Source organism: Streptomyces sp. NPDC002130 (assembly GCF_040296465.1).
In the GTDB taxonomy this organism is placed as follows: Bacteria; Actinomycetota; Actinomycetes; order Streptomycetales; family Streptomycetaceae; genus Streptomyces.
This window is the reverse complement of the sequence record NZ_JBEOXI010000017.1, coordinates 1-56784: the sequence shown is the minus strand read 5'-3', so window position 1 is coordinate 56784 and position 56784 is coordinate 1. Positions and strand designations below refer to the sequence as shown.

The following is a 56784-nucleotide window of genomic DNA, read 5'->3' as shown; positions in this document are numbered from 1 at the left end:
GGTCGGGGATGACCAGGTCCGCGCCCTGCAGCTTGGTCGGGCCCGAGACGACGGCCGAGTGTAGGAAGTTGCGCTGGCCGAAGCGGCAGTTCGAGCCGCCCAGGCACTCGCGGTAGAGCTGGATGTGCGCGCCCATCTGGTTCAGGGCGGACGTGAAGCCGAGGCGGGACTCGTAGACCGTCTCGTGGATGATCGACAGGCCCGTGGCCTGCGTGAGTGCCACCACCAGCGGCTGCTGCCAGTCGGTCTGGAAGCCCGGGTGGACGTCCGTCTCCAGCGCGATGGACTTCAGCTGGCCGCCGGGGTGCCAGAAGCGGATGCCCTCGTCGTCGATCTCGAAGGCACCGCCCACCTTCCGGTAGGTGTTCAGGAACGTCATCATCGAGCGCTGCTGCGCGCCGCGGACGTAGATGTTTCCTTCGGTCGCCAGCGCCGCCGACGCCCAGGACGCGGCCTCAAGGCGGTCCGGGAGGGCGCGGTGGTTGTAGCCGCCGAGCTGGTCCACACCCGTGATGCGGATCGTCCGGTCGGTGTCCATCGCGATGATCGCGCCCATCTTCTGCAGCACGCAGATGAGGTCCTCGATCTCCGGCTCGACGGCCGCGTTGGACAGCTCCGTGACGCCCTCCGCCAGGACGGCCGTCAGCAGCACCTGCTCGGTCGCGCCGACGGACGGGTACGGCAGGGCGATCTTCGTGCCGCGCAGCCGCCGGGGCGCCTCCAGGTACTGGCCGTCCTCCCGCTTCTCGATCTTCGCGCCGAACTGCCGCAGCACCTCGAAGTGGAAGTCGATGGGCCGGCCGCCGATGTCGCAGCCGCCGAGACCGGGGATGAACGCGTGGCCGAGGCGGTGCAACAGCGGCCCGCAGAACAGGATCGGGATCCGGCTCGAACCGGCGTGGGCATCGATGTCAGCGACGTTCGCGCTCTCCACGCGCGTCGGATCCATCACCAGTTCGCCGGGCTCGTCACCCGGACGGACCGTCACACCGTGCAGCTGCAGCAGACCCCGCACGACCCGGACGTCGCGGATGTCAGGAACATTGCGCAGCCGGCTCGGAGCGCTGCCCAGCAGCGCTGCGACCATGGCCTTCGGTACGAGGTTCTTCGCACCGCGGACACGGATCTCGCCCTCCAGCGGGGTTCCGCCGTGGACAAGCAGGACATCGTCGTTGACGGTCATGAATCTCGCGTTCCATGGAGTCGGGCAGGGGCCAGAAGGGAAAGGGTAATCGCCCACCACCCCCCTTCTGTAAGCCTGAGTGAGACCCAGCCACGTCACCGCTTCGTCACAACACGAACCGTTCCCTGCCGGGCACATGGGGTCACGGCCGGTTTCGTGCGCGGGAGACGCTTCGGTGCGCCCTGAGCTGCGGCCCCCTCCCCGTGCCGCATTGCCTCCCCACGCGCGGGGAGAATGCGGGATCATGTCTGCCATGACCGAGGTGTCCTCGCTCACAGGGCGGTTGCTCGTGGCCACCCCCGCCCTGGCGGACCCGAACTTCGACCGTGCGGTGGTGCTGCTCCTCGACCACGACGAGGAGGGCTCGCTCGGCGTGGTCCTCAACCGCCCCACCCCGGTGGGCGTGGGGGACATCCTGGAGGGCTGGGGGGATCTCGCCGTGGAACCGGGTGTCGTGTTCCAGGGCGGCCCGGTGTCGCTGGACTCGGCCCTCGGGGTCGCGGTCGTCCCCGGCGGCGCCTCCGGCGAGGCCGCCCCGCTGGGCTGGCGCCGGGTGCACGGCGCGATCGGCCTGGTCGATCTGGAGGCCCCGCCGGAGCTGCTGGCCTCCGCCCTCGGCTCCCTGCGCATCTTCGCCGGGTACGCCGGCTGGGGTCCGGGCCAGCTGGAGGACGAGCTGGCGGACGGCGCCTGGTACGTGGTCGAGTCGGAGCCCGGTGACGTCTCGTCCCCGTCTCCCGAGCGGCTCTGGCGCGAGGTGCTGCGCCGCCAGCGCAGCGAGCTGGCGATGGTGGCGACGTACCCGGACGACCCTTCGCTCAACTGATGCGTGCGGGCTTCAGTACCCTTGGCCCTATGAGCACTCTCGAGCCCGAGCGCGGGACTGGTACGGGGACCCTCGTTGAGCCGACGCCGCAGACCTCGCACGGTGACGGTGACCACGAGCGCTTCGCCCATTACGTCCAGAAGGACAAGATCATGGCGAGCGCCCTCGACGGCACCCCCGTCGTGGCGCTGTGCGGCAAGGTCTGGGTGCCGGGCCGCGACCCGAAGAAGTACCCCGTGTGTCCCATGTGCAAGGAGATCTACGAGTCCATGAGCTCCGGGGACGACGACAAGGGCGACAAGTAGGCCCTGCCCGCGGGGCGTGAGGCCCCCAGGGTGCGTTTCGCGCGCCCTGGGGGCTTTTGTGCTGTCCGGGCGTTGCACGGGGTGCGTCTGCCGGTCACAGAGTGGTTGAGACCTCTTGTGGGCGTGTTCATGAAGTCCCTAGCCTCCGACGTGTTGTGCACAGCGAAACCTTCATTGCGCATGTTGCAACACTCCCTCGGAGGATCACTTCATGAAGCTGTCCGTCCGTTGTGCCGGGCTCACCGCCCTCACCGCTCTCCTGGCCGCCGCCTGCGCGCCCCAGACCTCCTCGAACTCCTCCTCCGACAAGGACGAGAAGACCGGCACGCTGCGCGTGTGGCTCTTCCAGGAGGTCGGCAACGCCCCCAAGGAGAAGGTCGTCGACTCCGTCGTCGACGGCTTCGAGAAGACCCACAAGGGCACGAAGGTCGAGGTCGAGTACATCCCGGTCGACACCCGCGCCCAGCGCGTCAAGGCCGCCTTCAACGACCCCGGCTCCGCGCCCGACGTGATGGAGTACGGCAACACCGACACGGCCGGCTACGTGAAGGACGGCGGACTCCTCGACGTCACGAAGGACTTCGGCGACTGGAGCGAGGCGAAGGACACCGACCCGACGGCGAAACAGTCGGTGACGGTGGACGGCAGGCTCTACGGCGCCCCGTTCTACGTCGGCGTCCGCGCCCTGTACTACCGCACGGACGTGTTCGAGGAGCTCGGCCTGTCCGTCCCGAGGACGATGGACGAACTCGCCTCCACCGCGCGGAAGATACGCGCCGCGAAACCCGAGCTGTACGGGCTGGTGGTCGGCGGCGCCTACACCTACGGCGCGATGCCGTTCGTGTGGGCCAACGGCGGTGAACTCGCGAGCGGCAAGGGCGGCTCGTACGCGTCCGGCATCGACAGCCCGCAGGCCCGCAAGGGCATCAAGGCCTACACGTCGCTCTTCGGTGACGACAACTGCCCGGCCGCCAAGTGTGCGGGCATGGGCGGCAACGACACGGTCAGCGCCTTCGCCGCCGGGAAGGCCGGCATGGCGATCGGCGGCGACTTCAGCCACACCGCCGTCGAGGCCGGGAAGGTCAAGGGCGACTACGCCGTCGTCCCGCTCCCGGGGGTGAAATCCGGCTCGATCGCTCCCGCCTTCGCGGGCGGCAACAACATCGGCGTCCTGAAGAGCACCTCGCACCGCACGCTCGCCGTCCGGCTGATGGAGCAGCTCGCCTCGAAGAAGACGCAGAGTGAACTCTTCGACGCGATGGGCTTCCTGCCGACCTTCACGGACGTCCGGACGCAGGCCGCGGCGAAGGAGCCGTTCGTGAAGCCCTTCGTGCGGACCCTCGCCGCCGGCACCAAGTTCGTCCCCGCCTCACCCGCCTGGGCCCAGATCGACTCCTCCCTCGTCCTGCCGACGATGTTCCAGGAGGTCATCAGCGGCAAGAAGGACGTCACGAAGGCCTCCGAGGACGCCGCGAAGAAGATGAACGACGCGTTCGGCTCCGCGGGGTGAGCCCGGTGAACGACCGCGGTTCCGTGAAGACCCCTGCGGTCGCCGCGGCACCGACCGTGCCGTCCCCCCGGCCCCCACGCGTGGCCACCGACGACCGGGGCGGCCGCACCGCGCGCCGGGCCGCCCGCGGTACCGGCGGCTGGACCCCGTGGCTGTATCTCGCGCCCGCGCTCCTCGTGCTCGGGGGACTGCTCGGCTACCCGATCTGGCAGCTCGGCCTGATCTCCTTCTTCCAGTACACGCAGGCGCAGGTCAGCGGCGGGGAGCCGGCCGCCTTCGAGGGGTTCGGGAACTACGCCCAACTGTTCGGGGACCCGCAGTTCTGGCAGGTGCTGCTCGCCACCGTGCTGTTCGCGGCGGCCTGTGTCGTCTCCACGCTCGCCGTCGGCTGCGCCCTGGCCGTGCTCCTCACGCGCGTCCGGGCCGTGCCGCGGCTCGCGTTGATGCTGGCCGCCCTGGGCGCGTGGGCGACCCCGGCCGTGACCGGCTCCACGGTGTGGCTGTTCCTCTTCGACCCGGACTTCGGCCCGGTCAACCGGATGCTGGGCCTCGGCGACCACTCGTGGACCTACGACCGCCTCAGCGCCTTCTTCCTCGTACTGCTCGAAGTGGTCTGGTGCTCCTTCCCCTTCGTGATGGTGACCGTCTACGCGGGGATCCGCGCCGTACCCACCGAAGTACTGGAGGCCGCCGCCCTGGACGGCGCCTCGCAGTGGCGCATCTGGCGCTCCGTGCTCGCCCCGATGCTCCGGCCGATCCTGGTCGTCGTCACCATCCAGTCGGTCATCTGGGACTTCAAGGTCTTCACCCAGATCTACGTCATGACGAACGGCGGCGGCATCGCCGGCCAGAACCTGGTCCTGAACGTCTACGCCTACCAGCAGGCCTTCGCGTCCTCGCAGTACGGCCTCGGCTCCGCGATCGGCATCGTGATGCTGCTCATCCTGCTCGCCGTCACGCTGGTGTACCTGCGGTTGCTGCGCCGCCACGGGGAGGAACTGTGAATCCACTGCGCGCCCGTGTGCGCCGCCCCGGCCGGCCGGCCGCCGAGGCCTCCGCCCTGCTGATCGCGGTCGTCGTCGCCTTTCCCCTGTACTGGATGGTGCTCAGCGCCTTCAAACCGGCCGGGGAGATCGAGTCGAGCGAACCCCGGCCGTGGACGCTCGCGCCCTCCCTGGATTCCTTCCGGCGGGTCTTCGGGCAGCAGGAATTCGGCCGCTACTTCCTCAACAGCCTTGTCGTGGCGGGCTGTGTCGTGATCGCCTCCGGGCTGATCGCGTTTCTCGCCGCGACCGCCGTCACACGATTCCGCTTCCGCCTCCGCACCACCCTTCTGATCATGTTCCTGGTGGCCCAGACGGTGCCCGTGGAAGCCCTCACCATCCCCCTCTTCTTCCTCATGCGGGACGCCGGTCAGCTGAACACGCTGGGCTCGCTGGTCCTGCCCCACATCGCCTTCTCACTGCCCTTCGCGATCTGGATGCTGCGGGGGTTCGTGAAAGCCGTTCCGGAGGCACTGGAGGAGGCCGCGTACATCGACGGGGCGAGCAGGGCGCGATTCCTCTGGCAGATCCTTTTCCCGCTCGTCCTGCCGGGTCTCGTGGCCACCAGCGTGTTCTCGTTCATCTCCGCCTGGAACGACTTCCTGTTCGCCAAGTCGTTCATCATCAGCGACACCTCGCAGTCGACGCTGCCGATGGCCCTGCTCGTCTTCTACAAGCCCGACGACCCGGACTGGGGCGGGGTCATGGCCGCCTCCACGGTCATGACGGTCCCGGTCCTGGTCTTCTTCGTACTCGTACAGCGGCGCCTGGTCTCCGGACTGGGCGGAGCGGTGAAGGACTGACGTGACCGAACTGATTCCCGCGCCCCGCAGTGCCGTCGCCGGTTCCGGCGAGGTGCGGCTGACACGGCACTCCCGGCTCTGCGCCGACCTCGCGACGGAAGGCGTCGGCCGCTGGCTGAGCGCCGCACTTCGGCAGGCCACCGGCCTGCCGCTGCGCGAGGGGCGGGAGCTCGACGACGCCGGCGGCGACGGCATCGGGCTGCGAATCGACCCCCTGCTCGGCCCCGAGGAGTACCGCCTCGTCAGCGACCCCGACGGCGTCCTCGTCGAGGGCGGCGACGCGGCCGGTGTCTTCTGGGGCGCCCAGACCCTGCGGCAGCTCCTCGGCCCGGACGCCTACCGCAGGGCCCCGCTCGATCGCGACCGCGTCTGGAGCGTGCCGTATCTCAGAATCGAGGACGCCCCCCGATTCCGCTGGCGCGGCCTGATGCTCGACGTCGCCCGGCACTTCACGCCCAAGGAAGGCGTGCTGCGTCACCTCGATCTGATGGCGGCGCACAAACTCAACGTCTTCCACTTTCATCTGACGGACGACCAGGGCTGGCGCATCGAGATCGAGCGGCATCCACGGCTGACCGAGATCGGCTCCTGGCGCGCCCGTACGAAAATCGGCCACCGCGCCTCGCCGTTGTGGGAGGACAAGCCGCACGGCGGCTACTACACCCAGGACGACATCCGGGAGATCGTCGCCTACGCCGCCGAGCGGCATATCACCGTCGTCCCCGAAATCGACGTACCGGGCCACTCGCAGGCCGCCATCGCCGCATACCCGGAACTCGGCAACACCGACGTCATCGACACGACCGCCCTCTCCGTCTGGGACACCTGGGGAATCAACCCGAACGTACTCGCCCCCACTGACAACACCCTGCGCTTCTACGAGGGCGTCTTCGAGGAAGTACTCCGGTTGTTCCCCTCGGAGTTCGTGCACATCGGCGGCGACGAATGCCCCAAGGACCAGTGGCGGCGGTCGGGGACGGCACAGGCGCGCATCACGGAACTCGGGCTCGCGGACGAGGACGAGCTCCAGTCCTGGTTCATCGGGCACTTCGACAGCTGGCTCGCCGCGCGCGGACGGCGGCTGATCGGCTGGGACGAGATCCTGGAGGGAGGCCTGGCGAAGGGCGCGGCCGTGTCGTCCTGGCGCGGTTACGCCGGAGGCGTCGCCGCCGCCCGGGCAGGCCACGACGTCGTCATGTGCCCCGAGCAGCAGGTGTACCTGGACCACCGTCAGGACCCGGGCCCCGAGGAGCCGGTACCGATCGGGTGGGTGCGCACCCTGGAGGACGTCTACCGGTTCGAGCCCGTTCCACCGGAGTTGACGCCCGAGGAGGCCCGGCACGTGCTGGGCACCCAGGCCAACCTGTGGACCGAGGTGATGGAGGACCACGCACGCGTGGACTACCAGGCCTTCCCCCGCCTCGCGGCCTTCGCCGAAGTCGCCTGGAGCGCCCTGCCCGCCCCGGCGGAACGGGATTTCGCCGGGTTCCAGCACCGTATGACCACCCACTACCGGCGCCTCGACGCCCTGGGCGTCGCCTACCGGCCCCCGGCGGGTCCGCTGCCCTGGCAGCGGCGCCCCGGGGTGCTGGGCCGTCCGATCGACGGCCCGCCGCCCAGCCGGTAGCGCCGGCCGCCGCGACCGAACAGCTCGAACAGGCCACGGAAAAAGCGCACAAGGGTCACCGAAAGTGCCAATCGGCATGCATTGGTGAACCTGTGCGAAAACGGACCATCTCGCCGGTGAGGTGGGCGAATGCCTCCTAGCGGACCCGTGTCTTCGGCTCTCGCCAAGATGTGCCAGAGTTGCCACGTCCGCCCTGTCAGCACGTACCGTACGGCAGCACAGGTGGGACCAGGTGGGGCAGCGGGAAGGGGCAGCCGGTTTGACCACGCACGCACCGCAGGCGGCGCAGGCCGTCACGCTGCCCACGACGCTGGACGAGGCCGTCGCGGCGCTCACCGCCGTGCCCGCCGCCGTGCCCGTCGCGGGCGGCACCGACCTGATGGCCGCCGTCAACTCCGGGCAGCTCAGGCCCGCCGCCCTGGTGGGACTCGGCCGGATCAGCGAGATCCGCGGCTGGCAGTACCTGGACGGTCACGCGCTGCTCGGTGCGGGCCTCACGCACGCGCGCATGGGCCGCCCCGACTTCGCGGCCCTGATCCCGGCGCTCGCCGCCGCCGCGCGCGCCGCGGGCCCGCCGCACATCCGCAACGCCGGCACCCTCGGCGGCAACATCGCCTCGGCCGCTCCCACCGGCGACGCGCTGCCGGTGCTGGCCGCCCTGGAGGCGACCCTGATCATCGCGGGACCGGGCGGAGCCCGCCGGGAGATCCCCGTCTCGCACCTGCTGGCCGGGATGGACATGCTGCGCGCCGGCGAACTCATCGGCTTCGTGCGCGTGCCGCTGCTGCACGCCCCGCAGGTCTTCCTGAAGGCGACCGGCCGGACCGGCCCGGGGCGCGCGGTCGCCTCCGTGGCCCTGGTGCTGGATCCCGCGCGCCGGGGTGTGCGCTGCGCGGTGGGTGCCATAGCGCCGATGGCGCTGCGGCCCCTGGAGGCCGAGCAGTGGGTGGCCGGCCTCATCGACTGGGACAACAACCGCGCGCTCGTCCCGGAGGCGCTGAGCGCCTTCGGGGAGTACGTCGCCGCGGCCTGCATCCCCGACGCGGCGCCGGCCGAGGACGGCTCGGTCGCACCGCTTCCGCCCGCCGTACTGCACCTGCGGCGCACCGTCGCCGCGCTGGCCCGACGAGCACTGGGGAGGGCGCTGTCGTGACCGACGACCAGCACGGAGAGGGCACGCCCCGGGGCGGGAGCCGCTGGGACCCGCTGCCCCAGGGCGAGTACGACGACGGCGCCACCGCCTTCGTCGAACTGCCCGAGGGGGGCGTCGACGCCCTGCTGGCCGCCGACAGCCCGCTGGCCGCGCCCGGCCACGGCTACGTACCGCCGCAGATAACGGTCAACCCCGCGACGACGGCCGGCACCGACCCGGCGGCCACGGGCGCGTGGCCGGTGCCCGGCGCGCCGGTCGACGGGGCGCAGTGGCACGACCCGAACGCCGCGCACCAGCAGCACGGTCACGAGCACGGCGCGCACCAGCAGCAGGGCCACGACGTGCCCGAGCAGCCCTACGGCTCCGACGCGCCGTACCACCCCGGGACCCCCTACGGCTCCGACGGGACGGCGCCGCAGTACGGCGGGGGCGACCGGTTCGCGTACAACCCCCCGGTGACCGGCCAGTGGAACTTCGAGGAGACCGCGGCAGCGGCCGAGGCCGCGCCCGGCCATGACGTGACCGGACAGTGGTCCATCCCCGTCGCCGGGGGCGACCTTCCGGACGAGTCGGGCGAATTCACCACGTCCTCGCTGGTCGAGCAGTGGGGCGGCACCCCGCCGGCCACGCTGCCCGGCGGCGCGCCCGCGCCCTGGGCGACGCAGGCCGCGGGCAGGCCGTGGGGGCAGCAGGACCCGCAGGACCCGGCGGGGCAGGAGGCGGCCCACCCGGGTCATCCCCACGAGCACGGGCACGACCAGGGCCACGCGCACGACCAAGGCCACGCGCACGGGCAGCGGCACGACGCCGGACCGGCCTCCGGATACGCACCGGAACAGCAGGCGGGCCCGGACGAGTCGGGACCCCTGCACCCACAGGACGCGCATGCGCCGGGAGTCCACGAGGACACCGGCCCCGCGCGCCCCGGGGAGTTCGGGCACGCGCAGGAGCCGGCCGGCGCCCCTCACGCGCCTCAGCCGTCGGACCACGCCCCGGTGGAACCCGGGGAGGCCGGTCACCCGACGGACCCGTCCCGGTACGCCGAGCAGGGGCCGGAGCAGGCCGGGTACGCCGATCACGGGCCCGAGCAGGCCGAGTACGCCGAGCAGGCCGAGTACGCCGAGCAGGCCGACTTCGCCGACCACGGCCCGGAGTCCGGCGACCTCCCCGACCACGGGCCCGAGTCGTCCGGCTCCGCAGGCCACCCGACGCCCGCCGCTCACTCGCCCGAGACCCCGTACGCCGAGGCACCCGGTGACTTCCCGGGCGAGTTCCCCGGCGAACCCCTGCCCGAGGCGCACCCGGAAGCCGCCTCTCTCCCGCAGGACGCCTACGAAGCCTCACAGACCGCTCCCGGAGCCGGTGAGCACGCCGAGGACGCGTCGGACGCTCCAGGCGCCCCGGAGGCCGCCGACAGCCCCTCCGAGCCCGCTGCAGGCCCCCTGCCGGCCCCGGCGGAGGCGGACGCCGAAGCCGACACCGGCCAGGAGACCGCCGACGGCGGGCCCCAGGACGATCCGGCCCCGGACGAGGAGGCGGCCCACCCGGCCGACGCCCCGGACACCCCGTCCGGCACCGCCCCCCAGGAGGAACACCCCCTCGCCTCGTACGTCCTGCGCGTCAACGGCGCCGAACGCCCCGTCACCGACGCGTGGATCGGCGAGTCCCTGCTGTACGTGCTGCGTGAGCGGCTCGGACTCGCGGGTGCCAAGGACGGCTGCTCACAGGGCGAGTGCGGCGCGTGCAACGTCCAGGTCGACGGGCGGCTCGTGGCGTCCTGCCTGGTCCCCGCCGTGACCGCCGCCGGCAGCGAGGTCCGTACCGTCGAGGGCCTGGCCGAGGACGGCCGGCCGTCGGACGTGCAGCGGGCGCTCGCGCGCTGCGGCGCCGTGCAGTGCGGCTTCTGCGTCCCCGGCATGGCGATGACCGTGCACGACCTGCTGGAGGGCAACCCGGCGCCCACCGAGCTGGAGACCCGCCAGGCGCTGTGCGGCAACCTGTGCCGCTGCTCGGGCTACCGGGGCGTGGTGGACGCCGTCAAGGAAGTCGTCGCCGAACGGGAGGCCCACTCCGCGCCGGGCGACGGCGACACCGAAGAGGCCCGCATCCCGCGCCAGGCGGGCCCGGGCGCCGGTGGCGTGAACGCGTCGGCCTTCGGGGCGCCCCCGGAACCGCACGCCCCCGGACCGCACTCCCCTGAAGCGCACGACCAGCCCTACGGCCAGGACGGAGGCCCCGCGTGAGCAACGAAGCAGCCACCGCCCAGGCCGCACAGGCCGCGGAGGCCGCCCCGGCCCCGGAACCGCTCCCGCACGGCGTCGGCGCCTCGCTCCCGCCCGCCGACGCCCGCGCCAAGACGGAGGGCACCTTCCCCTACGCCGCCGACCTGTGGGCCGAGGGCCTGCTGTGGGCGGCCGTGCTGCGCTCACCGCACCCGCACGCGCGCATCGTGTCCATCGACACCACCCACGCGCGCGAGATGCCCGGCGTCCGCGCCGTCGTCACCCACGAGGACATTCCCGGCAGCCCGTTCCACGGTCGCGGCACGGCCGACCGCCCGGTCTTCGCGTCCGAGGTGGTGCGCCACCACGGCGAGCCCATCGCCGCCGTCGCCGCCGACCACCCGGACACCGCGCGCATGGCGGCGGCCGCCGTCATCGTCGAGTACGAGGTGCTCGACCCGGTGACCGACCCGGAGCAGGCCTTCGAGGCCGAGCCGCTGCACCCCGACGGCAACCTGATCCGGCACATCCCGCTGCGCCACGGCGACCCGGAGGCGGCCGGCGAGATCGTCGTCGAGGGCCTGTACCGCATCGGCCGCCAGGACCCCGCGCCCATCGGCGCCGAGGCGGGCCTGGCCGTGCCGCGCCCCGACGGCGGGGTGGAGCTGTACCTCGCCTCCACCGACCCGCACGCCGACCGCGACGCGGCAGCCGCGGCCTTCGGACTGGAACCCGGGCGCGTCAAGATCGTCGTCACCGGCGTCCCCGGCGCCACGGCCGACCGCGAGGACCAGGGCTTCCAGCTTCCGCTGGGCCTGCTGGCGCTGCGCACCGGCTGCCCGGTGAAGCTCACCGCCACGCGCGAGGAGTCCTTCCTCGGCCACGTCCACCGGCACCCCACCCTGCTGCGCTACCGCCACCACGCCGACGCCGAGGGCAGACTCGTCAAGGTCGAGGCGCAGATCCTGCTCGACGCGGGCGCCTACGCCGACACCTCCTCCGAGGCCCTGGCCGCCGCCGTCGCGTTCGCCTGCGGCCCGTACGTCATCCCGAACGCCTTCATCGAGGGCTGGGCCGTACGCACCAACAACCCCCCCTCCGGCCACGTACGCGGCGAAGGCGCCATGCAGGTCTGCGCCGCCTACGAGGCGCAGATGGACAAGATCGCCAAGAAGCTCGGCCTCGACCCGGCGGAAGTGCGGCTGCGCAACGCGCTGGCGACCGGCGACGTGCTGCCGACCGGCCAGACCGTGACCTGCCCGGCGCCGGTCGCCGAACTCCTCCAGGCCGTACGGGACTTCGAGCTGCCGCCCCTGCCCAAGGACACGCCCGAGGACGAGTGGCTGCTGCCCGGCGGACCCGAGGGCGCGGGGGAGCCGGGCGCGGTGCGCCGGGGCGTGGGCTACGGCATCGGCATGGTGCACATGCTCGGCGCGGAGGGCGCGGACGAGGTGTCCACGGCCACGGTGAAGGTCCACGACGGGGTCGCGACGGTCCTGTGCGCGGCCGTCGAGACCGGCCAGGGCTTCACCACGCTGGCCCGGCAGATCGTCCAGGAGACGCTCGGCATCGACGAGGTGCACGTGGCGCCCGTCGACACCGACCAGCCCCCGGCGGGCGCGGGCTGCCGCGGCCGCCACACCTGGGTCTCGGGCGGGGCGGTGGAGCGCGCGGCGAAGATGGTCCGCACGCAGCTCCTCCAGCCGCTGGCCCACAAGTTCGGCATGTCGACGGAGCTGCTCCAGATCACCGACGGGAAGATCACGTCGTACGACGGGGTCCTCTCCACGACCGTCACCGAGGCGCTGGACGGCAAGGAGCTGTGGGCCACCGCCCAGTGCCGCCCGCATCCCACCGAGCCGCTGAACGAGACCGGCCAGGGCGACGCCTTCGTGGGCATGGCCTTCTGCGCGATCCGCGCGGTGGTGGACGTCGACATCGAGATCGGCTCCGTGCGGGTCGTGGAACTGGCCGTGGCCCAGGACGTGGGCCGCGTCCTGAACCCGGCCCAGCTCGCCGCCCGGATCGAGGCGGGCGTGACCCAGGGCGTGGGCATCGCGCTCACCGAGAACCTCCGCACGCCGCGCGGCATCGTCCGCCACCCCGACCTGACCGGTTACGCCCTCCCGACCGCCCTCGACGCACCCGACATCCGCATCGTCCGGCTGGTCGAGGAACGGGACGTGGTCGCCCCCTTCGGGGCCAAGTCGGTCAGCGCGGTGCCGGTGGTGACGTCCCCGGCGGCCATCGCGTCGGCCGTCCGCGCCGCGACGGGCCGTCCCGTGAACCGCCTCCCGATCCGCCCCCAGGCAGCGGTGGTCACGGAACGGGCCTGAGCCTGTCTGAGCCGCCGGCCGCGGCGGCCGTGCTCGGCGCATCGGAACCCGGTCACCGGGCCTCGGTTGAGGCACCTCGGAACTGACAGCGCGCCAGAGATGGGAAGCGATTTCTGCGGAAAGGGAACGCGCGAGGGTGCTCTGAGCGTCTTGTGAGGTGGACGCGTGGGGTCGCCGGGCGCGCGTCGCTGTTCCGGGGCGTTGTCAGTGGTGGGGCGTACTGTTCTGGGCAGTGGGGAACGGCCGGCCGGGCTGGTCCGGGCGGTCTGCCGTGCTCCGCCAGGGGACGGTGAGCAAGCACATGCGGGGGAGCCCATGACTACGACCGACGCCGGTTCCGCGGTGATCACCCTGACCGAGTCCGAGTTGGACCCGTGGGTGACGCACGCGTCCACGCGGCACTGGCTGACCGGCCCCGGACTGCCCTGCGACAGCGGCGTGCTGAGCTTCGCGGAGCTGAGCCGCGAGGGCCTGCGCACGGTCGCCGACTCGACCGGCGACCCGGACGACCGCCTCTCGGCGGAACTGCGCGAGCAGCTGGTGATAGGCGGACTGCTGGGCCCCGCCGGCCTGGAGACGGAGTCGGTCCTGCTGGACGGCGCGACGGGCGAGATCTCGACGACGTACGTCCTGCACGACCGCCCCGACCTGATGGACCGCCGCCCCCTGGCCCCCTCCCTGCGGACGCTGGTCCGCTTCGCGGAGGCGACGGACGAACTGGCAGGCTTGCGGGGCCAGTTCGCCTCCTACGCGGGCCGCTACGGCCTCAAGGCGGTGGCGGAGGCGTCCCAGCACCTGCTGGCGGTGTTCCGGGACGGCGCGGACGGCGAACCGGCCCCGTTCTGGAAGATGGCGGCACTGATCCGCCCCTTGTCCCTGGTAGCGGGCCGCGGCGGCGCGTCCGGCCTCTCCCTGGACCTTCCGCACCGCCTCCTGGACCAGGAGTTCGGCCCCGGCAAGGTGGCGCGCTTCGAGGAGGTCGACTTCCCCGCGACCCTCACACACGAGCCGACCCGCCGCTTCCTGCGCGAGGTGGGCCTGCCGGAGGACGCCCACGTCTTCTCCCTGGACACGGACGTCCCCCTGGCGACGCTCGCCGAGTACTACGCCGACACCGACACCCCGGCCGGACTCCCCGCCGGGGCCCACGGCCTGATCCGCCTCGGCCACCTGGTGGAGGACAACAGCCTGGTCGTCGACGGCGCTACGGGCGCGGTCCTGAACTGGAGCGAACCCGAGGCGACGCTGTACCCGCTCAACACGGACGTGTCGACCCTCGCCTTCACCCTCTGGCTCCTGCACCGCGAGCGGGCGATAGACGCCCAGTCGTCCCACGAGCTGACGACCGACACCTACGACCAGCTGGCCATGACGATGCTCCAGGTCCTGTCGACGGTGGACCCCACGGGCGTCACCGCGGGCAGAACGGTCCGCCACTACTGGACGGACGCGTTCCAGGACGAGGCCGGCGGGGTGCTCTGACGGCCCTGCCGTCAGGCGGACTTGGCGGCGTTGCGGCGGCGTACGGCGAACACCAGGCCGCCACCGATCACCGCGGCGGCCACCGCGGCACCGGCGAGGAGCGGGGTGCCGTCGGAGCCGGTCGCGGCGAGGTTGCCGCCGGTGGTGCTGCCGGTCGAGGTGCCGGTGGAGCCGCCGGTCGTGGTGCCCTCCGAGGCCGACGCGGACGCCGAGGGCGAGGCAGTGGCGCCCGTGCCGCCGGCGGCCTGCCCCTCGGGGTCGTTGCCGTTGCCGCCGTTGTCCGAACCACCGTCGGCGCCGTCCGAGGGGCTCGGCTCCGGCTCGTAGTCGCTCGGCAGGTCGATGCTGATCACGGCGGTGTTGTTGGCCCGGTCGGTGTCGTACTCCGGGGCGATGTCGTAGACGGACGACGCCTTGACCTCGCCCTCGGTGTCCTGCGCGGACTCCTTGATCTTCAGCGTGAAGGTGTACGCGAGGGACTGGCCGACGTCGAGGGTCCCGTCCTTCGGCCAGCACACGTACTTGGGCTTGCCCGTGGTCCCCTGCGGCCCGCTCGGCCCGTCGATCCCGAACGGCGCGCAGTCCTTCGGCACCTTGACGGCGACGGTGCCCGGCGGGATCTGCACCAGCAGGCCCGGAAGGTCGTCGCTCTCCTGGTTCTGCACCCAGCCGGGACCGTCGTTGCGCAGCGTCGCCGTCACCGACTGCTCCTCGCCCGCCAGCGCCTCGGTGTCCTCGCCGACCGCGACGAGGTCGGCGGTGTTGTCGGCGGTCAGCGTGAGCCGCCGGTAGCTGTCGTCGAACCCCTCGCCCGGCGCCTCACCGCTCGCGCTCGTGCCGTACTCGACGGACTCCATCAGGGCCTTGTCCAGCGCCTTGAACCGGACGGGCGTGGTGACGGAGGCACCGGGTGCGATGACCGTGTCGAGCTCGCAGAGTGCCTGCCGGACCTGGTCCTCGACGGTCGAGTAGGTGCAGCCCTTCACCTGCTCGGGGAAGTCCAGCCCGCGCGTCAGACGCACCCGGAAGGTGACCCCGTCCACGGCGGCCGTGCCCTGGTTGGTGAGGGTGACGGACTTGTCGTAGACCTCACCCGGCTTGGGGGCCGCGGACGGCAGGGCCGACACGACCAGCTCGGGCTCGCCCCCTTCCGCGTGCGCCAGGGGCGCGGCGACAGCGGGACCGGCGACGGCGAGCACGGCAGCGGCCAGGACGGCTGCCGAGGGGCGCAGGTGCACGGTGTTTCTCCTCGTCGAAACAGTGGGCGGACGGACCGGAGCATCGGCTACCGGTCATGTCCTGGACACCTGAGAGGCACTCGGGGTTGTGCGGGACTTTCCGCGCGCAGGTGCCGTGAACCTCGCAACGACCCGAGGTACCCGCCGGATTGCCCCGTTGCGCCCTGAACGCGCCCTTCCCCGCTTCTGGACCCCCGCACATGCTCGGGTCATGGGGGACACAGACGAGTCGAGCATCATCCCGTTACCCGGCCCCGACGGACACCGGCAGCGGCCCCCTGACGCGCCGCGGCCGTGGGAGAACACCGACCGGGCACAGGCCGTGACGGAAGGCGCCACCGGGCCCGAGCCACCCGCCCCACCCGAGTGCCCCGACTGCGGACTGACCGGTGAGCGGCACGTCACCTACTACGGCACTCATGTCCTCCTCGAACCGGACATGCCGGTACCCGCGCACATGGTGCCCGCATGGCATCGCTGGTACGTGGACTCCAACGGCACGGCGTGGAACAGCCGCGAGAACGAGCCCGCACCGGGCGCGGTGTGCCGCGTCCCGCATCGCATCGCCTGCCCCGGTCTGAGCCCGGAGGAGGCGGGCATCTGGCGATGGCTGGACGCCCTACGCGCGGAAAACGCCCGCAGGGCACGGCGAAAGGCCGACGGGGACACCGACCCGACAGCACTTCCGAACGCCGGCTGACGGCTGCTCAAGCCTATGGAGGCCGTGGCGGGATTCGAACCCACGTAACTCGCTTTGCAGGTTTGTCCGGGCTGGTCTGGGCGTGATCCGGGTTCGTTCGTCGGTGTTCAGACCTGTACGGATGGTGGGCCCGAAGAGTCTCGGTGTACTGCTTTGAACGGCCGCGTACGGCTACGAACGAGACGGAAACTGAGACGGACGTCGGCACGACGTTGGTGCCCAATGGTGGGATGGGCGGGGTAACGCCAGGTCGGTCGGCATCTCGTTCGGCGCCCCCGGACCACCATGTTAGGAGAGTTGAGGAGACGGGGCCGCACCGTCGACAACGCCGATACGCTAGCCCTGTGACGGATGCAGATGTACCTGACATGCCAGCGACTGAGCAGCCTGCGGCCCGGGGGATCTTCGACGGTTTCTCTGGGTACGTGACGCCCGCAATGGAAGACTGGCAGAACGTGTTGAGTAACGGCCTGGTCGTTGTGGACACGAATGTACTGCTAAATCTTTATCGGTATAACCAGGATGCTCGCGCATCGCTCCTCGATGCCCTGGAAAAGATCGGCGTACGCCTGTGGGTGCCGAATCAGGTGATGGTTGAATTCTGGCGCAATCGTGAGAATGCGCTCGAAGATCCAGAGAGGCAATTGCAGCAATCTATTTCCGCCCTTCGGTCCGACTTGGAAAAGACTACTGGAGATCTGCGCAGTTGGATCAATCGAGTGTCTTTGGATCGTGCGGCCGCTTTGCAGCTTGAGGGAATTCTTGACAATGCTTTCGATGAAGTGATCGGCTCCATGGAGCGCGTTGTCGACAGTAGCGGCCTTGGAATGGAGCACGACACTTCAAAGGATAAGGTTCTATCCGCGCTGACGGCGTTGCTTGATGGCAAGGTGGGAGCTCCGCTTGATCCCGTAGTCCATGCAAAATGCGTAGCTGACGGTAAGCGTCGGCTTGAGGAGCAAGTGCCGCCTGGGTATAAAGACAAAAAGAAAGAGGCGCGCGGAGATGACTCCGAAGTCGGAGATTATCTTGTGTGGTACCAGGTGCTGCAAGAGGCGAAGACTCGTTCCACTGACGTCCTCCTCGTCACTGGAGACACGAAGGAAGACTGGTGGCGCCTCCGTAACCGTATGACCTTGGGGCCTCGCAACGAGTTGTCAGAAGAACTGTTGCGGGAAGCGGGTGTGCGCCTTTATATGCTGAAGCCTGATCGGCTGCTGGTTCTGGCGCGTGACTTCCTCAAGGTTTCGGTCAGCGAGGATTCGGTTCAGAACGTCGAGTTGGTTGATGCTCAATCAACACCTATTGATGAAACGGTTGGGAGTTGGAGTTATGCCTCCCTCATGCCGGTCATTCGGAAACTTCGCGCGCAAGCTCCGGTGCAGGAGGCCAGCATTGCGCGCGCTGTGGAAAATGGCGGCTATGTGAGCCGTGAGGAGATTTACGAGATTGGTGGCTACGGCCCGGAACGAATGCTGAAAGGTTTTACGCGTCCTGTAACGCGGATATCGCTGGAGGTTGCGGCAGATTGGAACCTGAGTCGGTTTGATCGTGATCTACTCGATCCGGTCTATGCAGAGATGAAAGCCGGATTCGGCTGGGTAGATGGATTCCGCGTCGACTCCAGCCTCCATGCCGCGTTGCGTAAGGCGTGGGCTTTGATTGATGAAGTGGACGTCGAGGACCTGATGGACGAACCGGATTACGATCCGAGTGCCTCTTAAGGCTTTGCCTTCCAAGGGTATCGAGTCCGCAGCGTCGTCGTCATCTTGCTCTGGAACCGAGCGAGGGGCCGAAGAACTCAGCGTGGCACGCTTGACCCTGACGACGGGAGACGGAGAGGGAGGGTGAGTGTCGCAGCAAGCAAGTCCGCGCGGGACTTTTCGGAAGATCGCGGACGCGCTTAAGGCGCAGATGGACGCGGACCCGGAGATGGTGGAAGTGCCATCGGTCGCGGCAGTCATGGGTGATCACGGAGTCTCGCGCGGGGTGGTCCTCCGGGCGTTCGCGGTGCTTCAGAAGGAGGGTGCTGCGGAGCCAGTTCCGGGCGGACGCTGGCGTGTGGTGAGGGACGGGCAGCGAACGGACCGGCGCCCGCTCGCGGAACGGCTCACGGACGTCTTCGCGGATGACGGCCTTGAGGTCGGGGCAACCTTTCCGAGCGCTTCCGCGCTGTGCGAGAGGTTCGACGTCTCGCGTCCGACGGTGACCAAGGCGCTGGAGAAGCTGGAAGCCGCAGGGTGGCTGTCCGGAGGGGGGCAGGGCAAAGCACGGACCGTGCGGGCCCTGCCGAATCGAGAGGAGAGTTCCTCACTGTGACGGGACTGACGGAGTGGGCATACCCGCTCGCCGAATCGCTGCTTGCCGACCCGTTGCCGCGTCGTTGGAAGCACTCGGTCGGAGTTGCCGAGCGCGCACGCACTATCGCGCCGATCCTCGGCGCGGACGCGGAACTGTTGGAGGCGGCTGCGGTCCTGCACGACATCGGCTATGCGCCGGACCTCGCCAAGACGGGTTTCCATCCGCTTGACGGGGCCCGCTACCTCCGGGATGTCGCGAACGCTGATGCGAGGGTCGTGCACCTTGTCGCTCACCACTCCTGTTCGTGGATGGAAGCGGACGCCCGCGGGCTGCGCGAGGAACTTGAGGGCGAGTTCCCGAGGGAAAGCGCTGAGCTCAATGACGCGCTCTGCTACTGCGACATGAACACGACTCCGGACGGGACGCCCACGAATCCCGTGGACCGCGTCAACGAGATCGCCGGTCGCTACGGGCCGGACAGCCTGATCGGTACGTTCATCCGTCGCGCCGAACCGGAGATCCTCGCGAGCACCTCGCGTGTGCTCGAACGGGTCGCCGCTGCGAAGCGTCAGCCGATGTAGGGCATCGGGCGGGTCCGATCCATGGCGTGCTCGATCCGGAGGCGCATGGTGGGGTGGACGTCCAACTTCGACAGGTCCGATGGGTCCACCCATCGGACCTGTGTCGTCTCGTTGCTCGTACGCACCTCGCCGCCGACCGGTCGGGCGCGGAAGCAGATGCTGAACTGCTGCCGGACCTCGCCGTCGTCGTACTTCATCACGTGGCCCGGGTCGGTGTAGATCCCGGACATGTCGACGACCTCGGCTTTGATGCCGGTCTCTTCCCATACCTCACGGACCACGGTGTCACTGATCGACTCGCCCACGTCGTGGCCGCCACCTGGCAGTGCCCACCGCCCGTTGTCAGAGCGCTGGATCATCAGCACCTCGCCCGCGTCGTTCTGCACGAACGCGACGACGGAGGGAACGACCGAGTTGGCCGGCGGGGCGTCCGGGTCGTGCAGGTAGTCAATGCGTCCCATGATCAGGCTCCCGTGATGCTTGCGATGTCTTGGTCTGTGATCTGCCGGGCGTGCTCCCAGGTGTGTTCGATGCTATTCGCGTACGTGTCGAACAGGCCGCCACCGGGCAGGCGGCGCAGATGCATGACGGGCGCCATGTAGGCGCCGATACCGTAGACGTGAGGGTTCACCAACATCTCGTCATCGGCTCGATAGATCGAGTTGTAGAGCGTCGAATCGTGCAGTCGTAAACCGATGTCCGGGTGAGTCCTCATGAGCGGGCGGTAGAGCACCAGGGCATTCCGAATCTTGCCGTCCATGATCCGGTGCCCCTCGTCTATGCCCCGTTGCAGGACGGCTGCGCACTCAGGGTCCCCTAGGAGGATGCGCACCTGGGTGCCTGCTTCCACCTTTGCCTTCACGAGATCGTGAAACAGGGGGTCCTCTGACAGGAAGAGCCCGGAGTAGACGAGAACGTCCAAGCTCTTCTGCGCGCGTCCGTAGATCTCACGCCAGAGGCCGGACGGCACCGTGTGCCGATGCGGGTAGACGGTGACGATCTCGGCTTTCGTCAGGTCCGCCGCGCTCTCGACGGCCCGGTCGTCGCCCCACAGTGTCGTCACGTCGACCTTGAGCACGGCGGCCGTCGCGTACTGGTGTCGCCGATACGGCACCTTGCCCTGAGTGATCCAGCGTTCGACGGTCTTCGGGTTGACGTCGATCTCGTCAGCCAACCGCTGGATCGTCAGACCGCTGGCCAACAGGGCAGACCGCAAACGCTCGTTGGACATCTGCACTCCCGGTGGGACGTCTAGGGACTTCTTGAAGGTACCTAGATGCCCTTGAGGTGTCTACGCACGTGGTTACCAAGTCCCCTGACCTGGGCCGATTCTGATTGTGCGCCAGGAAGTTCCGGCGCGAAAGCAAGAGGTTCCGTCGATGCACTTGACGGTGCCCCATGCAGTACCTGTAAAACAGGTACTGCAACGAGCGTCCGGATGCACGGCCCGGAGTAAGCGCTCCCAAGAACTCAACAGAGTGCCGACCCAGCCACCTGAACATGGGTGGTCGATGGGTGCGGGTCACCATCCCGACCGCTCATGTCGGGCCGGGTGTCCTGCCCTGATCCGCCCTGCGGGGCGGTGACGGCATTGATTGATCTGACATGCGAAGCACCTTCGCGAGGGCTCGTTCCTCGCTTAAGCCCCGATGGTCTTCGGGCCGGGTTCGACTCCCGGCCGGGGCGCTTGGCCCACCGCTTCTTGCGGCGTTGGCCTGCGTACCGAGCGCGCCGGCACGCCCGGACAGGACAGCCCGCCGCGCTCGGTCTCTCAATCCCGACACAGTCAAGGAGTTCATCCGTGACCGAGCACGTCTCCGAGACCTTCGAGACCATCCGCTACACCGCCGATGTCGTCGTCACCACGACCGACGGGTACGTGCTGCTGATCGAGCGCGGCTGGGACCCGTTCAAGGGTCAGTGGGCGCTGCCCGGCGGTCACGTCGACCCCGGTGAGACGAGCCGCGCCGCCGCTGCCCGTGAACTCGCCGAAGAGGCTGGTGTGTACGCGATGCCCGAGGAGCTGGTGCAGGTCGGCACGTTCGACCAGCCCGACCGTGACCCGCGCGGCAGGTACGTCACCGTCGCCTACCACCTGACCGTCATCCCCGGAACGATCGTCGAGGCTGGTGATGACGCGACCAACGCCCAGTGGTGGCCCCTGAGCGACCTGCCGCCGCTCGCGTTCGATCACGCCGACATCCTCCGCGCGCTCATCATCCCCACCATCTGACCCCCCTTCTTCGCGGGGCGGCCGTACTCCCGGACAGGACAGCCGACCGCCCCGCTTCCCCTTCCCGACGTAGCACTGAGGAGAGACCCCATCATGCGTATGCGCACTTTCGTCGCTGGCCAGGAAGCGCACGGCGACCTGGAGTTCGCGGAACTGGCGCTCGGTATCGACGTCGACCTGTTCCGGGGGCCGCTGGAGTTCGAGACGGACGGCGAGCGTGCCGCCCGTGAGGACGCGGCCCATGACGTCCTCGCCGACCTGCGGGCGGAGGCGGAGTCCGGTGATGAGATCGCCGGTTGGGATGCCCTGTACGCCGACGCGCTGACCCGCACCGTGCCCTTCCTGCGCTCCGTGCGCGGCCACCGGGCCGGGACGGTGGAAGCGGCATGAAGGCCAAGACCGTACTGCCCGCCGTCGCGATGACGGCGGTGTCCATGGTGCTCACCCTGGCCGTGGTCATGATGTGGCTGGGCACGGCCGTGCCGTGGCCGGTCGCCCTGGTCGTCGGACTCGGCATCGACGGGGGATGGCTCGCCACCCTCGCCTACGAACGCCGCCTCGCCGCTCAGGGCGACCACAGCCGGATCGTCACCGCGGTTGGCTGGTTCTTCGGTCTGATCGCGGCCGGTGTCCTGGTCGCCCACGCTCTGACCGCCGAACAGTCGGCCGGCGCGTGGCTGGCCGTGGCGTGGCTGCCGATCGCCGCCAAGGCGCTGTGGCTGGTTCACGGGCTGTGGGAGCGCACCGCGCTGACCCCGGTCGCCATGGACGCGATCCGGGGCATTCAGCAGGAAGCGCGGGATGAGGCGGCCGTGGCGCGGGCCCGGCTGCGGGCGGATGCGTCGACCGAGGAGACCCGGCTGACGGCCGTGACGGGGGCCGGAGCCCGCGTCGCACGCGTACAGGCAAAGACCGCAAAGACCCTCTCGCGGGCGTGGTCGACGCTGGAAGAGGCACGGCAGGGCGAGGACACCGGCAGGGCGCTGACCAGCGTGACGAGCCGCGTCACACCCGGCGTCACACCGGTCTGGGAGCTGCCCGTGTGGGGTCCCACCGAACCGGTCCCCGCGCTCTCTTTGGAGTCGGGACCCGCACTCACTGATGAGGCCCTTGACGCGCTGGTCGACGGGATCACGCACAGTGAGACGCCCGCTCTGTCGTATCGCGAGATGGCCGCCCGGTTTCGCCAGGCCGGTCATTCCGCCTCCGAGGTCCGGTTGCGGGCCGCGTGGAAGCGTGTGGCGTGAGCGTGCGGTTCTGGGACCCGGACGGGGCCAAGTTCGGTATCCCCACCTACCCGTGGCACCTGGCGCCGGATGGCCTGGCCACCCGCCGACAGCTCCGCATCCGTGGACTGCGCCCGGGTGGTCAGGATATTGCGGCTCAGGTCCTGAGGCCGCGTCGCCGGCGGGAGCCGCTGACCGCGTACCTGTACCGGGTCGACCTCGCCCTACCGGTTCGGCCGATGACCCCGGCGAGGTGGGCGGCGCTCGCCAAGGCCAATGCCGCTCGCCGCCGTTGCCCCGAGTGCCACCGGGACGCCGGATACGTCATCCCACCGGCGCTCGGAGCCTGCGTGACCTGCGCCTTTCCCGAGGAACAGCGCGCCGCCTAAACCACCCCGAATCCCGGGTCCGGCCGCCCACCTTCCACAGCAAGCCGGCCGGACCCTTCGACTCCCGAAGGAGTGCGTACATCGTGACGGAGAATCCCACCTTCCTGCCCCCGGACGACCCGCAAAGCACCGAAGCGCCGACGGCTGAGGTACTGCCGTTCCCTCTGAAGAAGACCGCGCCTGCCGACTCGCCCCCGCCCACCGGCGAGGGCGTGGTGAAGCCGGGGGAGTGGGAGGCTGAACTCCCCGACACCGACGACCCGGAGGCCGAAGGGCTGACCGACGGGGCGCCGGTGGACCCGCCGCGCGAGGTCTACCCGCCCTCGGTAGCGGAGTGGATGGAGGCCAAGGACAAGGCCCGTCTGCCGGTCCTGCCGGACTGGGTGAAGCTGCCTGACCAGCGCACGGCGGTGCGTAAGTGGGCGGTGCGGCACTACTCGGCTGTGGTCGGCTACCACGCCGTTCGCCTGCCCTGCATCTACACGCCGAAGGTGCTGTTCTACTCGCCGCGCGGGGCGTGGCGCTGGTCGGCCGCGATCGGCCGGTGGGTGTTCGACGGGGAGGGCAAGTCGCTCCGGCTCGCGTCGGTGGCGAACGAGGACGCGGCGGAGTACCTGAAGCTGTCGCGGCAGCGCAACGACCGTGTCCGCCTGCGGGGCATCGTCGCCGCGATCGCCTCCATGGTCGGCCTCGCCGCCGCGCTGACCCTGTACGTCATGGCCCCGTCCTGGCTGCTGTTGCTGGCCATGGCCGCGCTGACCACCACGCTCGGGACGGCCGGGGCGCCGGCCGATCGGCCGCTGATCGACATGGCCAAGGTGACGTTCCGCAAGCGGCGGCTGTCCAGTGACATCGTCATCCGCGCGCATGAGGCGTCCGGGCTGACCACCAAAGACCAGACGATCGCGTTCCCCCGGCCGATCGGCCGGGACGGCGACGGATGGCGCGTGGTCGTTGACCTGCCGTACGGCAAGACGTTCGAGGACGCGGTGAAGGCTCACGCCCGGCTTGCCTCCGGTATGGACATCGCCCCCACTCAGCTCTTCCTCGACAAGGACGAGACGAGCGGGCGGCGGGTGTCGTACTGGATCGCCGACCGTGACCCGCTCGCCGTGCCGTCGGGCAAGTCCCCGCTGTTGGGGGCGACCCGGGTGGACTTCTGGAAGCCGTTCCCGTGGGGTGTCGACGAGCGCGGCAACCCGGTCATGGCCACGATGCTGTGGCTGTCGTTGCTGGTCGGCGCCGTGCCCCGGCAGGGCAAGACGTTCTCTGCCCGCACCATCGCGCTCGCCGCCGCGCTGGACCCGTACGTGCGCCTGTACGTGTTCGACGGCAAGGCCTCGCCGGATTGGCGCAAGTTCGCGCTGGTCGCGCACCGCATCGGGTTCGGCATCGTGCCCAAGAACGGGTTCGACCCGGTGCAGCACCTGCTGACCTCGCTGCGGGAACTCAAGGCGGACGTCGAGGACCGCTACCACCGGCTCTCCGAACTGCCGCTGCACGTCTGCCCCGAGGGCAAGCTCACCCCGGAGATCAGCCGGGACAAGAAGCTGAACATGCCCCTCACGCTGTTCGTGGTGGACGAGGTGCAGGAGTACCTGACCCACCCCGAGCACGGCAAGGAGATCCTGTCGCTCATGGTCTACCTCGCCCGGGTCGCCCCCGCGGTAGGTGTCTCTGTGATGACGTCGACGCAGAAGCCGGACGACAAGGCATGCCCCTCCGAGCTGCGTGACCAGCACCAGGCCCGGTTCGCGCTGCGGGTCGGCGCCTACCAGGTCTCCGACGTCATCCTTGGCGCGGGCTCGTACTCGGAGGGCTTGGACGCGTCCAAGCTGCTGAAGTCCCACAAGGGCGTTGGCCTGCTCAAGGGCATGTCCGACGACTCCGGGATCGTGCGCACCTACCTTGCCGACGGCCGCGACGCGGACCGCATCCTCACCCGTGCCGCCGCGCTGCGGGAGGCCGAGGGCACGCTGACCGGAGACGCGGCCGGGGAAGCCCCAACGCCGGAGGTGTCCGCGACGATCCTTGACGACGTGGCGGCCGTCCTGGGCAAGGGCGAGGCCAAGGTGTGGTCCGAGACCATCGTTGACCGCCTCGCCGACCTGCGCCCCGACGTCTACGGCCCGTGGGCGGAACTGGACGCCAAGCCGAAGGCCGAAGCGCTCACCGCCGCACTCAAGCCGTTCGGCATCGGCACCATGCAGATCAGCCGGCGCATCGACGGCGAACAGGTCAACAAGCGCGGCATCAAGCGCGACGACATCGCCACCGCGATTACGCAGCGCAACGAAAAGCGGGACGCCGGATAGGTCTCACAACCTGCTACCGGTAGCGGCATGCGTCGCTACCGGTAGCAACCCTGCTAGCGACCAAAACCGCCCCTGATCAGGTCGCTAGCGTCTAGCGGCCTACCTGCGGAAACCCCTGAAAACCCGCCTGAGAGGCCCCTGATGAGCCTTCCCCTGCTTGCTATCGCCTGCCTGATGCTCGTCACGTTCGGTTACAGCGTCAAGTGCTGGCTGAGCCCGTTCGGTGACTGCCGCAAGTGCCACGGCATGGGCCACGGCTTCAAGACCGACCGCAAGGGCCGGACCAAGCGCGGCAAGGACTGCCGCCGTTGTGACGCCACCGGCAAGCGCATACGCGTCGGCCGCTGGATCTACAACCGCGCCGCGCGCACCTACCGCGCCGGCACCCGCTGACCCACCCCGGAGGACCGATGGTCATCACCATCCCGCTCGTTCTGCTGTTCGCCGCCTTGGCCCTACTGCTCTTGCGCTTCAAGGCCGTCGGCGCCGGCGCGGCCGTCGTCGTCGCCCTGTTCGGCTTCTACCTCGCCAACACCGGCGCGGCCGACACCGTCAACCAGCTCGTTGCCGCCGTCACCGGCGCCCTCGCCGACATCGGCCGCTGACCCGAAGGGAGACCAGCGTCATGAACGAACCCACCGCGTACGGCCGCCCGGCCGGACAGGACATCGCGGCTGTGGAGGTCCACACCCCCACCCCGATCGTTCCCGCGCACACTGTCCCGCTCGTTCCCGTGCAGCCGGGCGCGATCCCGTCTGTGGCGAGCGTCGTTCTGCCGGACGGCCGCGTCGTCACCGGCTACGCCATCAGCCCCGCACAGCCCGAACCGGTCGTCGCCAAGCCGGCCGTCTCCCGCGCGGCGGTGAACATCGCGCTCGGAGGCATCGGGTTCGGGGCGGTGTGCGGCGGCTTGGTCCTGCTGACCACGTTCATCGCCGCGCTCGCCGCGCTCATCCATCAGCTCATCATCCTCGCCGCCGTCATCTTCGGCGGCTGGATCGCCGTGCAGGTGTTCAGCGCGAGCGGCCACGGCGGCGGAACGACGGTCAACATCCGCAAGGCCGTCATCAAGCGCAACAAGTTCTACGGCTGACAGAGGGAGAGCAACCCCGTGATCCGACTGCGCATTCAGGTCGCCCACTGGCCCCGTCGGGCCCTGATCGTGACCGACACGCCTCGCCCCGGCTGCCGCGACTGCGAGGGCGAGGGCGGGTTCGAGTACGACTACGGCGACCACACCGGCGAGTACGCCGGTACCGACTGGGAGCCCTGCGGGTGCTGGAACGAGAACCGGCGTTGGGCCCTGCTTCCCCTGCCGCGTAGGCCCCGGTGGCTGCGGCGCCGTGACAGCGGCCGTGACCCGTGGGGGCCCGGCGGCTACAGCGACGAACCGCCCTTCTAGCTCTGCCCGTGGGCGGCGGCACTCCCGGACAAGGACAGCCCGCCGCCCACGGTCTCCGTATCCCGACGTAGCAGAACAGGAGACCAACAGCATGACACCTGACGGCACGACCCGGCGCCCCGGCGACGGGAATCACCCGGACGGGAGCCCCCTGCACACCGCCCTCGCCCTCGCGGCGGTCGGCGTCCCGGTCCTGCCCCTGCGGCGCGGCAAGGTCCCGTTCGGCAACTGCCGCGCGTGCAAGGGCAACGCGTGCGGCGGACGGCCCACGATGAAGAGTGCGGGCCCGTGCCGGTGCCCCGCGCCGTGCCACGCGTGGGCCGCCGCCACCACCGACCCACACGCCCTCAACTCCATCCAGTGGGAAGCGGCATGGCGACACGCGGCGGCTGTCGCCTACCACCCCGGAGGCGCCGGGGTGACCGTGGTCGACCTGGACGACGCGGCGGCCATTGCGTGGGCCCGCGCGACACTGCCCGCCACCCGGACCGTGCCGACGACCCGTGGTGAGCACTGGATCTACCGGGGCGTCATGCCCTCCGCCAACGCGGTCCGGCCCGGTGTGGACATCAAGTCCCTTATGGCGTACGCCCGTTGGCTCGGTTCGGGCACCGGCGTCATGGCCGCTCTCCCGGACTCTGTGCGCGCCCTGGCAGTAAAGGAGCCGTCTACGGCCCGTAGGGCGCCACAGAGCCTCTCAGCGCCTCTGACGGGGCAGGGCGGGGCGTGCCCGCACCGCACGCCCACCTTCCTCGCCCGTGGCATCACCATGGCGGAGCAGCGCATCACCAACGCTCGCACGGCGGTGCACACCACCGTCTACCGCACGTTCCTCGCCGTGCTGTCCACGCACGGCCGGTGCGGCTGCCTCACCAACACCCACATGGAACGCCTGTTCACCGCTGCGCAGGTCAAGGGCGAAACGCTCCGACACTGCACCGACGCGTGGACCAACGCCCGCACCACGTTGGGACTGTGACCATGGCCGACGACGAGAAGAACCCCGCCCGCCAGATCATCACCGACTACGCGCAAGCGCACTTCCGCTACTTCCGCACCCCGGACGGAACCGTATACGCGCAACGCAACAACCACCCCGTGGCCCGCCCGATCCGCTCCCAGGGCACCACCGGCAGCCACCGCCAGGAACTCATGGTCGGCCTCTTCCGCGACGGACGCGGCGTCTTCAACGGGACCGCGTTGAAGGAGGCGTTGGACCTGATCGAGGCGCTCGCGCTGGCTGAGGACGTTCAGCCCGTGCACATCCGCGTCGCCCCCGGATTCGACGGGGCGACGTGGCTGGACCTGGGACGTGATGACGGGCAGTCCGTGCGCATCCACCCCACCGGCTGGGACATCCTCACCCCCGACCCGCGTGAGGTGTGCTGGCGGCGTACACAGCTCACCGGGGAACTTCCCCTGCCCGCGAAGGACACGGACGGCAAGGGGATCGACCTCTTGATGCGGCTGTGCAACTTCGCCACGGCCGAGACCGAGTGCCTGGCGATCGCGTGGTTGATCGGCTGTCTCGGTCCGTCCGTGCCCGTCCCGGCCCCGTTCCTGACCGGCCCCCAGGGCGCGGGGAAGTCCACCGGTGGTCGGATGCTCGTACGGATCATCGAGGGCATGACCGGTGACCTGCGCCGCGCCCCGAAGGATGAAGAGAACCTGATCGCGGCGGTGGCGGCGGGTTGGGTCACCGCGCTGGACAACCTCTCGCACATGACGCCGGACCTGTCCGACGCGATGTGCTGCATCGTCACCGGCGCGGAGAGCGTCAAGCGGGCCCTGTTCACCGACGGGGACGTGTTCCGCGTCGGCTACCGCCGGCCGTTGCTGCTGACCGGGATCGACGTCGGGGTCATCCGGCCCGACCTGGCCGAACGGCTCCTTCCTCTGCGTCTGGAACGCCCCCGCGTGCGGCGTACTGAGGCCGAACTGTGGACGGACTACGCGGAGGTTCTGCCCGTCGTTCTCGGGTCCTTGCTCGATCTCACGGTCAGGGTCCGGGCGGTGGACGCGGAGACTCCGACCGACCTGCGGATGGCGGACTTCGCGCACCTGTGCGCGCAGCTCGACGCGGCCACCGGGCTCGGGGCGCTGGCCGCGTACCGGGCCAGTCTGGACGATCTGAACGACGACGTGATCGAGGGCGACTTGTTGGCTCAGACCGTCCTCGCGCATGCCGAGACGATCGAGCCGGGCACGGCGCAGCGGATGACGTCCACGGAGTGGCTGCACTGCCTCAGCCAGCGCTACAGCGGCGACGACTGCCGCCCGCTGCCCAAGGGGTGGCCGACCACGGGCAAGGTGCTCTCCGACCGGCTCAAGCGGCTTCAGCCCACCCTCGCGGCCCGGGGTGTCCTCATCGACTCCGGCCGCACCAGCGAGGGCCGCTACCTCGAAATGACCCGCCCGTCCGTTCCGCCGCCGCATGAGCAGCAGCGGATGCCCTGACACACGCGCTCGCGCGGACAAGCAAGAGGAGCACCACCCGCCGAGGCGTGCTCCTCTTGCTGTTCGGCGCTCGCGCCGCCCCAAGGACGTGCCGCGAAGCGGCTCCTTCTTCACGCTGTGAGCGGCACCGCACTACGACAGACACCCCCCTTCTTTGTCCTAAGAGGGAAGACGCTGCGTCATCTGCGTCATACGGGCCGGAAAACGGCCCCTGAGCTGCGACTACCGGCATGACGCAGACGGCCGCGCCTGCGTCATCCTGCGTCATCTGCGTCATGGGCCACGTCACGAATGACGCAGCCCATGACGCACCCATGACGCAGACCTCGCCACCTGCGTCACCCATAACCGCAGGTCACAAGGCCGAATGACGCTGATGACGCAATGACGCAGAAATCCACACCTCGGACACACGCAGGCTCCCGCACGCCTGCACTCAACTCACCGGAGTGAGCCTTGGACGATCACGAGACCCTCGCCACCGCCACCGACGACGACCCGACCCTTGTACTCCTCAAGGTCGAAGAGGCAGCCCACCGACTCCGCATCGGCCGCACCACCTGCTTCGCACTCATTCGTACCGGCGCTCTCGAATCCGTCATGGTCGGCGGTCTGCGCCGCGTTCCCGTCGATGCACCGGCCGCCTATGTGGCCAGCCTCCGAACCGCCCCACTCGCCGCTTGACGACGCCGGGGCGGCGGCACTCCCGGACAGGACAGCCCGCCGCCCCGGCTCCATCCCGACACGCAAGAAACAGGAGCCTGCCTGTGGCAGAGGACAAGAAGAAGCGCACTCGACAGCCGAACGGCCGAAGCTCGATCTACTTCGGTAAGGACGGCAAATGGCACGGCCGCGTCACTGTGGGCGTCCGCGACGACGGCACGCCGGACCGCCGCCATGTCGAGCGCAAGAGCAAGACCGAGGTAGCGGAGGCCGTCCGAGAGCTGGAGAAGCAGCGAGACGCCAAGACCGTACGGAAGCCCGGCAAGGCATGGACGGTCAAGGCGTGGCTGACGCACTGGATTGAGAACGTCGCGCCCCTCGCCGTGAACGACAACACGATGGTCGGGTACGGCGTGGCTGTCCGGAAGCACCTCATTCCCGGCTTGGGGGCCCATCGGCTCGACAGGCTCAAGCCCGAGCACATTGAGGTGTTCTACGCCAAGATGCAGGCCACCGGCAGCAAGCCCGCGACCGCTCACCAGGTGCACCGGACCTTCCGCGCCGCGCTCAACGAGGCTGTACGGCGGGGGCATCTCGGCAAGAACCCGGTGCTGTTGGCCAAGGCGCCGAAGACGGGGGAGCACGAGGTAGAGCCCTACACCGTCCAAGAGGTACAGCGGCTGCTGAAGGCTGCTGACCAGCACCGCAACTCCGCACGGTGGGCCGTTGCCCTCGCGCTCGGTCTGCGTCAGGGGGAGGTGCTGGGGTTGCAGTGGGTGGACGTGGACCTTGACGGCGGGTTCCTTATGGTCCGCCGTAGCCGACACCGGCCGCAGTACGCCCATGGGTGCACTGAGCCGTGTGGACGCAAGGCCGCCGGGTACTGCCCGCAGAAGCGACGGACCAACCCGGAGTTGACCGTCACCAAGTCGCGCGCCGGCCGCCGTGCGGTCGGTCTTCCCGAACAGCTCGTTGACCTACTCCGTGCGCACCTCAAGGCGCAGGAAGCTGAGCGGGAGGCGGCAGGGAAACGCTGGGAGGAGAACGGCCTGGTCTTCCCTGACGAGCACGGACGTAGCCCGTCCCACCGTCGGGACTGGACCGAGTGGAAAGCTCTCCTGGTTGAAGCGAAGGTGCGGGACGGGCGTCTGCACGATGCGCGCCATACGGCCGCCACGGTCTTGCTGATCCTTGGTGTCCCTGAGCGGGCCGTTATGGGCCTCATGGGATGGTCGACCACCGCCATGGCTGCCCGATACCAGCACATGGTGGACGCGGTGCGTGCCGACGTGGCAAGGCAAGTGGACGGCTTGATCTGGCAAACCGAGGCGCCCCGGCCGGATGGTGACGACGGCGCGGCTGGTGCGCTCGTATCGGCTGGTTGAGGCGTACGAGGAGAGGCAGGTGGCGCCACTCCGGTCGCCACCTGGGTCTCCGCTGCGACGTTTGTAAATTACGCCGTTTGGCTAAGCTCTTGCAATGTGTGTGCAATTCCTTCGACCAGTTTGACGTGGTCTTCGAAGGGCAACTCGCTTACTATGTCAGCGACACCTTTACCCATCTCACTTTTAGATGTGACGGCAACTCGGACATAGGGAGACTCTGCCCGACCAGTCGCCAGGTCCAGCACCGAGAAGCGCAGCGTCAAATCATCGAGCGCCACGGTCCCCACGACATTGGATGGTGGATCGAACTGGTCCAATGCGGAGCGTGCCATCATGTGACCCGCGACCTCTAGGCCATCGGACAAATTCTCCCTCAGGAAACCGCACAATGCCGGAGAGAGGAGCCCAAGGATGTTCTCTCCAAAGTCGACCTTAGTCGCTGTTCCGTAGCTCTTTAGGGCAATCTCGCGCTGCACCTCGTCGCTCTCCCATTTACGGGGTGCGGATGCGGCTGCCCACATCAGCTCGAACATCTCCTGTATTAGGAGCTCCGCGACAGCCGTCGGGCCATGGACGCTGGCGTGCAATGTCTGAGAACGGAGGGAGATTGCGTTGATTGGTGTGTAGGTGTGAATGCCTAGCCCAGGGAATCTACCGTCCCTGAAGCGTATCGATTCAGTCACCGCCTGGGACATTCTGGCTTTCTGGCCTTCACTAAGCGTCGAGAGCTGTGACTGTGGGTCTAGCACGGTGTTGGAGATCACTGATTCCAGCTTAGTGGAGTCCAGATGAAGGTTGTATCTTTCCTTCATCTCTTCAGTGAATCTTGGATAATCAATATCGCCGTAAGGTAGCATGTCCGGATCGATGTGCACCAGCACCTCAGACGACTCTATCGTGCGAATGTAGCCGGGAGCTTTTGATGCAGTGATCTCCCTCGAGACCTCGTCTCTGCGCGCTTGATCGGGGGTCAGGTTCTTAAGGGCCGCCTTAGCGTTCTGTGTGATCCCTTCGCTCATGGCTAGACCCTCTCTAGGTGGTCGGCTACGTAATCCACTACGTCATCAAGTGCCCTATCGATTTTCGACTGGGCCTCTTCCGGTGAATCGTCTACACACTTCCTAATCTCCGCTATTGCGTCGAGGCAGCTCGCTTGCACAGCGGTGGGTAGCCAAATTGTCAACTTGAGGTATTCGTCTTGGTTGTTGCTCGAGGGTGATATTCCAAGGCGCGCCTGAAGTAGTATCAGCCAAATGAATTGTAGAGCCTCTTGTCGAAGCGGAAGCAAGGTTCCAAACCTGTCACTTTCCAGTTGCTGCTTTTGCAGCTTGGCTTGGTGTGACTGAGACTGACGGTTTGTGAAATATGCGGACATGAAAACAATGCTGCCACCAAGCACTGCTGAAAGGAGGGTCGGCAAAAGATCAGCCATTGCCGCCTCCGATCGAAGATGGAGAGATGCAGCATGGCGCCTCAACTGATTCCATGGTGGCACGAGGTCTAGGGGTCCGCACCTCGGACCTTCTAGATCTCGCGTCCGTTGCAACGGTGTTGCCGTTAGAGGAAGGACAACCTTTTGGTCGGCCGCCTCCGGCAGGGAGGCTGTTGGTTCAACTGAGACGGGAACTGAGACGAGCGAACGAGGGAACGGCATGGCAAAAGGGATGCCGCCACGTCGTTATGCCTGGTCGGGCAGGTAGAGGCCGTGGCGGGATTCGAACCCACGTAACTCGCTTTGCAGGCGAGCCCCTCAACCACTCGGGCACACGGCCGGGCCGAGTACGAAGCACTTGGCTCTCGGCCGTGTCCGAACTCGATGTCATGACCGTAGGCCGGGGCGGATCGGGGGCTCAAGGGCATCGGGCGGGCTGCAACGCGACTGCCACACGCCGTTCATGAACGGGGCCGAGAGGGGCCGTAAAGCGGTCGTCCTCGCCCCCCGCCCGGCCATAACCTCTGCCCATGTCCGAACTCCTCCTGCCCCTCGACCCCGCCCTGCGGACGGCCCTCGACGACCTCGCGGACGCGCAGGGCCGCACGCCGGAGGAGGTTGCGCTGCACGCCGTACGCGGATACCTGCGCCAGGAGAGCGGACGGGTGCGGGCCGTCGCGGAGGGGCTCGCGCGGCAGCACGCCGACCTGCTGAGGAGGCTCGGCGAATGACCCGGTACCTGACCGTCGACGAGGTCACCGGCATCGCCGAGATCGCCTTCGGCGGGCGGCCGCCCGAGGCGCGCGCTCCCGGGCTGCTCGCCTCCGCCGTGCACCGCCCGCGCGCCCGGATGTTCGGCACCGCCGCCTACGAGGACCGGTACGAGCAGGCGGCCGCCCTGCTCCACGCCCTCGCCGCCAACCACCCCCTCGTCGACGGCAACAAGCGCACGGCCTGGCTGGCCACCGCCACCTTCCTCGCCCTCAACGGCGTCGACCTGGCCGCGGTGGACCAGGACGTGGCCTACGAGCTGGTCGTCGACGTCGCCTCCGGGGCCGAAGGGGAGGTCGGGAGGATCGCGGGGCGGTTGCGGGGGCTGTGACGTCGGTCCCACCCGAAGGTGCCCCGGCCCGGTCCGCGCGTTGACCGGTCCGGGCCGCCGGTAGGGTGGCCCGGTTGTCATACGTAGCCGAGCCGTCAGGCTCCCTCGCACGAGCCGCCCGACCCCCAACGGAGACCGTGACTACCACCGCCGGCACCAGTTCCGCCTCGCACCACCTGTCCCCGGCGTTCCCCGGCCGCGCCCCGTGGGGTACCGCCAGCAAGCTGCGCGCCTGGCAGCAGGGCGCGATGGAGAAGTACATCCAGGAGCAGCCCCGGGACTTCCTGGCGGTCGCCACCCCCGGCGCCGGCAAGACGACCTTCGCGCTGACACTGGCCTCCTGGATGCTGCACCACCACGTCGTCCAGCAGGTGACCGTGGTCGCCCCGACCGAGCACCTGAAGAAGCAGTGGGCCGAGGCCGCCGCCCGCATCGGGATCAAGCTCGACCCGGAGTACAGCGCCGGGCCGCTCGGCCGGGAGTACCACGGCGTCGCCGTGACGTACGCCGGTGTCGGCGTCCGGCCCATGCTCCACCGCAACCGCGTGGAGCAGCGCAAGACGCTCGTCATCCTCGACGAGATCCACCACGCCGGTGACAGCAAGTCCTGGGGTGAGGCCTGCCTCGAGGCCTTCGAGCCCGCGACCCGACGGCTCGCCCTGACCGGTACGCCCTTCCGGTCCGACACCAACCCCATCCCGTTCGTGACGTACGAGGAGGGCAACGACGGGATCCGGCGCTCCGCCGCCGACTACACCTACGGCTACGGCAACGCCCTCGCCGACAACGTCGTGCGGCCCGTCATCTTCCTCTCCTACAGCGGCAACATGCGCTGGCGCACCAAGGCCGGAGACGAGATCGCCGCCCGGCTCGGCGAGCCCATGACCAAGGACGCCATCAGCCAGGCCTGGCGGACCGCCCTCGACCCGCGCGGTGAGTGGATGCCGTCGGTGCTGCGGGCGGCCGACCAGCGGCTGACCGAGGTCAGGAAGGCGATCCCGGACGCGGGTGCGCTCGTCATCGCCTCCGACCAGGAATCGGCGCGTGCGTACGCCAAGCTCATCCGGGAGATCACTGGCACCGGCGCGACCCTCGTGCTGTCGGACGACTCCGGCGCGTCCGAGCGGATCGACGAGTTCAGCGCGAACAACGACCGCTGGATGGTCGCGGTGCGGATGGTGTCGGAGGGCGTCGACGTGCCGCGCCTGGCCGTCGGCGTGTACGCCACCACCATCTCCACCCCGCTCTTCTTCGCCCAGGCCGTCGGGCGTTTCGTGCGGTCCCGGCGGCGCGGCGAGACCGCCTCCGTGTTCCTGCCCACCGTGCCCGACCTGCTCTCCTTCGCCAACGAGATGGAGCGCGAGCGCGACCACGTCCTCGACAAGCCCAAGAAGCAGGGCGAGGAGGATCCGTACGCCGAGTCCGAGAAGGAGATGGACGAGGCGAACCGGGAGCAGGACGAGGACACCGGCGAGCAGGAGCAGTTCTCCTTCGAGGCGCTGGAGTCCGAGGCCGTCTTCGACCGGGTCATGTACAACGGCGCCGAGTTCGGCATGCAGGCCCACCCGGGCAGCGAGGAGGAGCAGGACTACCTCGGCATTCCGGGTCTTCTGGAGCCCGACCAGGTGCAGCTGCTGCTCCAGAAGCGGCAGGCCCGGCAGATCGCGCACAGCCGCAAGAAGCCGGACGAGGAAGCCGACCTGCTCGAAGTGCCCGCCGAGCGGCGGCCCGTGGTCTCCCACAAGGAGATGATGGAGCTGCGGCGCCAGCTCAACACGATGGTCGGCGCGTACGTCCACCAGAGCGGCAAGCCGCACGGAGTGATCCACACGGAGCTGCGGCGCGTGTGCGGGGGGCCTCCGGCGGCTGAGGCGACGGCGGGGCAGCTGCGGCAGCGGATCGCCAAGGTGCAGGAGTGGGCGACCCGGATGAAGTGAGCTCCCGTGGTCTATCGGCTGCGGCTTGTGTGTGGCTGAGCGCGCCCACGCGGCGGAGCCGCACATCGGCAGAGCCCCGCGCCCCTGTGGGGGCGCTCATACCGCCGCAAATTCCAGCACTACGCCCCTCTGCGTGCCCGGATTCTGGACGGAGACTTCCGCTCAGCGAACCAGCTTCGCTACTGTCCGGCTACGCACACGCCCCGTGGCAGCGCCGCCGCGGAGCGCAGCCGTGAAGCGACGCGGCCCGGACAGGCCGGGCCGCCGACCGATCGGCGGCCTCTGAAGCGTCACCGACGGGACTCGGTGACGCATCCGCCGACCAGGGAGCCGCCGACCTCACCACTAAGGAGTGGGCGTCGTGACCGCGGAGACCTCCCAGACGCTCGACCGGGGACTGCGAGTCCTCAAGCTGCTCGCCGACACGGACCACGGGCTGACCGTGACCGAACTCTCCCTCCGGCTGGGCGTTAACCGGACCGTCGTGTACCGGTTGCTCGCCACGCTGGAACAGCACGCCCTCATACGCCGTGACCTCGGCGGACGTGCCCGGGTCGGGCTCGGCGTGCTGCGTCTGGGGCGTCAGGTCCATCCGCTGGTGCGGGAGGCCGCGATGCCGGCGCTGCGGTCACTGGCCGAGGACATCGGCGCGACGGCGCATCTGACCATGGTCGACGGGGCGGACGCGCTGGCCGTGGCCGTCGTGGAGCCGACCTGGACGGACTATCACGTCGCCTACCGCGCCGGGTTCCGGCATCCCCTGGACCGGGGCGCCGCCGGCAAGGCGATCCTCGCGGCCCGGCAGCACCCGATGGCCGAACCCGGTTACATGCTGACCCACGGGGAGCTGGAGGCGGGCGCCTGGGGGGCGGCGGCACCGCTGCTGGGCGTGACGGGCGTCGAGGGCAGCGTGGGTGTGGTGATGCTGGCCGAGGCGGTGCCGGAACGGGTGGGGCCGCGGGTCGTCGACGCGGCCCGGGAGGTCGCGGAGGCGCTGCGCTGAGGGCCGGCCGCCTGCCCGTACCGTGGCCGGACGCCTTGCGCCGACAGACGGCGGCCTCCCCGCAGCGGCCCTGGACGCCCTGGTCCCGGGCGGGTCCTCCTCCCGCGTTAGATTGATCCCGTGTTCTCTCGCCTCACGCGCCCCCAGGCCATCGCCGTCTGCGCCCTGCCCGTCGTGGCCCTGCTCGCGACGGCGGTGTTGGCGCCGCTGCCGTTCTCGGTGGCGCAGCCGGGGCTGACGGCGAACGTGCTCGGCGAGAACAAGGGCACGGAGGTCATCACCATCTCCGGTGCGCCGGTCCGGGACACCAGGGGCCAGCTGCGGATGACCACCATCGAAGCGACCTCCCCGGACACCCGGGTCTCGCTCCCCGACGTCATCGACAGCTGGTTCCGTACCGACCAGGCGGTCATGCCGCGCGACTCCGTCTACCCGAGCGGGGACAACGTCAAGGAGATCGAGCGGCACAACGAGGAGCAGATGAAGGAGTCCCAGGACGCGGCGACGCAGGCCGCGCTGGGGTACCTCGGCCTCGACGACAAGGACGTCGAGGTCAGCCTGAAGCTCGCGGACGTGGGCGGGCCCAGTGCGGGGCTGCTCTTCTCCCTCGGGATCATCGACAAGCTCGACGGTGACGGTACCGGCGGCGATCTCACCGGCGGCCGGGTCATCGCCGGTACGGGCACGATCGACGCGGCGGGCCGGGTCGGTGCGGTGGGGGGCGTCGCCCTCAAGACCCAGGCCGCGAAGCGGGACGGGGCGACGGTGTTCCTGGTCCCCAAGGCGGAGTGCGGGGACGCTCGCGCCGAGCTTCCGAAGGGGCTGCGGCTGATTCCGGTGACCACGCTGAAGAGCACGGTGAGTTCCCTGGTGGCCCTGGAGACGGGGAAGGGTTCCGTGCCCAGCTGCTAATGGGCGGGGACCGGCCCGGGCCGGGTGGCGAGCTTCAGTCCGACCTCTATCAGGGCCCAGCCCAGACGCGTACGGAGTTCGGGGCGGTGCGCCGGACGGGGTTCGGTCTCGGCGCGGAGTTCGGCGGCGCGGGCGTGGTGCAGGGCGAGGTGGATGTCCGGGTGCATGGCGAACCCTTCAGTCGGTGCGAACGGGGAAGGCGTGCGTCTGGATGCGGACTCGCTCGATGCCGGGTGTGTCCTCGGCGGCGGCCCGGTCGCGGTAGGTGTCGACCAGCTCGTGCATCTTCCCGACGAGCTCGCGTGTCAGTTCGGGAGTGAGACTCAGCGTCGCGCTGCTCATGTCCCACGCGTCGCTCCACTCCTCGGGCCACGAGTCGCGGTTGCCGATCCATGTCGACAGGTCCCGGGCCTGCGTGGTGGCGACCTCGTGCAAGTACAGGTCCGCGGCGCCGCGTACGGCCGGATCCGAGTCGGTGAGCAGTGCGTCGTCGAAGCGGAGGCCGTGGTGCGCCGCCTTCCACCAGCGCTCGCGCCCCTTGCCGTGCTCGGGGGCGTCCTCGATGAAGCCGTACTCCGCGAGTTGGCGCAGATGGTAGCTGGTGGCCCCGCTGGACTCGTGCAGCTTCTGCGCCAGTTGCGATGCGGTTGCCGGGCCGCCGAAGCGCAGGGCGTCCAGCAGCTGCATGCGCAAGGGGTGTGCCAGTCCCCGCAGGGACCGGGCGTCGAGTTGCCGTACGGACAGGTTCTCGGGCTCGTTCATGATGCAAAGGTAGCGTTGCAAAGCCTCCTTTGCAACGGTTCCTTTGTAACTCACTCCTCGACGAACCCCTCCGCCACCATCCAGTCCAACGCCACCTGGTGCGGATCCTCCCCGTCCACATCCACCTTCGCGTTCAGCGTCTGCGCCACGGAGTTGTTCAGCCTCGCCGTCACCGGGTTCAGGACCTCCGCGATCGCCGGCCACTCCTTCAGGGACTCGGCGTTGATCATCGGCGCGGCGTTGTAGTTGGGGAAGAACTTCCTGTCGTCGTCCATCACGACCAGGTTCATGGACTTGATGCGCCCGTCGGTGGTGAACACCTCGCCGTACGTGCAGTTGCCCTCGGCGGTCTGCGTGTAGATGATCCCGGTGTCCATCTGCGTGATGTTCCGCGCCGGGACGGCCATGCCGTAGGCCTTCTGCATGCCCGGCAGCCCGTCCGCGCGGTTCGCGAACTCGACCTCCACGCACAGCTTCACGGCCCCCGGGTCGGACTTCGCCAGCTTCGCCACGTCCGACATCGTCTTCGTGCCGTACTTCTTCGCGTTCTCCTGGTTCATCGCCAGCGCGTAGGTGTTGTCGAGCTTCGACGGCGGCAGCCAGACCAGCCCGTTCTTCGCGTCCTCCTTCTTCACCGCCTCCCACTGTTCCTGCGGATCGGCGATGGGCTTGCCGTGCCCCAGGTAGGTGATCCAGGCCGTGCCCGTGTACTCGTACCCGGCGTCCGCGTCGCCCTTGCGGACCGCCTCGCGGCTGCCGATGGAGCCCTGGATGCCGGTGCGGTCGATCACGTCCGCGCCGGCCGCCTCGAAGGCGATGCCCATGATCGAGCCGAGGATCAGCTGCTCGGTGAACGACTTCGACGTCACCGTCAGATGCGCTCCCTCGAGCGGCTCACCCCGGCCGATCGAGCCCGGCTTCACATCGTCGGTCAGGGGAGAGCCGCTGGTCAGGCCGCAGCCGGCCGCTGCCAGCAGCAGGCCGGCGGACGTCAGGTACGTACGCCTTGTCATGGCTGCAACCCGCGCGGGCGCAGCAGCAGTTCGACGATCGACGCCAGCCAGTCCACCAGCAGCGCCAGCACCACCGTGAGGATCGATCCCAGCACCAGCACCGGCATCCGCTGGTTGGTGATCCCGGTCGTGATCAGCACACCGAGGCCGCCGCCCCCGCCGAAGACCGCCAGGGTCGCCGTACCGACGTTCAGGACGAGGGCCGTGCGCACGCCCGCGAGGATCAGCGGGACCGCGAGCGGCAGTTCCACGCGCCTCAGCACCCCCGTGGGGGACATGCCGATGCCCCGGGCCGCCTCCAGCAGGGTCGGGTCGTTCGCCTTCAGGCCTGTGATCGTGTTGGAGAGCACCGGCAGGATGGCGTAGATGATCATGCCGATCAGGGCGGCCCCGCGGCCGATGCCCAGCCAGATCACCAGGAGGGCGAGCAGGCCGATCGCCGGAGTGGCCTGGCCCGCGTTGGCGAACGCCATCGCCACCGGGGTGGCCCTGCTCATCGCCCCGCGGGTCAGCAGAATGCCCAGCGGGATCGCGATGATCAGCACGAAGAACGTGGAGATCGCGGTCAGCTGGATGTGCTGCCACAGCGCCTTGGTGACCTGGCCGCCCGACAGGGCGTTGCGGGTGAGAGCGTCCAGGTCGGCCTGCTGGAACCAGAGCCAGGTGGCGAGCAGCACGGCGATCAGGGCGACCGGCAGGAACGTCAGCTTCTGCCAGGTCAGACGGGCGGGCGGGCGCTTTGCCGGGGGAGCCTCCGCGACGGGCTCGGAGATCTCCCCGACCTCCGTGGCCGTCACCGCTCCCCTCCCGGGCCGCCCACGCCCGCCGGGCCCACGGCTCCCTCCTGCTCGGCGTGCGTCTGCGAGGCCCGCAGCGACTCCAGCTCGTGCTGGTGCTCCATCGCGTCGAGCCGGTCGGCCTCCAGCATCTCGTGCACGGAGTTCATGAGGGTCTCCATGTCGACGACGCCCGTGTACTCGCCGCGCCGTCCGGTCACCGCCACCCTCCCGGCGTTGTCGGTGAGCACCGCCTCCAGCGCGTCGCGCAGGGTCGCGTCCCGGGTGACCGTGTCGTGCACCAGGGTCCCGGCACGGGCCAGCGAGCCCCGGGCCCGCATCAAGTCGCCGCGCCGCAGCCACTTGTAGGGACGGCCGCGCCGGTCGAGCAGCAGGATCTCGTTGCTGCCGCTGGTCCGCAGCAGGCTGAAGATCTCCTGCAACGGGTCGTCGACCGTGACCGTCGGGTAGTCGGTGATCTCCACATCCCGTACGCGGGTCAGGTTCAGCCGCTTCAGCGCCGCACCGGCGCCCACGAACCCCGACACGAAGTCGTCCGCCGGGTTGGTGAGGATCGCCTCGGGGGTGTCGAACTGCGCGATGTGCGACCGCTCGCGCAGCACGGCGATCCGGTCGCCGATCTTGATCGCCTCGTCGAAGTCGTGGGTGACGAACACGATCGTCTTGTGCAGCTCGTGCTGCAGGCGGATCAGCTCGTCCTGGAGGTGGTCACGGGTGATCGGGTCCACCGCCCCGAACGGCTCGTCCATCAGCAGCACCGGGGGATCGGCCGCCAGCGCCCGGGCCACACCCACGCGCTGCTGCTGTCCGCCGGACAGCTGACGCGGGTAGCGGCCGTGGAACTCCCCCGGGTCCAGGCCCACGAGGTCGAGGAGTTCCTCGGTCCGCTCCTTGATCCGTGCCTTCGGCCAGCCGATCATCCTCGGGACGAGCCCGATGTTCTGCGCGACCGTCATGTGCGGGAAGAGCCCGGCGGACTGGATGGCGTAGCCGACCTTGCGGCGCAGCTTGACCGGGTCCATGTCGGTGACGTCCTCGCCGCCGATGCGGATGCGGCCGCCGGTCGGCTCGATCAGCCGGTTGATCATCTTGAGCGTGGTGGACTTCCCGCAGCCCGAGGGGCCGACGAAGACGACGACCTCGCCCGCCTTGATCTGCATGCTCACGTTGTCCACGGCCGGCCGCGCACTGCCGGGATAGCGCTTGGTCAGACTCTCCAGCTCGATGGAGGCGCCGTGGTCACCGGTGTCAGGCACGGATCCCCCTGGCAATGGTCAGCCGTCCGACCAGGACGTACGCGGCGTCGAACAGCAGCGCCAGGACGATGATGCCGAGCGTGCCCGCGAGGACCTGGTTGAGCGCGTTGGCGCTGCCCAGCGAGGCCAGCCCGCGGAAGATGACGTTGCCGAGGCCCGGGCCGGAGGCGTACGCCGCGATGGCCGCGATGCCCATCAGCATCTGGGTCGAGACGCGGATCCCGGTCAGGATGGGCGGCCAGGCCAGCGGCAGCTCGATCCGCAGCAGCCGGGCCGGCCGGGACATCCCGATGCCCGTGGCCGCGTCCACCAGCGCCGGATCGACACCGCGCAGCCCGACGATCGCGTTGCGCACGACCGGCAGCAGTCCGTACAGCGTCAGCGCGATCACCGTGGGAGGCACTCCGAGGCCCACGAGGGGGATGAGCAGACCGATCAGGGCGAGCGCCGGCACGGTCAGGATGGTGGCGGTGGTCGTGGTCGCGAGGTTCCCGGCCCACTCGCTGCGGTAGGTGACCACGCCGATCAGCACCCCGAGCGCGGTCGCGACGACCATGCACTGGAAGACCACGCTCGCGTGCTGGTAGGCGTCCGTGAGCAGCTGCTGGTGCCGGTTGACCAGGTACTCCCAGAAGTTCACACGCGCTCACCCCTACACGTCAGGTCTCCTCCGCGGCCTGCTCCACGAGCGGGATGATCCGCAGCGGAACGGGGTTCTCCATGACGATCGCCGTGGAGGCCCGGACGATGCCATCAAAACCGACGACCCGGTCGATCACACGCTGGAGATCGGCGTTGGAGCGGGCCACGAGGCGGCACAGCATGTCCCCGGTGCCGGTGGTGGTGTGCAGCTCCAGCACTTCCGGCACGGTCGCCAAGTGGGCCCGTACGTCCGCCCCTTGCCCTTGCCGGATCTGCAGCGTCGCGAACGCCGTGACGGGGTAGCCGAGCGCGGCCGGGTCCACCTGCGGACCGAATCCGCGGATGACTCCGTTCGACTGAAGCCGGTCCAGCCGGGCCTGCGCGGTGCCCCGGGCCACCCCCAGCCGCCGGGACATCTCCAGCACCCCGATCCGCGGCTCCCGGGCCAGCAGCACAATGATCCGGCCGTCCAGATGATCGATCGCCACAGCAGCCTCCCGGCATGGTCATCCTGTACAGAAGGTCCGAGAATACGACCGTATTGCTGAACAGATTGCCCAGTCAGAACGCAAACTATTGCGCACCTTGCCGGGCGGGGAGACCCTGCGGCTATGACGCAGACCACACACCACACTCCCGACACCGCCCGGCAGGCCGACCCCTTCCCGGTCAAGGGAATGGACGCGGTCGTCTTCGCCGTGGGCAACGCCAAGCAGGCGGCGCACTACTACTCCACCGCCTTCGGCATGAAGCTGGTCGCCTACTCCGGACCGGAGAACGGCAGCCGCGAGACCGCTGCGTACGTCCTGGAGAACGGCTCCGCCCGGTTCGTCCTCACCTCGGTCATCAAGCCCACCACCGAGTGGGGCCACTTCCTCGCGAAGCATGTCGCCGAGCACGGTGACGGGGTCGTCGACCTCGCCATCGAAGTCCCGGACGCGCGCGCCGCGTACGCCTACGCGCTGGAGCACGGGGCCCGCTCCGTCGCCGAGCCGTACGAGCGGAAGGACGAGCACGGCACGGTCGTCCTGGCCGCCATCGCCACCTACGGCGAGACCCGCCACACCCTGGTCGAGCGCTCCGGCTACGACGGCCCCTACCTGCCCGGCTTCGTCGCCGCCCAGCCGATCGTCGAGCCGCCCGCCCAGCGCACCTTCCAGGCGATCGACCACTGCGTCGGCAACGTCGAGCTCGGCAGGATGAACGAGTGGGTCGGCTTCTACAACAAGGTGATGGGCTTCACGAACATGAAGGAGTTCGTGGGTGACGACATCGCCACCGAGTACAGCGCGCTGATGTCGAAGGTCGTCGCCGACGGCACGCTCAAGGTCAAGTTCCCGATCAACGAGCCGGCCATCGCCAAGAAGAAGTCCCAGATCGACGAATACCTGGAGTTCTACGGCGGCGCGGGCGTGCAGCACATCGCGCTCAACACCAATGACATCGTGCAGACGGTCCGCACGATGCGCGCGGCCGGCGTCGAGTTCCTCAACACGCCCGACTCCTACTACGACACCCTGGGGGAGTGGGTCGGCGAGACCCGCGTCCCCATCGACACCCTGCGCGAACTGAAGATCCTCGCCGACCGCGACGAGGACGGCTACCTGCTGCAGATCTTCACCAAGCCGGTCCAGGACCGTCCGACCGTCTTCTTCGAGATCATCGAGCGCCACGGCTCGATGGGCTTCGGCAAGGGCAACTTCAAGGCCCTGTTCGAGGCGATCGAGCGTGAGCAGGAGCGCCGCGGCAACCTGTGACCCGATCGCCCCACCTGGCTCGTGCGGGTGTCACGGGGCACCCGCACGAGGTCATGGCCGGGCCATCACCGGAACCCCTTCGTCCGGCGGCTCGCCCAGCGCCTGTGACGCCTTCCGGGCCGCAGGCGCGTGCAAGGGCGAGAAGTGCGGGTTGATCCGCAGCGCCTCCGCGAGGTGGCGGCGGGCCGCGCCGTAGCGCTTCAGCTCCCGCTCGATCATGCCCCGGTGGTACATGGACACCGCGTCGCACATCCCGCCCCCGCGTTCGGGGTCCGTCGCCACCAGCGCGAACCGCAGGGCCTCCGCGGGCTCCCCGGCCCGGTGCAGCGCCCACCCCAGGGCGTCGGCGACCTCCCCCGCGGGCCGGCGCCTCCACTCCGCCCGCAACCGCCGCACCGCCTCCTTCGGATCGCCGTGATCCGCCTCGAACCGCCCCAGCACCAGCTGCTCGTCGGCGCCGCCCGCGGCAGCGCCCCGCACCCGCTCCCGCAACAGGCCGTACTGCACCCGGGCCGCCTCAGGCATGCCCAGCGACTCGTACAACTCGCCCAGCTCCAGGGCGTACTGCGGACGCGGCTGCCCGGCGAGGGCCCCCCGGTAGGCGCTGAGGGCCTGTGCCGAGAGGCCCAGGGCCGCAAGGGCGCGGCCCTGCCCGGCCTGCGCGGCCCACTGGTCGGGGTCGAGGCGGACCGCCTCCCGGAAGTGCCGCAGCGCGACATCGAAATCCCCGCCTTCGAAGGCCAGTTGCCCGGCCTGCTCCAGATAGGCGGCCCGCTCGGCGGGGGCCCGTGCGCCCGCCGCCGCGTCCGCCAGCGAGGCCGCCGCGTCCTCCCGCCGGCCCCGGTCCCGGTGGACGGCCGCCGCCCATGCCCGCACGGCCGGGCCGGAACGCAGCCCGGTCAGCCGGTCCAGCGTCCGCTGGGCCGCCTTGTACTCACCGAGCCCGGTGTAGGCCTCGATGAGCAGCGGATACGTCGTCCACCGCCGCGGCTCCAGCCGCAGCGCCGCCTCACCCCACCGGCGCGCGGCGGGGAAGTCCCGCCGGGCGTTCGACAGCGCGGCAAGACCCGCCAGGGCCGCGGTGTTGCGCTGCGGCCGCACCGTCAGCGACGTCCGCAGCGCCTTCTCCGCCCGCGGGTAGTACGCCGGGTCGGCGAGGCGCCGCCCCCGCTCCGCATAGGCCGCCCCGAGCACCGCCCAGGACGTCGCGTCCTTCGGCCGCTCGCGCACGGCCTCGGCCCGCTCGTCGATCAGTACCGCCAGGTCCGGCAGCGCGGCAGGCGCCCCCCTGCCGACGGCCGCCATGGCCGATGCCCCAGGAGACGGCGCAGCGGGCCCGGCGTCCCGCTCCCGCGGCAGCAGCACCAGCACCCCGCCCAGCACGGCACATCCCGCGACGGAGGCGATCAGCGCCCGGCGTCTCACGCTTCTCACCTGCCGCTCCGGGCCCTCCTGCTCGTTCTCCATGGCGCTCACTGTGCGTCAGTACGACGACTGCACCCGGGCAGCCCAAGGGTGCCGCCGACGGGGTTCACACCGATGGCCCCGGGTGCGAACCTGTGATCATGAGCCGTATCGAAGCGCCCCGCTCCGAGGACACCGCAGCGACCGGCGACCTCGTGGACCTGCTGCTCGGCGGCCTCCCCGCCGAAGCGGTCCTGACCGACCCCGACGTCACGGCCTCCTACGCCAACGACATGGCGAGCTTCTGCCCGGCCGGCAGCCCGGCCGTGGTCGTGCTGCCCCGCACCACCGAGCAGGTCCAGCACGTGATGCGCACGGCCACCGCCCTGCGCGTCCCCGTCGTGCCGCAGGGCGCCCGCACCGGACTGTCCGGCGCCGCCAACGCCTCCGACGGCTGCATCGTGCTCTCCCTGACGAAGATGGACCGGATCCTGGAGATCAGCCCGGTCGACCGCATCGCCGTCGTCGAGCCCGGCGTCGTCAACGCCGCCCTCTCCCGGGCGGTCGGCGAACACGGCCTCTACTACCCGCCGGACCCCTCCAGCTGGGAGATGTGCACCATCGGCGGCAACATCGGCACCGCCTCCGGCGGCCTGTGCTGCGTCAAGTACGGGGTGACCGCCGAGTACGTCCTCGGCCTCGATGTCGTCCTCGCCGACGGCCGCCTGATGTCCACCGGCCGCCGCACCGCCAAGGGCGTCGCCGGCTACGACCTCACCCGGCTGTTCGTCGGCTCCGAGGGCTCCCTCGGCATCGTCGTACGGGCCGTCCTCGGGCTGCGCCCCAAGCCGCCCGAGCAGCTGGTGCTGGCTGCCGAGTTCGCCTCGGCCGCCGCGGCCTGCGACGCCGTGTGCCGGATCATGGAGGGCGGCCACGTCCCGTCACTCCTCGAACTCATGGACCGTACGACGGTCAAGGCCGTCAACGACATGGCGCAGATGGGCCTCCCCGAGAGCACCGAGGCCCTGCTGCTGGCCGCGTTCGACACCACCGCCCCGGCCGCCGACCTCGCCGCCGTCGGCGCCCTGTGCCAGGCGGCCGGCGCCACCCAGGTCGTCCCCGCCGACGACGCCGCCGAGTCCGAACTGCTGCTCCAGGCGCGGCGGCTGTCGCTCACCGCGCTGGAGGCGGTCAAGGGCGTGACGATGATCGACGACGTGTGCGTGCCGCGCTCCCGGCTCGCCGAGATGCTCGAAGGGGTGGCCCGGATCGCCGAGAAGTACCAGCTCACCATCGGTGTCGTCGCCCACGCGGGCGACGGCAACACCCATCCGACGGTCTGTTTCGACCCGGCGGACCCCGACGAGTCCCGGCGCGCCCGCGAGTCCTTCGACGAGATCATGGCCCTCGGCCTGGAACTCGGCGGCACCATCACCGGCGAACACGGCGTCGGCGTCCTGAAGAAGGAATGGCTCGCGCGCGAGATCGGCCCCGTGGGCATGGAGATGCAGCGGGCCGTCAAGCAGGCCTTCGACCCGCTGAACATCCTGAACCCGGGCAAGCTCTTCTGAGGCCCGGCCCCTCACCGGGCGAGCAGCTGGGCCAGCTCGTCGTCCAGCCCGAGCCGCTCACCCTCCGTCCCCGGCGGCACCACCCGCAGCGTGCGCTCCAGCCAGGCCGACACCGCCGCCGCCGGAGCCTCCAGCAGGGCGTCCCCGTCGGGTGAACTCAGCGCCATCAGCACGACGCCGCGCCCCTCGGTCTTCGTCGGCCACACCCGCACGTCCCCCTGCCCGCAGGGCCGGAACACGCCCTCCACCAGCAACTCCCTTGCGAACGTCCAGTACACCGGGTGCTGGGTGTCGACGTGGAAGGTGACGTGGACGGCGTAAGGGTCGTCGGTGAGGTACCCGAGCCGGGCGGGCACCGGAATCCTGCGCTCGGGTGACAGGACGAGTTCCAGCTCCAGTTCCCGCTCCACCACGGTCCGCATGGCGGTGTTCCCTTCTCCTGACGGCTGCCCGTGAGGGCCGGTCAGCAGGAGAGAGCGGGTCGCGGCCGCGGCATTACGCGCCTTCCCGGAAGTTTTTCCGCAGGGGGATCCGCCGGAGGGGCGCGGCGCGTAGCACATCGGTGCTCGAAAGGGGTGGGTCCGGTGGGAGCGGCAGTGGGGCTTGCGCTCGTCTGATAGATGTGGAGGCCCCCATTTGGCCCCCGAGCAGATACGGGACGACGGACATGAGCGCCCCAACCCCGGCCCCCGGTGACGACAGGCCCCGCGAAGGGTATTACCCGGACCCTTCCATTCCTGGATATGTCCGGTACTGGAACGGTGCCTCCTGGGTGCCGGGCACCAGCCGTCCGGCGCCCGGGGACGGCGAGTCGCTCGCGCCGCCGCCCGGTGCGGAGGCCGCGCAGCCCGGCTCGGTCGAGGAGACCGGCCCGCACTTCTTCGACGAGGACCCGGTCGAGGAGCCGTCCGAGTCGCCGTCCGCCGCCGACGCCCAGCACGGCAGCCGACCCGAACCGGCCTCCGCGTGGGGCGCCGACCGCTCCCGGCAGTCCGGCTTCGGCGGCGGCCAGGACCGCCGTGTCTCGTGGGGCGCGCCGCAGGGGGCGCAGGGCGCGGCCCCGCAGGGCGCCCGCGGCGGCGATCCGAGGCTGCCGCACGCCGACCAGCGGACCGACGGGGAGCCCGCCCGCGCCGACGGCACGGACGTCCCCCCGGCCGACCGGGAGGCGCAGGCCGCGGCGGGGGGCAGCACGTTCGTGTTCCGCCGCCCCGCGGGGCAGCCCGGGGGAGGGGCGGCCCCGGCCGGCACCCCCGACGACGGCACGATGACGTTCCGCGCGGTGTCCCCGCGCTCGGGGCCGGGCGCGCAGGGCGGGTCCGGGGGCTCCGGGGGCAGTTCCTCGGGTCCGGGTTTCGGACCGGCGGGTGCGGGTGGCCCGGGCAGCGGTTCGGCGGCTCAGGGGTTCGGCGCGCAGGGCTCGGCGTCGGGGGGCTTCGGTCCGGCCGGGTCCGGGGGCGACTCGGCGGCGTCCGGTTCCGGGGGGCAGGCCGGGGCACCCGGCGGTGGCTTCGGGCCGGCCGGTCCGGGCAGTGGCCCGGCGGCACCCGCCTTCGGCGGCCGGCCCGGTTCGGCGGGCTCCGGCGGGAGCCCGTCGGGACCCGCGTTCGGTGCGCAGGCCGGGCCGACCGGTTCCGGAAGCGGCTCCGCGGGGCCCGGCTTCGGCGCGGGCAAGGCGGCCGCCGCCCGGGCCTCCGCCGCGCAGACAGCGGCCGGGAGCGACGCCGCCCAGGCCTCCGGGGCCGCCCCGACGGCACTGTCCGGACCCCAGGCCGCCCCCACCGTCCCTCCGCAGTCCGGCGGGCCCGGCAGCGCCCAAGCCCCCGCCTCCTCCGCGCCTCTGAGCCCGGGTCCCGGCGGCGGCCAGTCCTCCTGGGCGCAGCAGGTGCACCGGCTCGCCGGGGCCGGCGGCGGTGACGAACAGCCCGTCGCGCCCTGGAAGCCGCCGGTCGAGGACGTGTTCCAGGCGGCCGCCCGGCGCCAGGCCGAGGCCCGCCCCGCCGGACTCGGCAAGCGGCTCGTCGCCCGACTGCTGGACACCGTCGTCCTCGCAGCCCTCACCGCCACGGCCGCCGTACCGCTCGGCACCAAGGCGATCGACCACGTCGAGGAGAAGATCGACGCGGCCAAGCTCTCCGGCGAGACGGTCACGGTCTGGCTGCTCGACGGCACCACCTCGGTCTACCTCGGCATCATCCTGGCCGTCCTGCTGCTCGCCGGCGTCCTGTGCGAGGTGCTGCCCACCGCCAAGTGGGGCCGCACCCTCGGCAAGAAGCTGATGGGCCTCGAAGTCCGGGACATCGAGGGGCACGACTCCCCGGAGTTCGGCGCGGCCCTGCGCCGCTGGCTGGTCTACAGCGTGCCCGGGCTCCTCGTCGTCGGGATCGTCGGTATGGCCTGGTGCCTGTTCGACCGGCCCTGGCGCCAGTGCTGGCACGACAAGGCAGCGCACACGTTCGTGGCGGGCTGAGCTCCCTCGGACGGCCGTCCGCCGGATGCGGAGCCCGGGGGTTCGCGATCGACTCGGGCCATGAGCAGCGAACCGCCCCCCGGCTCCGGTCAGCAGCCCCCGGAAGACGACCCGTTCCGGAAGCGCCCCCCGAACGAGCCGCCCGGGGAAGGCACGGGCTCGCCCTACGGCAGCGAACCACCGCCGTACGGGGGTGGCGGCCCGGGCGGTCCCGGCGGCCCGGGCGGTCCGGGTGACGGCTTCGGAGGCGGCCCCTACGGGGGCGATCCGTACGGTGGCGGTTCCTACCCCACCGACCCCCTCGCCGGCATGCCCCCGCTCGCCGACAGCGGCAAGCGCACGCTCGCGCGCATCCTCGACATGATCCTGGTGGGCGCCGTCGTCTGGTTGCTCACGTGGGGCTTCGACGTCAACGAGTACGACGTGGACAGCGACCGCATCGAGGTCGGCAAGTCGTTCTGGCAGTCGGGGATCGCCGCCGTCCTCTACATCGCCTACGACACCGTCCTGACCGCGAGGACCGGCCAGACCCTCGGCAAGAAGTTGCTGCACATGCGCGTGGCCAACCTGGACAACGGTGCGACGCCCTCCGTGCAGAACGCCCTGGCGCGCGCGGCGGTGCTGTGGATCCCGTTCGCCTTCTGCTGCGCGTGCATCTGGACCGCGATCTGCGGCGGCTGGAGCTTCTTCGACCGGCCCTACAAGCAGGGCCTGCACGACAAGGCGGCCAAAACGGTCGTGGTCAGCACCGATTGAGGCGCAAAACGATCAACGGGGTGCGGCGGGCGGTCAGGAGGCCGCCCGTTCGCGTACCGGCTCCGGGGCGGGTGCCGGGACCGAGGCCCGTACCGGTTCCCGGGGCGAGGGCTGGTGCACCGCGGCAGGGCGCTTCCCGGACGCCGGCACCGTCATGGCGACCAGCAACCCGAGGGCGAGCGCCGCGAGGGCGATGACCGCGATCCCCGCGCCCGAACTCGTCTGGGACAGCAACAGCATGGCGAGGGTCGAGAAGATCACGGTGCACGAACCGTAGGCGAGCTGTGCGGCAGTCGGACGGGGCATGGCCATCATGTCCTCGAATGTGGGGTCCACGGGGTGTCGGCCCGGCATTCCGCCGGCTTGAGGGCGTTCCGCCGAACGACATTCTCTCGGGCAGGGTGCCCGACCGGAACCGGCGGTAAGCGTGACCTAATCAACAAGGGCGGTGCACAGGGGGCGCACGGAGTCATGACGTCCACGTAGTGGACATGTGCACGCGCCCGCACGGCCGGTGGGGAGGGTGGGGCAACCGTTTGGTTGTCCGTAAAACGAACATTGCCTCCGCATAGTGCACTTGACCTGTCCAAGTCAAGGTCTGTCTTTTCTTCTAAACCTCTAGTCAAATGTCGTCACTTGACTACACGCGTTGATCACGCGCGCGCGGACTTCCACGACCGGGACCCCGCCTGCCGCGCGCCCGAACGCGGGGGAGGATCTCAAGTGACCAGTAGACCCTGGACGTTCAGAGCGGCTGCCATCGGTGTCGCGCTCGCCGCCGCCACCGCCTCGACCTACGGTGTGGCCCAGGCCGAGGACGCCTCCGCTCCCAGGTCCACCACCGTGGACCGGCACGACCCGGCCGAGCGCGACCACGCCGAGCACGACCTCGAAGGCCCGCTGAGCAAGACTCAGGAGGCCCAGCGCGAGGAAGCCCTGAAGCAGGTCATATCGGGCGATGCCACGGTCAAGAACCGTGACGGCTCGAAGGTCGTGCAGCTGAAGAGCAAGAAGGGCAAGAGCAAGTACGTCGAGCTCGGCCGCGAGAAGACCGACAAGATCTTCACGATCCTGGTCGAGTTCGGCGACCAGACCGACAGCCGCTACGGCGGCACCCCGGGCCCGCTGCACAACCGAATAGCCAAGCCCGACCGCACCAAGGACAACTCGACGGCCTGGCAGGCGGACTACAACCAGCAGCACTTCCAGGACCTGTACTTCGGCACCGGCAAGGGTGTCGAGTCGATGAAGAAGTACTACGAGAAGCAGTCCTCGGGCCGCTACTCCATCGAGGGCGAGGTCTCGGACTGGGTCAAGGTCCCCTACAACGAGGCCCGTTACGGCTCCAACAAGTGCGAGCCCGACAACTGCGCCTGGTACGCGGTCGCCGACGGCGTGAGCGCCTGGGTCTCCCAGCAGAAGGCGGCTGGGAAGACCGACGCGCAGATCAAGGCCAAGCTCGCCGAGTACGACCAGTGGGACCGCTACGACCACGACGGCGACGGCGACTTCAACGAGCGCGACGGCTACATCGACCACTTCCAGGTCGTGCACGCCGGTGAGGACGAGTCCGCCGGTGGCGGCGCCCAGGGCGAGGACGCGATCTGGGCCCACCGCTGGTACGCGTTCGGCACCGACGCCGGTGCCACCGGCCCCGAGGACAACAAGCTCGGCGGCACCCCGATCGGCGACACCGGCATCTGGGTCGGCGACTACACCATCCAGCCGGAGAACGGCGGACTCGGCGTCTTCGCCCACGAGTACGGCCACGACCTCGGCCTGCCGGACCACTACGACACCAACGGCGGCGAGAACTCCACCGGCTTCTGGACCCTGATGTCCTCCGGCTCCTGGCTGGGCACCGGCAAGGACACCATCGGCGACCTGCCCGGCGACATGACCGCCTGGGACAAGCTGCAGCTGGGCTGGCTCGACTACGCCACCGCCAAGGCCGCGACGAAGTCGAAGCACAAGCTGGGCGTCGCCGAGTACAACACGAAGAACAAGCAGGCCCTCGTGGTCGAACTGCCCAAGAAGCGGGTCACCACCGAGATCGTGGCGCCCGCGCAGGGCGCGAACCAGTGGTGGAGCGGCAGCGGCAACGACCTCGCCAACACGCTGACCCGCTCCGTCGACCTCACCGGCAAGGCGTCGGCCGCCCTCACCCTCGACGGCTGGTACGACATCGAGGCGAACTACGACTACCTCTACGCCGAGGCCTCGACCGACGGCGGCGCCAACTGGACCGCCCTCGACGGCACCGTGGACGGCCAGCCGCTCCCGCGCGACGGCAGCGACAAGCCCGCCCTGACCGGCTCGGCGGACGCGCACAAGAAGCTGGCGTACTCCCTCGACGCCTACGCCGGCAAGAAGGTCGACCTGCGCTTCCGCTACCAGACCGACGGCGGTCTGGCGCTGAAGGGCTTCACGGCCGACCGGATCACCGTCACCGCCGACGGCACCGCCCTCTTCTCCGACGACGCGGAGAGCGCGGACGCGGCCTGGACGGCGAAGGGCTTCTCCCGCATCGGCGCGGCGATCACTGACGACTACGCCCAGTACTACATCGCCGAGAACCGCCAGTACGTGTCGTACGACAAGACCCTCAAGGTCGGCCCGTACAACTACGGCTTCCTGACCACGCGTCCGTCCTGGGTGGAGCACTACGCGTACCAGAACGGCCTGCTGATCTGGAAGTGGGACACCTCCCAGAAGGACAACAACACCAGCCAGCACGAGGGCAAGGGGCTGCTCCTCCCGATCGACTCCCACCCGACGGCGCTGAAGTGGTCCGACGGCACGCTCATGCGCAACCGCATCCAGTCCTACGACTCGCCGTTCAGCACGTACCGCACGGACGGCATCACGCTGCACAACGCGGACGTCGCGACGAAGATCCCGTCCTCCAAGGGCGTCCCGGTCTTCAACGACCACACGAGCACGTACTACGACGAGTCCAACCCCCGCGCCGGCGTCAAGATCACTGACACCAACACCAAGATCAAGATCGTCAAGGAGGCCAAGGACGGCTCCACGATCTCGCTCGAGGTCGGCCCCGCGGTGAAGTAGACGGCGTTTTACCAGGTCAGAGCATGATCGGCGGGACCCCCTGGCGGGTCCCGCCGATCCGTGTTTAGGTGCGTCCTGTGGCTCTCTTATTGACACCGTCGATCACGGGGATGTGACTGCATGGCCGCAGGAGGTTTCTGCAAGCTGCCGAACGGCACGGTGGTGGTGGCGTTGAACCTGCCCAGCCCCGCCGCCGACGGACCCGGCAGCGTCCGCGTGCTCGTCCACTCCCAGAACCGTGCGCGGGCCCTGACCAGGCTGCGCAACCTGGGCCTGCGGGCGGTCTACCTGCGGGGCAACGCCGCCCCGCCGAGCCCGGACGAGATCACGGCGGTCCTGCACCACCCGGACGGGCTGATATGGCGCACGGCCCCCGACAACGGTGTCGTGGGCAGCCCCGAGCTGGTCCAGGAGCTGTGGCGACCGATCAGGGCACTGCTGAGGCGCCCGACGGCGCAGACGTAGCGACGCCGGCGCGGGCCACCGCGGCTGTGGCGGTGACCCGCGTCCGGGTCGCTTCCCCGGCCGGCCGGTGCCGGCGCTCTCGCCGGCGCCGCCGCCCGTGCTACTTCTTGCGCTGCTTGGCGCTCTCCTTGGCGGCGGCCACCGCGGCCGCCTTCTTCAGGTCGGGGACCGTCGTGGTGAACTTGCCCGGGCGGGTCCCGCCCGAGCTCTTGCGCATCTTCTCGGCCTCGGCCGCGGTCAGCGCCACGATGTTGGCAGAGGCCGGCTGGACGGTGCCCTTGCCGAGGACGAACACGCCCTGGTTCCCACCGACGGGGATCCAGAACGTGGGCACCGAGGTGATGCCCGGGTGGTCCCCCGCGGCGAGCTGCGTCAGGTAGAGGGCGTACTGCTTGCCCACGCTGATCGGCGTGGTGCCCTCCATCGACACGGCGTCGGTGTCGATGTTGCCGACGACGATCTCGTCACCCTCGCTGACGCCGAAGCCGCGCTTCATCATTCCCGAGACCCGCACCTTCAGGAACACCATCGGCATGCACTGGGCGTCACCCGGAGGGTCGCCCGCGATCCCGGACGGAGTCGCCGTGGGGTCGGGCACACTGCTGGCCGACGGGTCGGGGTTGGTGTCGACACTGTCCGCCGCGGTCGGGTCGACGGTCGGCTCGGTGGTGGGCTCGCCGCCCTCGTCGCACTCCTTGGTCTGCACGCTCAGCACGGCGCCCGTGATGGCGATGTCCGAGACGGTGGTGACCTCCTCGGCGCTGGCGTACTGGGCGTAGTCCGCCTCCACGTGGTCCCGGCCGGCGCCCTGGGACGACGACGACCCGGGGCCCGAGCAGGCGGTGAGGCAGGCGAGGGCCAGGCCGACGGCTGCGGCGGGCACGCGCATGGTCTTCTTCATGTTTTCCTCGCTCGCCGTCAGTACTTCGCCTTGACGCCCTGGACGTCGTCGTACCAGGGCCCGTCGCCGCCGCAGCCGAACTTCCCTTCGCCCTGGCGCATGACGGCCGGGCCGGGGTTGGAGCAGGTCAGGGAGGTGTGGTTGAGGCCGTAGGCGTGGCCCAGTTCGTGCTCGGCCACGATCTTCTTCTGGCGGGCGGACAGGCCCCCCATGGTGCGCGTGTTGAAGGAGATCTGGATCTCGTCGTAGAGCCAGTAGCCGGCGGTGCAGCCCTTCCACGTCGCGCGCGCCCAGTCGCTCCAGGCGTAGGACTTGTCGCGTACCTCGATCTGGGGGTCGCCGTTGCTCTTCTCGTACCGGAAGAAGCCGGGGGCGCTGGTGTCGTCCCAGCGGCCCTGGGCGCTGTTGAAGGCGTTGTAGTAGGTGCTGCTCACGTCGTAGTAGCGGTACGAGATCGGGTCGTTGCCGCCCACGCCCCAGAACGAGCCGCACAGGTGCGTGTACGCCTGCGCGGGAGCGGCTGTGGTGAAGTGCGCGGCGAGAAAGCCGGTGCACAGCAGGAAGACCTGCAGCAGGCGTATGTATGCCGATCGTCTGCGCTTTCCGCGCGTCCGTAGAGCCGTCGCCATCGATGTGACTCCTGAACAGTCCTCGAAGGAATGGGTGTATTGCGGATGTGAATGCTCGAGGAACGGCGCCATTTCGGGCGCGCCTGTAGAAGCCGGATTTCTCGTACGGCTGACGATCTTCCCCCGTCCCCCTGGCTGCGCAGATAGTACACAGCTCCTTCACTTTATGACCATGGACCATTCGGGAAGAATGCGCGGCGGTCCGGGCAGGAGAACGATGCGGAATGCAAATAATCCACTTGTGAAGATGGGGCAATAAGGATTAGCAAAAAGGGGCGAAAGTCCAGAACAATGCATGAAAAAGGCCGGGCAAAGCGCCCTGAGGCGCCTTGCCCGGCCGGCCGGTGAACGGCCTAGACGACGGGCTTGCCGGAAAGCTCGACCCCGGCCTTGCGCATCTCCTCGACAGCCCGCTCCGTGGTCTGCTCGGCCACCCCCGCGGTCAGGTCGAGCAGCACCTGCGTACGGAAGCCCTCCCGTACGGCGTCCAGCGCCGTGGCCTTCACGCAGTGGTCCGTGGCGATGCCGACCACGTCGACCTCGGTGACCTCACGCGAGCGCAGCCAGTCGGCCAAGGGCGTGCCGTTCTCGTCCGCGCCCTCGAAACCGCTGTACGCCGCCGAGTACGCCCCCTTGTCGAACACCGCGTCGATCGAACCGGAGGCGACGGCGGGGGCGAAGTTCGGGTGGAAGCCGACGCCCTCCGTGCCGGCGACGCAGTGCGCGGGCCAGGAGCGGGCGTAGTCCGGGTTCGTGGAGAAGTGGCCGCCGGGGGCGATGTGGTGGTCGCGGGTGGCCACGACGTGCTGGTAGCCGGCCCCGGCCGCCTGCCCGATCAGTTCCGTGACGGCGGCGGCCACGTCGGCACCGCCGGACACCGCGAGGCTGCCCCCTTCACAGAAGTCGTTCTGCACATCCACGACGATCAAGGCGCGGCGCATGGTCGGTGTCCTTCGGCTATGAGGTCGGCAAGCCCGGCCGGTGAACCACCGAGCCTATTGACAGAGGGGAGGGGACGGGAGGGGGCACGGTTCGGCGCGTCACGGCACACCGCATTTAGCTACCCGAGGTCTCGTGCAGGTACTCCGTGGGAAGGACGGGCTCCCCGCGCGAGAGCTGTGTGGCCGACATCGGCAGACCCGCGCGCGCCCTCGTGTGCCGCTCGCGCGCCGCGTCCAGGGGCTCGCGCGCCACCACCTCGCCCCCCTTGACCAGCTCGACCAGCAGCTGCCGGTCCGCGAGCTCGGCCGGCACCGGCCCGGTACCGATCACCTCGGCCTCGGCGACCCCGTACGAGTCCGGCCGCCGCGCGGCCCACTTGCGCCCGCCGACCGACGTCTTGCCGCCGCTGGACTTCTTCGCCACGGCCACCAGCGGTGCCTTCGGGTCGGTGGACTCGGCCCGTGCGACCAGCTTGTAGACCATCGAGGAGGTGGGGTGGCCGGAGCCGGTCACCAGCTGCGTCCCGACGCCGTAGCGGCTGACCGCCGAAGAGCGGCTGGCCCGTTACCACGACGTGGCCGCAG

56 protein-coding genes, 1 tRNA gene and 1 pseudogene (1 of these 58 only partly in view) are annotated in these 56784 nt (G+C 69.9%); 38 read left to right on the top strand and 20 right to left on the bottom strand.

Annotated elements, in window-relative coordinates; translation table 11 throughout:
* A protein-coding gene (gene murA, locus ABT116_RS05455; protein WP_053669836.1) for a UDP-N-acetylglucosamine 1-carboxyvinyltransferase crosses the window boundary here: on the bottom strand, positions 1-1183 show its 5' portion. It extends 158 nt beyond the left edge of the window; 1183 of the gene's 1341 nt are visible here — the first part of the coding sequence; its start codon is at positions 1181-1183; its stop codon lies off the left edge, out of view.
* A 253-nt stretch (positions 1184-1436) separates the two neighbouring features.
* Between murA and ABT116_RS05450 the strand changes: the two genes are divergently transcribed.
* The 10 genes from ABT116_RS05450 to ABT116_RS05405 all read left to right on the top strand — a co-directional run bounded on the left by ABT116_RS05450 (position 1437) and on the right by ABT116_RS05405 (position 14490).
* On the top strand, positions 1437-2009 hold the full coding sequence (locus ABT116_RS05450) for a YqgE/AlgH family protein (protein WP_351628183.1): 573 nt from the start codon (positions 1437-1439) through the stop codon (positions 2007-2009).
* A gap of 29 nt (positions 2010-2038) precedes the next feature.
* Entirely contained in the window at positions 2039-2314 is a 276-nt protein-coding gene (locus ABT116_RS05445; protein ID WP_033308193.1) for a DUF3039 domain-containing protein, read from the top strand.
* A gap of 211 nt (positions 2315-2525) precedes the next feature.
* Positions 2526-3824 (top strand): extracellular solute-binding protein, encoded by a 1299-nt coding sequence (locus ABT116_RS05440; protein WP_351628161.1) that lies wholly within the window; start codon positions 2526-2528, stop codon positions 3822-3824.
* A gap of 80 nt (positions 3825-3904) precedes the next feature.
* Entirely contained in the window at positions 3905-4828 is a 924-nt protein-coding gene (locus tag ABT116_RS05435; RefSeq protein WP_351628180.1) for a carbohydrate ABC transporter permease, read from the top strand.
* The gene (locus ABT116_RS05430; protein ID WP_351628158.1) at positions 4825-5670 is read left to right on the top strand and encodes a carbohydrate ABC transporter permease; all 846 of its coding nucleotides are present in this window, start codon (positions 4825-4827) and stop codon (positions 5668-5670) included. The genes ABT116_RS05435 and ABT116_RS05430 overlap by 4 nt, the downstream gene beginning before the upstream one ends.
* Before the next feature lies 1 nt (position 5671).
* Entirely contained in the window at positions 5672-7297 is a 1626-nt protein-coding gene (locus tag ABT116_RS05425) for a beta-N-acetylhexosaminidase (protein ID WP_351628155.1), read from the top strand.
* 259 nt (positions 7298-7556) lie between these two features.
* Entirely contained in the window at positions 7557-8450 is an 894-nt protein-coding gene (locus tag ABT116_RS05420) for an FAD binding domain-containing protein (RefSeq protein WP_351628149.1), read from the top strand.
* A complete protein-coding gene (locus ABT116_RS05415) occupies positions 8447-10693 on the top strand; it encodes a 2Fe-2S iron-sulfur cluster-binding protein (RefSeq protein ID WP_351628146.1) in 2247 nt (748 codons plus the stop codon). Before ABT116_RS05420 ends, ABT116_RS05415 begins: the two co-directional genes overlap by 4 nt.
* The gene (locus ABT116_RS05410; protein ID WP_351628143.1) at positions 10690-13008 is read left to right on the top strand and encodes a xanthine dehydrogenase family protein molybdopterin-binding subunit; all 2319 of its coding nucleotides are present in this window, start codon (positions 10690-10692) and stop codon (positions 13006-13008) included. The genes ABT116_RS05415 and ABT116_RS05410 overlap by 4 nt, the downstream gene beginning before the upstream one ends.
* A 315-nt stretch (positions 13009-13323) precedes the next feature.
* Positions 13324-14490: an SUKH-4 family immunity protein gene (locus tag ABT116_RS05405; RefSeq protein ID WP_351628140.1), complete on the top strand. Its 1167-nt coding sequence runs from the start codon at positions 13324-13326 to the stop codon at positions 14488-14490.
* A gap of 11 nt (positions 14491-14501) precedes the next feature.
* Here ABT116_RS05405 and ABT116_RS05400 read toward each other — a convergent pair whose 3' ends face one another.
* The gene (locus ABT116_RS05400; protein ID WP_351628137.1) at positions 14502-15728 is read right to left on the bottom strand and encodes an LAETG motif-containing sortase-dependent surface protein; all 1227 of its coding nucleotides are present in this window, start codon (positions 15726-15728) and stop codon (positions 14502-14504) included.
* A 211-nt stretch (positions 15729-15939) separates the two neighbouring features.
* Here ABT116_RS05400 and ABT116_RS05395 point away from each other — a divergent pair, with 211 nt between their 5' ends.
* The 4 genes from ABT116_RS05395 (at position 15940) to ABT116_RS05380 (ending at position 19310) form a co-directional block, all read left to right on the top strand.
* Positions 15940-16428, top strand: a complete 489-nt coding sequence (locus ABT116_RS05395) for a DUF6083 domain-containing protein (RefSeq protein ID WP_351628134.1) — start codon at positions 15940-15942, stop codon at positions 16426-16428.
* A gap of 344 nt (positions 16429-16772) precedes the next feature.
* Entirely contained in the window at positions 16773-18152 is a 1380-nt protein-coding gene (locus tag ABT116_RS05390) for a PIN-like domain-containing protein (RefSeq protein WP_351628131.1), read from the top strand.
* 127 nt (positions 18153-18279) lie between these two features.
* Positions 18280-18747: a GntR family transcriptional regulator gene (locus ABT116_RS05385; protein WP_351628128.1), complete on the top strand. Its 468-nt coding sequence runs from the start codon at positions 18280-18282 to the stop codon at positions 18745-18747.
* Positions 18744-19310 (top strand): HD domain-containing protein, encoded by a 567-nt coding sequence (locus tag ABT116_RS05380; RefSeq protein ID WP_351628126.1) that lies wholly within the window; start codon positions 18744-18746, stop codon positions 19308-19310. Before ABT116_RS05385 ends, ABT116_RS05380 begins: the two co-directional genes overlap by 4 nt.
* Here ABT116_RS05380 and ABT116_RS05375 read toward each other — a convergent pair.
* Both ABT116_RS05375 and ABT116_RS05370 read right to left on the bottom strand, forming a co-directional pair.
* Positions 19298-19771, bottom strand: a complete 474-nt coding sequence (locus tag ABT116_RS05375; RefSeq protein ID WP_351628123.1) for an NUDIX domain-containing protein — start codon at positions 19769-19771, stop codon at positions 19298-19300. The two genes, ABT116_RS05380 and ABT116_RS05375, sit on opposite strands and share 13 nt — an antisense overlap.
* A gap of 2 nt (positions 19772-19773) precedes the next feature.
* Positions 19774-20541, bottom strand: coding sequence for a helix-turn-helix domain-containing protein (locus tag ABT116_RS05370; protein WP_351628121.1), 768 nt, complete (start codon positions 20539-20541; stop codon positions 19774-19776).
* A gap of 570 nt (positions 20542-21111) precedes the next feature.
* On the opposite strand from ABT116_RS05370, the gene ABT116_RS05365 reads away from it, so the two are divergent.
* From ABT116_RS05365 to ABT116_RS05305, 13 genes are all read left to right on the top strand, one after another.
* Positions 21112-21543 (top strand): NUDIX domain-containing protein, encoded by a 432-nt coding sequence (locus tag ABT116_RS05365; RefSeq protein WP_351628119.1) that lies wholly within the window; start codon positions 21112-21114, stop codon positions 21541-21543.
* 99 nt (positions 21544-21642) lie between these two features.
* Positions 21643-21933 (top strand): hypothetical protein, encoded by a 291-nt coding sequence (locus ABT116_RS05360; protein WP_351628178.1) that lies wholly within the window; start codon positions 21643-21645, stop codon positions 21931-21933.
* Complete coding sequence (locus ABT116_RS05355) at positions 21930-22790, top strand: protein spdB (protein WP_351628117.1); 861 nt, start codon at positions 21930-21932, stop codon at positions 22788-22790. Before ABT116_RS05360 ends, ABT116_RS05355 begins: the two co-directional genes overlap by 4 nt.
* Positions 22787-23158, top strand: a complete 372-nt coding sequence (locus ABT116_RS05350) for an RRQRL motif-containing zinc-binding protein (RefSeq protein WP_502983823.1) — start codon at positions 22787-22789, stop codon at positions 23156-23158. The genes ABT116_RS05355 and ABT116_RS05350 overlap by 4 nt, the downstream gene beginning before the upstream one ends.
* Positions 23159-23241: 83 nt before the next feature.
* Positions 23242-25473, top strand: a complete 2232-nt coding sequence (locus ABT116_RS05345; RefSeq protein ID WP_351628111.1) for a cell division protein FtsK — start codon at positions 23242-23244, stop codon at positions 25471-25473.
* 141 nt (positions 25474-25614) lie between these two features.
* On the top strand, positions 25615-25866 hold the full coding sequence (locus ABT116_RS05340) for a hypothetical protein (RefSeq protein WP_351628108.1): 252 nt from the start codon (positions 25615-25617) through the stop codon (positions 25864-25866).
* A 17-nt stretch (positions 25867-25883) separates the two neighbouring features.
* A complete protein-coding gene (locus tag ABT116_RS05335) occupies positions 25884-26078 on the top strand; it encodes a hypothetical protein (RefSeq protein ID WP_351628105.1) in 195 nt (64 codons plus the stop codon).
* A gap of 20 nt (positions 26079-26098) precedes the next feature.
* Complete coding sequence (locus ABT116_RS05330; protein ID WP_351628102.1) at positions 26099-26566, top strand: hypothetical protein; 468 nt, start codon at positions 26099-26101, stop codon at positions 26564-26566.
* Positions 26567-26584: 18 nt separating this feature from the next.
* On the top strand, positions 26585-26875 hold the full coding sequence (locus tag ABT116_RS05325; RefSeq protein WP_351628101.1) for a hypothetical protein: 291 nt from the start codon (positions 26585-26587) through the stop codon (positions 26873-26875).
* Positions 26876-26966: 91 nt separating this feature from the next.
* Entirely contained in the window at positions 26967-27854 is an 888-nt protein-coding gene (locus ABT116_RS05320; protein ID WP_351628098.1) for a bifunctional DNA primase/polymerase, read from the top strand.
* A 2-nt stretch (positions 27855-27856) separates the two neighbouring features.
* Entirely contained in the window at positions 27857-29332 is a 1476-nt protein-coding gene (locus tag ABT116_RS05315; protein WP_351628175.1) for an AICE element replication initiation protein, read from the top strand.
* Positions 29333-29788: 456 nt separating this feature from the next.
* The gene (locus ABT116_RS05310) at positions 29789-30016 is read left to right on the top strand and encodes an excisionase family DNA-binding protein (RefSeq protein WP_351628097.1); all 228 of its coding nucleotides are present in this window, start codon (positions 29789-29791) and stop codon (positions 30014-30016) included.
* A gap of 83 nt (positions 30017-30099) precedes the next feature.
* Positions 30100-31380 carry a tyrosine-type recombinase/integrase gene (locus ABT116_RS05305; RefSeq protein ID WP_351628095.1) on the top strand — a complete coding sequence of 427 codons (1281 nt, stop codon included), beginning with the start codon at positions 30100-30102 and terminating at the stop codon, positions 31378-31380.
* 68 nt (positions 31381-31448) lie between these two features.
* Here ABT116_RS05305 and ABT116_RS05300 read toward each other — a convergent pair whose 3' ends face one another.
* Complete coding sequence (locus ABT116_RS05300) at positions 31449-32399, bottom strand: hypothetical protein (protein WP_351628092.1); 951 nt, start codon at positions 32397-32399, stop codon at positions 31449-31451.
* Between the two features lie 681 nt (positions 32400-33080).
* A tRNA-Cys gene (locus ABT116_RS05295) sits at positions 33081-33152 on the bottom strand.
* Positions 33153-33342: 190 nt separating this feature from the next.
* On the opposite strand from ABT116_RS05295, the gene ABT116_RS05290 reads away from it, so the two are divergent.
* The 5 genes from ABT116_RS05290 to ABT116_RS05270 all read left to right on the top strand — a co-directional run bounded on the left by ABT116_RS05290 (position 33343) and on the right by ABT116_RS05270 (position 37766).
* On the top strand, positions 33343-33543 hold the full coding sequence (locus ABT116_RS05290) for a hypothetical protein (protein ID WP_351628090.1): 201 nt from the start codon (positions 33343-33345) through the stop codon (positions 33541-33543).
* On the top strand, positions 33540-33914 hold the full coding sequence (locus tag ABT116_RS05285) for a type II toxin-antitoxin system death-on-curing family toxin (RefSeq protein WP_351628087.1): 375 nt from the start codon (positions 33540-33542) through the stop codon (positions 33912-33914). The genes ABT116_RS05290 and ABT116_RS05285 overlap by 4 nt, the downstream gene beginning before the upstream one ends.
* Before the next feature lie 137 nt (positions 33915-34051).
* Complete coding sequence (locus ABT116_RS05280; RefSeq protein WP_351628084.1) at positions 34052-35851, top strand: DEAD/DEAH box helicase; 1800 nt, start codon at positions 34052-34054, stop codon at positions 35849-35851.
* 361 nt (positions 35852-36212) lie between these two features.
* On the top strand, positions 36213-36854 hold the full coding sequence (locus ABT116_RS05275; protein ID WP_351628082.1) for an IclR family transcriptional regulator: 642 nt from the start codon (positions 36213-36215) through the stop codon (positions 36852-36854).
* 120 nt (positions 36855-36974) lie between these two features.
* Positions 36975-37766, top strand: coding sequence for a S16 family serine protease (locus ABT116_RS05270; protein ID WP_351628080.1), 792 nt, complete (start codon positions 36975-36977; stop codon positions 37764-37766).
* On the opposite strand, the gene ABT116_RS05265 is transcribed toward ABT116_RS05270, so the two are convergent.
* The 7 genes from ABT116_RS05265 to ABT116_RS05235 are packed head-to-tail and all read right to left on the bottom strand — an operon-like array spanning position 37763 to position 42724.
* Positions 37763-37933, bottom strand: coding sequence for a hypothetical protein (locus tag ABT116_RS05265; protein ID WP_351628077.1), 171 nt, complete (start codon positions 37931-37933; stop codon positions 37763-37765). The genes ABT116_RS05270 and ABT116_RS05265 overlap by 4 nt on opposite strands.
* A 10-nt stretch (positions 37934-37943) precedes the next feature.
* Complete coding sequence (locus ABT116_RS05260; protein WP_351628075.1) at positions 37944-38528, bottom strand: ArsR/SmtB family transcription factor; 585 nt, start codon at positions 38526-38528, stop codon at positions 37944-37946.
* A 50-nt stretch (positions 38529-38578) separates the two neighbouring features.
* Entirely contained in the window at positions 38579-39541 is a 963-nt protein-coding gene (locus ABT116_RS05255; RefSeq protein WP_351628073.1) for a glycine betaine ABC transporter substrate-binding protein, read from the bottom strand.
* Entirely contained in the window at positions 39538-40338 is an 801-nt protein-coding gene (locus ABT116_RS05250) for an ABC transporter permease (RefSeq protein ID WP_502983822.1), read from the bottom strand. The genes ABT116_RS05255 and ABT116_RS05250 overlap by 4 nt, the downstream gene beginning before the upstream one ends.
* The gene (locus tag ABT116_RS05245; protein ID WP_351628070.1) at positions 40335-41594 is read right to left on the bottom strand and encodes a betaine/proline/choline family ABC transporter ATP-binding protein; all 1260 of its coding nucleotides are present in this window, start codon (positions 41592-41594) and stop codon (positions 40335-40337) included. The genes ABT116_RS05250 and ABT116_RS05245 overlap by 4 nt, the downstream gene beginning before the upstream one ends.
* Positions 41587-42234 carry an ABC transporter permease gene (locus ABT116_RS05240; protein WP_351628067.1) on the bottom strand — a complete coding sequence of 216 codons (648 nt, stop codon included), beginning with the start codon at positions 42232-42234 and terminating at the stop codon, positions 41587-41589. Before ABT116_RS05240 ends, ABT116_RS05245 begins: the two co-directional genes overlap by 8 nt.
* A gap of 19 nt (positions 42235-42253) precedes the next feature.
* The gene (locus tag ABT116_RS05235) at positions 42254-42724 is read right to left on the bottom strand and encodes an Lrp/AsnC family transcriptional regulator (RefSeq protein WP_351628065.1); all 471 of its coding nucleotides are present in this window, start codon (positions 42722-42724) and stop codon (positions 42254-42256) included.
* 123 nt (positions 42725-42847) lie between these two features.
* Here ABT116_RS05235 and hppD point away from each other — a divergent pair, with 123 nt between their 5' ends.
* Positions 42848-43993, top strand: a complete 1146-nt coding sequence (hppD, locus tag ABT116_RS05230; protein WP_351628062.1) for a 4-hydroxyphenylpyruvate dioxygenase — start codon at positions 42848-42850, stop codon at positions 43991-43993.
* Positions 43994-44044: 51 nt separating this feature from the next.
* Here hppD and ABT116_RS05225 read toward each other — a convergent pair whose 3' ends face one another.
* The gene (locus tag ABT116_RS05225) at positions 44045-45460 is read right to left on the bottom strand and encodes a tetratricopeptide repeat protein (RefSeq protein WP_351628059.1); all 1416 of its coding nucleotides are present in this window, start codon (positions 45458-45460) and stop codon (positions 44045-44047) included.
* Between the two features lie 92 nt (positions 45461-45552).
* Here ABT116_RS05225 and ABT116_RS05220 point away from each other — a divergent pair, with 92 nt between their 5' ends.
* Entirely contained in the window at positions 45553-46968 is a 1416-nt protein-coding gene (locus ABT116_RS05220; protein ID WP_351628058.1) for an FAD-binding oxidoreductase, read from the top strand.
* Between the two features lie 11 nt (positions 46969-46979).
* Here the strand turns inward: ABT116_RS05220 and ABT116_RS05215 are convergent, their stop codons facing one another.
* On the bottom strand, positions 46980-47390 hold the full coding sequence (locus ABT116_RS05215) for an SsgA family sporulation/cell division regulator (RefSeq protein WP_351628055.1): 411 nt from the start codon (positions 47388-47390) through the stop codon (positions 46980-46982).
* A 245-nt stretch (positions 47391-47635) separates the two neighbouring features.
* Here ABT116_RS05215 and ABT116_RS05210 point away from each other — a divergent pair, with 245 nt between their 5' ends.
* Both ABT116_RS05210 and ABT116_RS05205 read left to right on the top strand, forming a co-directional pair.
* Entirely contained in the window at positions 47636-49438 is a 1803-nt protein-coding gene (locus ABT116_RS05210; protein ID WP_351628052.1) for an RDD family protein, read from the top strand.
* A gap of 60 nt (positions 49439-49498) precedes the next feature.
* Positions 49499-50194 (top strand): RDD family protein, encoded by a 696-nt coding sequence (locus tag ABT116_RS05205; protein WP_351628049.1) that lies wholly within the window; start codon positions 49499-49501, stop codon positions 50192-50194.
* 33 nt (positions 50195-50227) lie between these two features.
* Here the strand turns inward: ABT116_RS05205 and ABT116_RS05200 are convergent, their stop codons facing one another.
* Complete coding sequence (locus ABT116_RS05200; RefSeq protein WP_502983824.1) at positions 50228-50506, bottom strand: hypothetical protein; 279 nt, start codon at positions 50504-50506, stop codon at positions 50228-50230.
* 411 nt (positions 50507-50917) lie between these two features.
* On the opposite strand from ABT116_RS05200, the gene ABT116_RS05195 reads away from it, so the two are divergent.
* Together ABT116_RS05195 and ABT116_RS05190 are read left to right on the top strand one after the other, a co-directional pair.
* Positions 50918-53263 (top strand): immune inhibitor A domain-containing protein, encoded by a 2346-nt coding sequence (locus tag ABT116_RS05195; protein ID WP_351628043.1) that lies wholly within the window; start codon positions 50918-50920, stop codon positions 53261-53263.
* Positions 53264-53383: 120 nt separating this feature from the next.
* Positions 53384-53728, top strand: coding sequence for a hypothetical protein (locus ABT116_RS05190; protein ID WP_351628040.1), 345 nt, complete (start codon positions 53384-53386; stop codon positions 53726-53728).
* A gap of 100 nt (positions 53729-53828) precedes the next feature.
* Here ABT116_RS05190 and ABT116_RS05185 read toward each other — a convergent pair whose 3' ends face one another.
* The 4 genes and pseudogenes from ABT116_RS05185 to ABT116_RS05170 all read right to left on the bottom strand — a co-directional run.
* Positions 53829-54629 (bottom strand): hypothetical protein, encoded by an 801-nt coding sequence (locus ABT116_RS05185; RefSeq protein ID WP_351628037.1) that lies wholly within the window; start codon positions 54627-54629, stop codon positions 53829-53831.
* A 17-nt stretch (positions 54630-54646) separates the two neighbouring features.
* Positions 54647-55258 carry a zinc metalloprotease gene (locus ABT116_RS05180; protein ID WP_351628034.1) on the bottom strand — a complete coding sequence of 204 codons (612 nt, stop codon included), beginning with the start codon at positions 55256-55258 and terminating at the stop codon, positions 54647-54649.
* A gap of 353 nt (positions 55259-55611) precedes the next feature.
* The gene (locus tag ABT116_RS05175) at positions 55612-56199 is read right to left on the bottom strand and encodes a nicotinamidase (protein ID WP_351628031.1); all 588 of its coding nucleotides are present in this window, start codon (positions 56197-56199) and stop codon (positions 55612-55614) included.
* A 115-nt stretch (positions 56200-56314) separates the two neighbouring features.
* A pseudogene (locus tag ABT116_RS05170) lies at positions 56315-56743 on the bottom strand (nicotinate phosphoribosyltransferase); the annotation flags it as partial.
* Positions 56744-56784 lie beyond the last annotated feature (41 nt).

Excerpts from the sequence above, each read along its gene's own strand:
- ABT116_RS05355 (WP_351628117.1), top strand. The coding sequence starts at position 21,930 with ATGAAGGCCAAGACCGTACTGCCCGCCGTCGCGATGACGGCGGTGTCC.
- ABT116_RS05175 (WP_351628031.1), bottom strand. The coding sequence starts at position 56,199 with ATGCGCCGCGCCTTGATCGTCGTGGATGTGCAGAACGACTTCTGTGAA.
- ABT116_RS05290 (WP_351628090.1), top strand. The coding sequence starts at position 33,343 with ATGTCCGAACTCCTCCTGCCCCTCGACCCCGCCCTGCGGACGGCCCTC.
- ABT116_RS05255 (WP_351628073.1), bottom strand. The coding sequence starts at position 39,541 with ATGACAAGGCGTACGTACCTGACGTCCGCCGGCCTGCTGCTGGCAGCG.
- ABT116_RS05440 (WP_351628161.1), top strand. The coding sequence starts at position 2,526 with ATGAAGCTGTCCGTCCGTTGTGCCGGGCTCACCGCCCTCACCGCTCTC.
- ABT116_RS05395 (WP_351628134.1), top strand. The coding sequence starts at position 15,940 with ATGGGGGACACAGACGAGTCGAGCATCATCCCGTTACCCGGCCCCGAC.
- ABT116_RS05185 (WP_351628037.1), bottom strand. The coding sequence starts at position 54,629 with ATGAAGAAGACCATGCGCGTGCCCGCCGCAGCCGTCGGCCTGGCCCTC.
- ABT116_RS05445 (WP_033308193.1), top strand. The coding sequence starts at position 2,039 with ATGAGCACTCTCGAGCCCGAGCGCGGGACTGGTACGGGGACCCTCGTT.
- ABT116_RS05205 (WP_351628049.1), top strand. The coding sequence starts at position 49,499 with ATGAGCAGCGAACCGCCCCCCGGCTCCGGTCAGCAGCCCCCGGAAGAC.
- ABT116_RS05335 (WP_351628105.1), top strand. The coding sequence starts at position 25,884 with ATGGTCATCACCATCCCGCTCGTTCTGCTGTTCGCCGCCTTGGCCCTA.
- ABT116_RS05225 (WP_351628059.1), bottom strand. The coding sequence starts at position 45,460 with ATGGAGAACGAGCAGGAGGGCCCGGAGCGGCAGGTGAGAAGCGTGAGA.
- ABT116_RS05300 (WP_351628092.1), bottom strand. The coding sequence starts at position 32,399 with ATGAGCGAAGGGATCACACAGAACGCTAAGGCGGCCCTTAAGAACCTG.
- ABT116_RS05210 (WP_351628052.1), top strand. The coding sequence starts at position 47,636 with ATGAGCGCCCCAACCCCGGCCCCCGGTGACGACAGGCCCCGCGAAGGG.
- ABT116_RS05405 (WP_351628140.1), top strand. The coding sequence starts at position 13,324 with ATGACTACGACCGACGCCGGTTCCGCGGTGATCACCCTGACCGAGTCC.
- ABT116_RS05375 (WP_351628123.1), bottom strand. The coding sequence starts at position 19,771 with ATGGGACGCATTGACTACCTGCACGACCCGGACGCCCCGCCGGCCAAC.
- ABT116_RS05215 (WP_351628055.1), bottom strand. The coding sequence starts at position 47,390 with ATGCGGACCGTGGTGGAGCGGGAACTGGAGCTGGAACTCGTCCTGTCA.
- ABT116_RS05200 (WP_502983824.1), bottom strand. The coding sequence starts at position 50,506 with ATGGCCATGCCCCGTCCGACTGCCGCACAGCTCGCCTACGGTTCGTGC.
- ABT116_RS05315 (WP_351628175.1), top strand. The coding sequence starts at position 27,857 with ATGGCCGACGACGAGAAGAACCCCGCCCGCCAGATCATCACCGACTAC.
- ABT116_RS05340 (WP_351628108.1), top strand. The coding sequence starts at position 25,615 with ATGAGCCTTCCCCTGCTTGCTATCGCCTGCCTGATGCTCGTCACGTTC.
- ABT116_RS05320 (WP_351628098.1), top strand. The coding sequence starts at position 26,967 with ATGACACCTGACGGCACGACCCGGCGCCCCGGCGACGGGAATCACCCG.
- ABT116_RS05260 (WP_351628075.1), bottom strand. The coding sequence starts at position 38,528 with ATGAACGAGCCCGAGAACCTGTCCGTACGGCAACTCGACGCCCGGTCC.
- ABT116_RS05265 (WP_351628077.1), bottom strand. The coding sequence starts at position 37,933 with ATGCACCCGGACATCCACCTCGCCCTGCACCACGCCCGCGCCGCCGAA.
- ABT116_RS05285 (WP_351628087.1), top strand. The coding sequence starts at position 33,540 with ATGACCCGGTACCTGACCGTCGACGAGGTCACCGGCATCGCCGAGATC.
- ABT116_RS05370 (WP_351628121.1), bottom strand. The coding sequence starts at position 20,541 with ATGTCCAACGAGCGTTTGCGGTCTGCCCTGTTGGCCAGCGGTCTGACG.
- hppD (WP_351628062.1), top strand. The coding sequence starts at position 42,848 with ATGACGCAGACCACACACCACACTCCCGACACCGCCCGGCAGGCCGAC.
- ABT116_RS05330 (WP_351628102.1), top strand. The coding sequence starts at position 26,099 with ATGAACGAACCCACCGCGTACGGCCGCCCGGCCGGACAGGACATCGCG.
- ABT116_RS05450 (WP_351628183.1), top strand. The coding sequence starts at position 1,437 with ATGACCGAGGTGTCCTCGCTCACAGGGCGGTTGCTCGTGGCCACCCCC.
- ABT116_RS05190 (WP_351628040.1), top strand. The coding sequence starts at position 53,384 with ATGGCCGCAGGAGGTTTCTGCAAGCTGCCGAACGGCACGGTGGTGGTG.
- ABT116_RS05360 (WP_351628178.1), top strand. The coding sequence starts at position 21,643 with ATGCGCACTTTCGTCGCTGGCCAGGAAGCGCACGGCGACCTGGAGTTC.
- ABT116_RS05180 (WP_351628034.1), bottom strand. The coding sequence starts at position 55,258 with ATGGCGACGGCTCTACGGACGCGCGGAAAGCGCAGACGATCGGCATAC.